General features: G+C 69.2%; 54 protein-coding genes (2 of these 54 only partly in view). 30 read left to right on the forward strand and 24 right to left on the reverse strand.

Annotated features, from left to right (window positions below):
* The 5 genes from AC07NX_RS12705 to AC07NX_RS12725 all read right to left on the reverse strand — a co-directional run.
* A protein-coding gene (locus AC07NX_RS12705) for an AraC family transcriptional regulator (RefSeq protein ID WP_494642210.1) crosses the window boundary here: on the reverse strand, positions 1 to 41 show its 5' portion. The gene continues 691 nt to the left of window position 1, outside the view; 41 of the gene's 732 nt are visible here — the first part of the coding sequence; the start codon lies at positions 39 to 41; its stop codon lies beyond the left edge, outside the window.
* Between the two features lie 211 nt (positions 42 to 252).
* A complete protein-coding gene (locus tag AC07NX_RS12710; protein WP_494642211.1) occupies positions 253 to 909 on the reverse strand; it encodes a glutathione S-transferase family protein in 657 nt (218 codons plus the stop codon).
* 89 nt (positions 910 to 998) lie between these two features.
* Complete coding sequence (locus AC07NX_RS12715; protein ID WP_494642212.1) at positions 999 to 2,330, reverse strand: alpha-L-fucosidase; 1,332 nt, start codon at positions 2,328 to 2,330, stop codon at positions 999 to 1,001.
* Positions 2,331 to 2,432: 102 nt separating this feature from the next.
* Positions 2,433 to 2,894, reverse strand: a complete 462-nt coding sequence (locus AC07NX_RS12720; RefSeq protein ID WP_035072332.1) for a hypothetical protein — start codon at positions 2,892 to 2,894, stop codon at positions 2,433 to 2,435.
* A 212-nt stretch (positions 2,895 to 3,106) separates the two neighbouring features.
* Positions 3,107 to 4,354 carry an aspartate kinase gene (locus AC07NX_RS12725; protein WP_494642213.1) on the reverse strand — a complete coding sequence of 416 codons (1,248 nt, stop codon included), beginning with the start codon at positions 4,352 to 4,354 and terminating at the stop codon, positions 3,107 to 3,109.
* Between the two features lie 182 nt (positions 4,355 to 4,536).
* On the opposite strand from AC07NX_RS12725, the gene ubiG reads away from it, so the two are divergent.
* The 9 genes from ubiG (at position 4,537) to AC07NX_RS12770 (ending at position 12,903) form a co-directional block, all read left to right on the forward strand.
* The gene (ubiG, locus tag AC07NX_RS12730; RefSeq protein WP_494642214.1) at positions 4,537 to 5,301 is read left to right on the forward strand and encodes a bifunctional 2-polyprenyl-6-hydroxyphenol methylase/3-demethylubiquinol 3-O-methyltransferase UbiG; all 765 of its coding nucleotides are present in this window, start codon (positions 4,537 to 4,539) and stop codon (positions 5,299 to 5,301) included.
* 48 nt (positions 5,302 to 5,349) lie between these two features.
* The gene (locus AC07NX_RS12735; protein ID WP_051963825.1) at positions 5,350 to 5,619 is read left to right on the forward strand and encodes a type II toxin-antitoxin system VapB family antitoxin; all 270 of its coding nucleotides are present in this window, start codon (positions 5,350 to 5,352) and stop codon (positions 5,617 to 5,619) included.
* Positions 5,616 to 6,023 carry a type II toxin-antitoxin system VapC family toxin gene (locus AC07NX_RS12740; protein WP_494642216.1) on the forward strand — a complete coding sequence of 136 codons (408 nt, stop codon included), beginning with the start codon at positions 5,616 to 5,618 and terminating at the stop codon, positions 6,021 to 6,023. The genes AC07NX_RS12735 and AC07NX_RS12740 overlap by 4 nt, the downstream gene beginning before the upstream one ends.
* Before the next feature lie 109 nt (positions 6,024 to 6,132).
* Positions 6,133 to 7,170, forward strand: coding sequence for a glycine zipper 2TM domain-containing protein (locus AC07NX_RS12745; protein ID WP_494642217.1), 1,038 nt, complete (start codon positions 6,133 to 6,135; stop codon positions 7,168 to 7,170).
* Positions 7,171 to 7,418: 248 nt separating this feature from the next.
* Positions 7,419 to 7,733 (forward strand): glycine zipper 2TM domain-containing protein, encoded by a 315-nt coding sequence (locus tag AC07NX_RS12750; RefSeq protein ID WP_494642218.1) that lies wholly within the window; start codon positions 7,419 to 7,421, stop codon positions 7,731 to 7,733.
* A 190-nt stretch (positions 7,734 to 7,923) separates the two neighbouring features.
* The gene (gene paoA, locus AC07NX_RS12755) at positions 7,924 to 8,571 is read left to right on the forward strand and encodes an aldehyde dehydrogenase iron-sulfur subunit PaoA (RefSeq protein ID WP_494642219.1); all 648 of its coding nucleotides are present in this window, start codon (positions 7,924 to 7,926) and stop codon (positions 8,569 to 8,571) included.
* Positions 8,568 to 9,518: an FAD binding domain-containing protein gene (locus AC07NX_RS12760; protein ID WP_494642220.1), complete on the forward strand. Its 951-nt coding sequence runs from the start codon at positions 8,568 to 8,570 to the stop codon at positions 9,516 to 9,518. Before paoA ends, AC07NX_RS12760 begins: the two co-directional genes overlap by 4 nt.
* Positions 9,519 to 9,522: 4 nt before the next feature.
* Positions 9,523 to 11,730, forward strand: a complete 2,208-nt coding sequence (gene paoC, locus AC07NX_RS12765) for an aldehyde oxidoreductase molybdenum-binding subunit PaoC (RefSeq protein WP_494642221.1) — start codon at positions 9,523 to 9,525, stop codon at positions 11,728 to 11,730.
* A gap of 303 nt (positions 11,731 to 12,033) precedes the next feature.
* Positions 12,034 to 12,903: a hypothetical protein gene (locus tag AC07NX_RS12770; RefSeq protein WP_494642222.1), complete on the forward strand. Its 870-nt coding sequence runs from the start codon at positions 12,034 to 12,036 to the stop codon at positions 12,901 to 12,903.
* Between the two features lie 470 nt (positions 12,904 to 13,373).
* Here the strand turns inward: AC07NX_RS12770 and AC07NX_RS12775 are convergent, their stop codons facing one another.
* From AC07NX_RS12775 to AC07NX_RS12790, 4 genes are read right to left on the reverse strand one after another with little or no spacing between them, the layout of a single operon-like run.
* Complete coding sequence (locus tag AC07NX_RS12775) at positions 13,374 to 13,808, reverse strand: DUF1178 family protein (RefSeq protein ID WP_494642224.1); 435 nt, start codon at positions 13,806 to 13,808, stop codon at positions 13,374 to 13,376.
* Between the two features lie 15 nt (positions 13,809 to 13,823).
* Positions 13,824 to 14,660, reverse strand: a complete 837-nt coding sequence (locus AC07NX_RS12780) for a carbon-nitrogen hydrolase family protein (RefSeq protein WP_494642225.1) — start codon at positions 14,658 to 14,660, stop codon at positions 13,824 to 13,826.
* Positions 14,657 to 14,911: a glutaredoxin 3 gene (gene grxC / locus AC07NX_RS12785; RefSeq protein ID WP_494642226.1), complete on the reverse strand. Its 255-nt coding sequence runs from the start codon at positions 14,909 to 14,911 to the stop codon at positions 14,657 to 14,659. Before grxC ends, AC07NX_RS12780 begins: the two co-directional genes overlap by 4 nt.
* Before the next feature lie 31 nt (positions 14,912 to 14,942).
* Positions 14,943 to 15,647, reverse strand: coding sequence for a ComFC family protein (locus tag AC07NX_RS12790; protein ID WP_494642278.1), 705 nt, complete (start codon positions 15,645 to 15,647; stop codon positions 14,943 to 14,945).
* Between the two features lie 85 nt (positions 15,648 to 15,732).
* On the opposite strand from AC07NX_RS12790, the gene AC07NX_RS12795 reads away from it, so the two are divergent.
* A complete protein-coding gene (locus tag AC07NX_RS12795; RefSeq protein WP_494642227.1) occupies positions 15,733 to 16,647 on the forward strand; it encodes a methyltransferase domain-containing protein in 915 nt (304 codons plus the stop codon).
* A 52-nt stretch (positions 16,648 to 16,699) separates the two neighbouring features.
* Here AC07NX_RS12795 and AC07NX_RS12800 read toward each other — a convergent pair whose 3' ends face one another.
* From AC07NX_RS12800 to AC07NX_RS12815, 4 genes are all read right to left on the reverse strand, one after another.
* On the reverse strand, positions 16,700 to 16,963 hold the full coding sequence (locus AC07NX_RS12800; RefSeq protein WP_494642228.1) for a Flp family type IVb pilin: 264 nt from the start codon (positions 16,961 to 16,963) through the stop codon (positions 16,700 to 16,702).
* Entirely contained in the window at positions 16,879 to 17,283 is a 405-nt protein-coding gene (locus AC07NX_RS12805; protein ID WP_494642229.1) for a (deoxy)nucleoside triphosphate pyrophosphohydrolase, read from the reverse strand. The genes AC07NX_RS12800 and AC07NX_RS12805 overlap by 85 nt, the downstream gene beginning before the upstream one ends.
* Positions 17,284 to 17,439: 156 nt before the next feature.
* Entirely contained in the window at positions 17,440 to 19,080 is a 1,641-nt protein-coding gene (locus AC07NX_RS12810) for a glycoside hydrolase family 43 protein (protein WP_494642230.1), read from the reverse strand.
* Positions 19,081 to 19,084: 4 nt separating this feature from the next.
* On the reverse strand, positions 19,085 to 20,380 hold the full coding sequence (locus tag AC07NX_RS12815; protein WP_494642232.1) for an MFS transporter: 1,296 nt from the start codon (positions 20,378 to 20,380) through the stop codon (positions 19,085 to 19,087).
* A gap of 179 nt (positions 20,381 to 20,559) precedes the next feature.
* Between AC07NX_RS12815 and AC07NX_RS12820 the strand changes: the two genes are divergently transcribed.
* Positions 20,560 to 20,910, forward strand: a complete 351-nt coding sequence (locus AC07NX_RS12820) for a PRC-barrel domain-containing protein (RefSeq protein ID WP_494642234.1) — start codon at positions 20,560 to 20,562, stop codon at positions 20,908 to 20,910.
* A 114-nt stretch (positions 20,911 to 21,024) separates the two neighbouring features.
* Here AC07NX_RS12820 and AC07NX_RS12825 read toward each other — a convergent pair whose 3' ends face one another.
* The gene (locus AC07NX_RS12825; protein ID WP_494642235.1) at positions 21,025 to 23,691 is read right to left on the reverse strand and encodes a P-loop NTPase fold protein; all 2,667 of its coding nucleotides are present in this window, start codon (positions 23,689 to 23,691) and stop codon (positions 21,025 to 21,027) included.
* A gap of 733 nt (positions 23,692 to 24,424) precedes the next feature.
* Between AC07NX_RS12825 and AC07NX_RS12830 the strand changes: the two genes are divergently transcribed.
* Positions 24,425 to 25,861 carry a DEAD/DEAH box helicase gene (locus AC07NX_RS12830; protein WP_494642236.1) on the forward strand — a complete coding sequence of 479 codons (1,437 nt, stop codon included), beginning with the start codon at positions 24,425 to 24,427 and terminating at the stop codon, positions 25,859 to 25,861.
* A gap of 301 nt (positions 25,862 to 26,162) precedes the next feature.
* Here the strand turns inward: AC07NX_RS12830 and AC07NX_RS12835 are convergent, their stop codons facing one another.
* Positions 26,163 to 27,149, reverse strand: coding sequence for an alpha/beta fold hydrolase (locus AC07NX_RS12835; RefSeq protein ID WP_494642238.1), 987 nt, complete (start codon positions 27,147 to 27,149; stop codon positions 26,163 to 26,165).
* 156 nt (positions 27,150 to 27,305) lie between these two features.
* On the opposite strand from AC07NX_RS12835, the gene AC07NX_RS12840 reads away from it, so the two are divergent.
* Positions 27,306 to 27,743, forward strand: coding sequence for a MarR family winged helix-turn-helix transcriptional regulator (locus AC07NX_RS12840; protein ID WP_494642239.1), 438 nt, complete (start codon positions 27,306 to 27,308; stop codon positions 27,741 to 27,743).
* A 181-nt stretch (positions 27,744 to 27,924) separates the two neighbouring features.
* Here AC07NX_RS12840 and secA read toward each other — a convergent pair whose 3' ends face one another.
* Entirely contained in the window at positions 27,925 to 30,690 is a 2,766-nt protein-coding gene (gene secA / locus AC07NX_RS12845) for a preprotein translocase subunit SecA (protein ID WP_494642241.1), read from the reverse strand.
* Positions 30,691 to 30,978: 288 nt separating this feature from the next.
* On the opposite strand from secA, the gene AC07NX_RS12850 reads away from it, so the two are divergent.
* The 3 genes from AC07NX_RS12850 (at position 30,979) to AC07NX_RS12860 (ending at position 34,115) form a co-directional block, all read left to right on the forward strand.
* Entirely contained in the window at positions 30,979 to 31,974 is a 996-nt protein-coding gene (locus tag AC07NX_RS12850) for a peptidylprolyl isomerase (protein WP_494642242.1), read from the forward strand.
* Positions 31,971 to 33,497, forward strand: coding sequence for a bifunctional glutamate N-acetyltransferase/amino-acid acetyltransferase ArgJ (gene argJ / locus AC07NX_RS12855; protein ID WP_494642243.1), 1,527 nt, complete (start codon positions 31,971 to 31,973; stop codon positions 33,495 to 33,497). Before AC07NX_RS12850 ends, argJ begins: the two co-directional genes overlap by 4 nt.
* Before the next feature lie 153 nt (positions 33,498 to 33,650).
* Positions 33,651 to 34,115 (forward strand): hypothetical protein, encoded by a 465-nt coding sequence (locus AC07NX_RS12860; protein ID WP_494642244.1) that lies wholly within the window; start codon positions 33,651 to 33,653, stop codon positions 34,113 to 34,115.
* 41 nt (positions 34,116 to 34,156) lie between these two features.
* Here the strand turns inward: AC07NX_RS12860 and AC07NX_RS12865 are convergent, their stop codons facing one another.
* Positions 34,157 to 34,510 (reverse strand): PilZ domain-containing protein, encoded by a 354-nt coding sequence (locus AC07NX_RS12865; RefSeq protein ID WP_494642246.1) that lies wholly within the window; start codon positions 34,508 to 34,510, stop codon positions 34,157 to 34,159.
* 429 nt (positions 34,511 to 34,939) lie between these two features.
* On the opposite strand from AC07NX_RS12865, the gene AC07NX_RS12870 reads away from it, so the two are divergent.
* The 4 genes from AC07NX_RS12870 to AC07NX_RS12885 all read left to right on the forward strand — a co-directional run bounded on the left by AC07NX_RS12870 (position 34,940) and on the right by AC07NX_RS12885 (position 39,504).
* Positions 34,940 to 36,724 (forward strand): methyl-accepting chemotaxis protein, encoded by a 1,785-nt coding sequence (locus AC07NX_RS12870; RefSeq protein ID WP_494642247.1) that lies wholly within the window; start codon positions 34,940 to 34,942, stop codon positions 36,722 to 36,724.
* 224 nt (positions 36,725 to 36,948) lie between these two features.
* A complete protein-coding gene (locus AC07NX_RS12875) occupies positions 36,949 to 37,653 on the forward strand; it encodes an ABC transporter ATP-binding protein (RefSeq protein WP_494642280.1) in 705 nt (234 codons plus the stop codon).
* Complete coding sequence (locus AC07NX_RS12880) at positions 37,650 to 39,203, forward strand: hypothetical protein (RefSeq protein WP_494642248.1); 1,554 nt, start codon at positions 37,650 to 37,652, stop codon at positions 39,201 to 39,203. The genes AC07NX_RS12875 and AC07NX_RS12880 overlap by 4 nt, the downstream gene beginning before the upstream one ends.
* Positions 39,204 to 39,294: 91 nt before the next feature.
* Positions 39,295 to 39,504: a hypothetical protein gene (locus AC07NX_RS12885; RefSeq protein ID WP_494642249.1), complete on the forward strand. Its 210-nt coding sequence runs from the start codon at positions 39,295 to 39,297 to the stop codon at positions 39,502 to 39,504.
* 12 nt (positions 39,505 to 39,516) lie between these two features.
* Here AC07NX_RS12885 and AC07NX_RS12890 read toward each other — a convergent pair whose 3' ends face one another.
* Together AC07NX_RS12890 and AC07NX_RS12895 are read right to left on the reverse strand one after the other, a co-directional pair.
* Positions 39,517 to 41,748 (reverse strand): PAS domain-containing sensor histidine kinase, encoded by a 2,232-nt coding sequence (locus AC07NX_RS12890; RefSeq protein WP_494642251.1) that lies wholly within the window; start codon positions 41,746 to 41,748, stop codon positions 39,517 to 39,519.
* A 184-nt stretch (positions 41,749 to 41,932) separates the two neighbouring features.
* Positions 41,933 to 43,351 carry an MFS transporter gene (locus AC07NX_RS12895; RefSeq protein ID WP_494642252.1) on the reverse strand — a complete coding sequence of 473 codons (1,419 nt, stop codon included), beginning with the start codon at positions 43,349 to 43,351 and terminating at the stop codon, positions 41,933 to 41,935.
* Positions 43,352 to 43,433: 82 nt separating this feature from the next.
* On the opposite strand from AC07NX_RS12895, the gene AC07NX_RS12900 reads away from it, so the two are divergent.
* Positions 43,434 to 44,141 (forward strand): ArsR/SmtB family transcription factor, encoded by a 708-nt coding sequence (locus AC07NX_RS12900; protein ID WP_494642253.1) that lies wholly within the window; start codon positions 43,434 to 43,436, stop codon positions 44,139 to 44,141.
* Positions 44,142 to 44,310: 169 nt separating this feature from the next.
* Positions 44,311 to 44,658, forward strand: coding sequence for a hypothetical protein (locus AC07NX_RS12905; protein ID WP_494642255.1), 348 nt, complete (start codon positions 44,311 to 44,313; stop codon positions 44,656 to 44,658).
* A 155-nt stretch (positions 44,659 to 44,813) separates the two neighbouring features.
* Here AC07NX_RS12905 and AC07NX_RS12910 read toward each other — a convergent pair whose 3' ends face one another.
* On the reverse strand, positions 44,814 to 46,667 hold the full coding sequence (locus tag AC07NX_RS12910) for an ABC transporter transmembrane domain-containing protein (protein WP_494642256.1): 1,854 nt from the start codon (positions 46,665 to 46,667) through the stop codon (positions 44,814 to 44,816).
* A gap of 115 nt (positions 46,668 to 46,782) precedes the next feature.
* Here AC07NX_RS12910 and rpmE point away from each other — a divergent pair, with 115 nt between their 5' ends.
* Positions 46,783 to 47,010, forward strand: a complete 228-nt coding sequence (gene rpmE, locus AC07NX_RS12915; protein WP_029914260.1) for a 50S ribosomal protein L31 — start codon at positions 46,783 to 46,785, stop codon at positions 47,008 to 47,010.
* Between the two features lie 159 nt (positions 47,011 to 47,169).
* Positions 47,170 to 48,657 (forward strand): DUF1963 domain-containing protein, encoded by a 1,488-nt coding sequence (locus tag AC07NX_RS12920; RefSeq protein ID WP_494642257.1) that lies wholly within the window; start codon positions 47,170 to 47,172, stop codon positions 48,655 to 48,657.
* Between the two features lie 3 nt (positions 48,658 to 48,660).
* On the opposite strand, the gene rcdA is transcribed toward AC07NX_RS12920, so the two are convergent.
* Together rcdA and AC07NX_RS12930 are read right to left on the reverse strand one after the other, a co-directional pair.
* Positions 48,661 to 49,170 (reverse strand): protease adaptor protein RcdA, encoded by a 510-nt coding sequence (gene rcdA / locus AC07NX_RS12925; protein WP_494642259.1) that lies wholly within the window; start codon positions 49,168 to 49,170, stop codon positions 48,661 to 48,663.
* 189 nt (positions 49,171 to 49,359) lie between these two features.
* Complete coding sequence (locus tag AC07NX_RS12930; RefSeq protein WP_145684900.1) at positions 49,360 to 49,566, reverse strand: DUF1192 domain-containing protein; 207 nt, start codon at positions 49,564 to 49,566, stop codon at positions 49,360 to 49,362.
* Between the two features lie 88 nt (positions 49,567 to 49,654).
* Between AC07NX_RS12930 and AC07NX_RS12935 the strand changes: the two genes are divergently transcribed.
* The 3 genes from AC07NX_RS12935 (at position 49,655) to AC07NX_RS12945 (ending at position 52,731) form a co-directional block, all read left to right on the forward strand.
* Positions 49,655 to 50,629 carry an NAD(P)H-quinone oxidoreductase gene (locus AC07NX_RS12935; protein ID WP_494642260.1) on the forward strand — a complete coding sequence of 325 codons (975 nt, stop codon included), beginning with the start codon at positions 49,655 to 49,657 and terminating at the stop codon, positions 50,627 to 50,629.
* The gene (locus tag AC07NX_RS12940; protein ID WP_494642261.1) at positions 50,626 to 51,792 is read left to right on the forward strand and encodes a 2OG-Fe(II) oxygenase; all 1,167 of its coding nucleotides are present in this window, start codon (positions 50,626 to 50,628) and stop codon (positions 51,790 to 51,792) included. The genes AC07NX_RS12935 and AC07NX_RS12940 overlap by 4 nt, the downstream gene beginning before the upstream one ends.
* A gap of 219 nt (positions 51,793 to 52,011) precedes the next feature.
* The gene (locus tag AC07NX_RS12945) at positions 52,012 to 52,731 is read left to right on the forward strand and encodes a cell cycle transcriptional regulator TrcR (RefSeq protein ID WP_035072252.1); all 720 of its coding nucleotides are present in this window, start codon (positions 52,012 to 52,014) and stop codon (positions 52,729 to 52,731) included.
* Between the two features lie 150 nt (positions 52,732 to 52,881).
* Here the strand turns inward: AC07NX_RS12945 and AC07NX_RS12950 are convergent, their stop codons facing one another.
* Positions 52,882 to 53,055, reverse strand: coding sequence for a YdcH family protein (locus tag AC07NX_RS12950; protein WP_035018606.1), 174 nt, complete (start codon positions 53,053 to 53,055; stop codon positions 52,882 to 52,884).
* 129 nt (positions 53,056 to 53,184) lie between these two features.
* Between AC07NX_RS12950 and AC07NX_RS12955 the strand changes: the two genes are divergently transcribed.
* The 3 genes from AC07NX_RS12955 (at position 53,185) to AC07NX_RS12965 (ending at position 54,582) form a co-directional block, all read left to right on the forward strand.
* Positions 53,185 to 53,808 (forward strand): UbiX family flavin prenyltransferase, encoded by a 624-nt coding sequence (locus AC07NX_RS12955; protein WP_494642264.1) that lies wholly within the window; start codon positions 53,185 to 53,187, stop codon positions 53,806 to 53,808.
* A gap of 23 nt (positions 53,809 to 53,831) precedes the next feature.
* Entirely contained in the window at positions 53,832 to 54,293 is a 462-nt protein-coding gene (locus AC07NX_RS12960; RefSeq protein ID WP_494642265.1) for a TIGR02444 family protein, read from the forward strand.
* Between the two features lie 67 nt (positions 54,294 to 54,360).
* Entirely contained in the window at positions 54,361 to 54,582 is a 222-nt protein-coding gene (locus tag AC07NX_RS12965; RefSeq protein WP_035072246.1) for a YdcH family protein, read from the forward strand.
* 90 nt (positions 54,583 to 54,672) lie between these two features.
* Here AC07NX_RS12965 and AC07NX_RS12970 read toward each other — a convergent pair whose 3' ends face one another.
* Positions 54,673 to 54,924 carry the 3' portion of an OsmC family protein gene (locus AC07NX_RS12970; protein WP_494642267.1) on the reverse strand. It continues 222 nt past the right edge of the window, so 252 of the gene's 474 nt are visible here — the last part of the coding sequence; its start codon lies off the right edge, out of view; the stop codon is at positions 54,673 to 54,675.

Genomic DNA, 54,924 nt, shown 5'->3' on the forward strand with positions numbered 1-54,924 from the left:
CCGTAACGGCGCAGGGACAGCTGGGCGATCAACTCGGTCATCGTGCCTACGACCTCAGCGACAAGCGGCTATTTCACGATCCAGTCTACCGTCCAATAGCCAAACCCGCCTCCGGCGAACAGCGCGTTATCCATGCCGCGTCCGGCGCGGGTCGCCGGTCGATCACGGTGACCCCCGACCCACGCGACGACAAAATCTGTCATCCCGGACGTAGCGAAGCGAAGATCCGGGATGACAGGTCTTGGCGGGGGCTCAGGCCGCCTCTTCCGCTTCCTGGAAAGCCGCCATCTGCGCCGCCAGCGCGCGCTGGAAGGCCGGCCGCACCTCGCAGCGGCGGACATAGGCGTCCAGCACCGGGTTGGAGGTCACCAGGTCGGTCTGGCGCGGGAAGCGCAGCACGGTGGTCATCATCAGGTCGGCGGCGGTGAAGCGGTCGTCCGACAGGTACTCGCGGCCCTCCAGCCAGGCGGCCACGGCGTCCAGCCGCGAGATCGCGAAGGCCTCGGCCGCCGGCCGGCGCGCCTTGGCCCAGGCTTCGTCGGCGTGGAACAGGTCGATGGCGGTCAGGTTCTGGATGGCCGGCTCGACCGAGTTCAGCGCGGCGATCAGCCAGGTGTGCATCCGCAGCCGCGCCTGCGGGTCGGACGGCGCCAGGACCGGCGAGCGGTCGGCGATATGCAGCACGATCGCCCCGCTCTCGAACATCACGAAGTCGCCGTCCTGCAGGTAGGGGACCTGGCCGAACGGCTGCAGGGCGCGATAGGCGGCCGTCCCCTGCTCGCCCTGTTCCAGCAGGCGCGCCCGGTACGGGATCCCCGCCTCCTCCAGGGCCCAACGCACCCGAAGGTCGCGCACGATGCCTTGGGCGAAAGGCGGAACCCAGCGGAAAGCACTGATCGTGATCATCATCCAGCTCCTCGTCACGAGGCCCCCCGCGGGGCCTTCGAGGGGAAGTCGCGCCAGGAAGCGCGATTTCGACATCGGGCCGGAAATTTTCTCTACGCCGCGCCCGGCGCCAGTCGCAGCTCGATCACGGTGACGGCCGGTCCGCGCGACGACGGCGGCACGGACAGGGCGTGCCCCTGGGCGTCCGCGGTCCATCGGACGACGTCGCCCGACAGGTTGCGGGCGCCGACGACCTTCCTGGGCAGGGGCGGCAGCCGCAGTTCGTCCGCCGGCCAGCCGACGACATGGACGAAAGCGCTGTCGCCGGCGGTCGTCATGCCATAGACGCCGTCGACGGGCTGCAGCGGTCCCGGACGCGTGCCGTAGACGGCCCGGCCGTGGCGCTTCAGCCAAAGCCCGACGGCCTTCAGCGTTTCGGTCTGCCTGGGCGGAATGACGCCCTCGCGGTCCGGGCCGACATTGGCGATGACGTTGCCGTTGCGCACGATGGCGTCGACCAGCAGGCGCACGACCTGGTCGGCGCTCATGACCTGGTTCTCGGGCATGTAGCCCCAGGCGCTGTTGAGGCTGAACGCCTTTTCCCAGGGGCGGGCGCGGATCGGCCCCTTGATCGCCCCGCCGCCCTCCTCCACGTCGTAGTCGCCCTGCCAGCCCGAGCGCGGGTTGATGACGATCTCCGGCTGGTACCGGCGCACCATGCGGTTCAGCTTGTCCGGCTCCCAGAACCAGGCGGCGTCGGCGTCGGTGCCCTTGTGCGCCAGCCAGCCGCCGTCCCACCACAGGATGTCGATGTGGCCGTAGCGGCGCATCAGCTCCTCGACCTGGCCATAGGTCTGACGCTTGAACAGCGCGGCGTTCTCCGGCAGCTCCCTGGGGTGGAAATAGGCCGGGAAGCGCCAGTCCCGCGGCGAATAGTAGAGCCCGACGCGAAGCCCCTGCCCGCGGACGGCGGTCACGAACGGGGCGACCAGGTCGCGATGCGCCGCCGAATGCATCGCGTCGAAATGGCCATGGCTGGCTGGGCTGTTCCACAGGGCGAAACCGTCGTGGTGGCGCGCCGTCAGCACCATGTAGCGGGCGCCGGCGGCCTTCGCCAACCGGGCCCAGCTGTCCGGATCGTAGTGGTGGGGATTGAACTCCTCGGCGAGCTTGGCGTAGGCCTCCGGCGAGACCTTCTCATTGTGCATGTACCACTCGCCGCGGGCCGGAATGGCGTAGAGGCCCCAGTGGACGAAGACGCCGAACTTGGCGTCGCGCCACCACGCCATGGCCTTGTCGGACAGCAGCAGGTCCGGCGCCAGGGTGGGGTCGGAACTCGAGGCCTTCAGCGCCGACCGCTGCTCGTCGGTCAGGGTCTGGGCGCTCGGCGCGGATGGCGCGAGTGCGGCGGCGGCCCCGAGCAAGAGATGACGACGGTCCAGCACGAATTTCCCCCCGGTTTTTCGGGCAGGCTAAGCGAGGTCCGGTAATTTCAAAAGAGAAAAACGTTTCACATATGAACGGAAGGCGCCGACGGAACGAAGCCCTCAGCCGTGCCCCGGCAGGGCCAGCGGCGCACTGATCGCCTCGACCAGCTGCTTGGCCTGCTCGACCGCCGCGTCGATGTCGCGCTCGATGAACTCGACCTCGGCGTCCGTCAGCGGATGCGGGGCGGCGATCACCTCGCGCAGATAGGCCCGCTTCTCGGGTTCGGTCATGGTCCACCAGCCGACGGTGTGACCTTCCTCGATCACCGCGTCGCCCATGGCCAGCAGGTCGTCCTCATCGAAGATCGGCCGGCCGGGCTGTTCGGGGAACCACTGGCCGTCGTCGGGCAGGGCCTTGTCCAGCTTGCGCAGCAGCGAGGCCAGCCACGGGCTGACCAGCAGCGGTTTCTCGTAGCCGTCGCCGAACTTGGCGCGCAGCAGCAGGTCGTACAGCAGTTCCAGCCCGGCCTCGCCCTCGAAGGTGACGGACTTCTTCTCGGGATCGAAATGGAAGACCGACATGGAGACTCCTGGAGGATGACGTTTCGACGTCATAACGTCAGAAGGCGACGTTTTGCTAACGTTCAGGGACGCCCCCTCCGTCACGATGCGTATTCGCATCGCGCCACCTCCCCCGCGACGCGGGGGAGGTGCGAGAATCCTTCTCCTCCCTCGTGAAACGGGGGAGGTGGCGGCGAAGCCGACGGAGGGGGCGTCCCCTCCGGCCTTCAATTCTACAGCTGATCCAGCCCGTAGGCCGCGTGCAGGGCGCGCACGGCCAGCTCAGTGTAGGCTGCGTCGATCAGGACCGAGATCTTGATCTCCGAGGTCGAGATGACCTGGATGTTGATGTTCTTCTCGGCCAGGGCCTGGAACATCGACTGGGCCACGCCGGCGTGCGACCGCATGCCCACGCCGATCACCGACACCTTGGCCACGTCCTCGTTGATGGCGACGTCCTCGAAGCCGATCTCCTTCTGGGCGGCGCGGACGATCTCGACGGCGCGGACGGCGTCGCGCTTGCCGACCGTGAACTCCATGTTGGCGGTGTCGGCGCTGCGGGCGCGCGACTGCACGATCATGTCGACATTGACGTTGGCCTCGGCCAGCCGGCCGAAGATCTGCGAGGACACGCCCGGGTGATCGGGCAGGCCCAGCAGGGTGATCTTGGCTTCGTCGCGGCTATAGGCGACGCCCGAGACGATGCGCTTTTCCATGATTTCTTCCTCGTCGCAGACGATCGTACCTTGGCCCGGGGCTTCGCCCGGCTCGACGAAACTCGACAGCACCCGCACCGGGACGCGATGGGCCATGGCCATCTCGACCGAGCGGGTCTGCAGCACCTTGGCCCCCAGCGAGGCCATTTCCAGCATTTCCTCGTAGCTGATCTTGGCCAGGCGCTTGGCCTTGCTCTCGATCCGAGGGTCGGTCGTATAGACGCCGTCGACGTCGGTATAGATGTCGCAGTCGCCCTTCAGGGCCGCGGCGATGGCCACGGCGCTGGTGTCCGAGCCCCCCCGTCCCAGGGTGGTGATGCGCTGGTCGGTGGTCACGCCCTGGAAGCCGGCGATCACGGCGATCTGGCCGGCCGCGAAACAGGCCTCCAGATTGGCCGGCGGGATCTCCTCGATGCGGGCCCGGCCGTGGGCGTCGTCGGTCAGGATCGGCACCTGCCAGCCCAGGAACGAGCGGGCGTTCAGGCCCATGTTGCGCAGGGTCATGGCCAGCAGGCCGGCCGTGACCTGTTCGCCCGAGGCCACGACGGCGTCGTACTCGTCGTCCGACTCCGGCAGCCCTTGCGCCGCGCGCCCCGAGCCGTCGGTCCAGGCCACCAGCTCGTTGGTCTTGCCCGACATGGCCGAGACGACCACCGCCACCTGCTTGCCGGTGGCCACTTCGGCCGCGACCAGGCGCGCCACCCGGCGGATGCGCTCCAGGTCGGCCACCGAGGTGCCGCCGAACTTCATCACCAGACGTGACACGCCCTACCCCGTCAAAACCTAAGGTCAATTCTTGCGCCGAGGGCGGACGAACCGCCACCGCCGCGCAAGCCGCGGTCTTCTAGCGGCGCGGGCGCGCAACGGCAATGTCGCGCGGGTGTCTTTTTCGTCGAGTGTGGCGCCGCGCCCTGTGCCGGTCGCCGCGTCGTTGCTACATGAAGCCCATGAGCCAGCCCGCCGACGCCCCCGCCCCCCCCTCCTGGAGCATCGACCCCGCCGACGTGGCGCGGTTCTCGGCCATCGCCGCGGAGTGGTGGGATCCGCATGGCAAGTTCGCGCCGCTGCACGTGTTCAACCCCTGCCGGCTGGGCTTCATCCGCGAGCAGGCCCTGGCGCGGTTCGACCGCGACGGCAACGCCCGCACGCCGTTCGAGGGCCTGAAGCTGCTGGACGTCGGCTGCGGTGGCGGCCTGCTGAGCGAGCCGATGGCGCGGCTGGGCTTCACCGTCACCGCGATCGACGCCTCGGAGAACAACATCAAGACCGCCGCCGCCCACGCCGCCGAACAGGGGCTGGAGATCGGCTATCGCCCGGCCACCGCCGAACAGCTGCTGGCCGAGGGCGCGGGACCGTTCGACGTGGTCCTGACCATGGAGGTGATCGAGCACGTGGCCGATCCAGGAGAATTTCTTCGAACCTGTTCGCGCTTGCTCGCTCCCGGCGGCCTGATGATCGTCGCCACCCTGAACCGCACGCTCAAGGCCCTGGCCCTGGCCAAGATCGGCGCCGAATACGTGCTGCGCTGGGTGCCGCCCGGCACCCACGACTGGAAGCAGTTCCTCAAGCCCGACGAGCTGCGCGCCTTCCTGGCCGGCGAACCGGTGACGACGCACGGCCCGTTCGGCGTGGCCTACAACCCGCTGACCGGCCGCTGGAGCCGCTCGGCCGACGTCGACATCAACTACATGATGACGGTGACGCGGGATTGACGTCCCACGGTGACCGGGCCCGTCTATCATGATAATCTCCACTGCATCATGACAAAGCCCGGCCCCATCCAGATCCGTAACGCCGAGGTCGTGGAGAACATCCGTGAACTGGCGCGGCTGCGCGGCGCGGGCTTGACCGAAGCCGTCGAGGCGGCCGTACGGGAAACACTCGAACGCGAGCGGGCTTCAAGACGCAGCGCCGCCGCTGACCGAGACGCGGAAATCGACGCGATCGTGCGACGTTTCCAAGCGCTCCCTCGGACAGGTCCATTGTTGACCGACGACGATCTCTATGACGAGGACGGTCTCCCGAAATGATGATCGTCGATGCGTCGGCGATCGTCGCGATCCTCCTGGGCGAGCCGGAGCAGGAGGTTTTCAAGGCCGCCTTGAAGGCCGCGCCCGGCAAGGCGATGTCCGCGATCAACTTCTGGGAAGTCCTGGTTCGCGCCTACGGCCTGAGCGGCCCTGCCGGACGAGAGCAGGCCGAGGCGTTGGTCCGCGCGTTCGGAATCGAGATCGTCGGCATCGATGTCGAACAGACACGGGCGGCGGCGGACGCCTTCGCGCGATATGGCCGACGCACGCCGGCCGCGTTGAATCTGGGCGACTGCTTCGCCTACGCGCTCGCCAAGACCCATGGCGACGGGATCCTGCTCTACAAAGGCGACGACTTTAAGCGCACCGACATCAAAAGCGCCGTGGCCGCCTCAGCCGCCTGACGGAACCTGCACCGCCGCCACGCCTTCTATCTACAAGGGACATCCCATTAGGATTGACGGCCCGTTCGGGGGCCGGACGTCGATCCGTTCGCCGGAACGGAGTGCTACCATGACCTCGAGAACCACCGTGTGGCTGATGGCCTCGGCCGTCGCCCTGAGCACGGTCGCGCCTGCCTTCGCCCAGTCGGCGGACGCCGCCTACCAGCAGCGCCTGGAAGCCTATGGCGACCAGCGCGCCGTCTATGACGCCCAGAACGCCGACTACCAGCAGCAGCAGCGCGACTACGACCGCGACCGCGCCAAGTACCTGAGCGACAAGGCCGACTACGATCGCCGCTACGGGGCCGGCGCCTATGACCGCCGCTATCCGCAGTACGCCACGCGCTTCGACGACGCCCGCTATTCCGGGAACTCGGACTATTACCGCGACCAGACGGCCTTCGACCACGACCGCCAGGTCTATGAGGACACCCGCCGCGACTACGACCGCCGCAACGGCTACGGCGCCTATGACCGGCGCTATCCCGACCAGGCGCGGCGCTTCAGCACCAGCGGCCAGGTCTACGGCGCCGACAGCAGCGACTATATGAGCCAGCGGGCCCAGTACGACCGCGACCGGGCCGAGTACGAGCGGGCTCGCTCAGACTACGACCGCCGCTACGGCTCGGGGGCCTATGATCGCCGCTATCCGGACTACGCCACCCGCTACGCCGCGCCCTACGCCGGCCGCTACGGCGACGACGTCTCGTACAACGCGCCGTGCCGCATCGACGCCAAGAGGAACGCCACCGCCGGCGGGGTGATCGGGGCCCTGGTCGGCGCCGTGGCCGGCTCGAACCTGGCCGCCCGCAACGCCAAGCCGGAAGGCACGGTGCTGGGCGCCCTGGTCGGGGCCGGCGTCGGCGCCAGCATCGGCAACGCCTCGGCCAAGAACCGCTGCGACGCCAACGGCCAGTACTGGACCCGTGACGAAACCGTCGCCTATCGCGAAAGCCGCCGCTACCGCGCCAGCTCCGGCGCCGACTACAGCAACTATTCCAGGCGCTGCCGGCTGGCCCCGGCCGACACCGACTACAACGGCCGCGTCGAGACCCGCTACGTCCGCGTCTGCCCCGACAGCCAGGGCCGCTATCGCGTCCAGGGCTAGAGCGTGGCAGCCGAAAGTGTGAGCGGTTTCGGCGCCCGCCACGCTCTAAATGTTTGATTTAGAGCCTTTTTAGACGCCTCACATGATCCATGTGAGGCTAAAAGGCTCTAGCCGATGAGCGGGGATGAACGGCGTGGTCGGCGCCGCTTCATCCCCCGTTCAGGTCGGATTGCCGACAATCATCGAACCCAATCCGAGCTTGAGCGTTCATTGCGCTCAAGGATCACAAACAAAGAACGGAGCTCGCCATGCGCGCCCAACTCAAGACTCTCGCCGTCGTCGTCGCTCTCGGCTTCACGGCCTCCACCGTCGCGGTCACCGCGGCCGAAGCCCAGACCCGCACGCACAAGGTCTGGGTGTGCAAGAGCACCAAGAGCGCGCGCAACAAGGGCACCGTGATCGGCGCCCTGTCGGGCGGCACCCTGGGCGCCGTGGTCGCCGGCAACGGCGCCAAGACCGAGGGCGCGGTGCTGGGCGGCGTGGTCGGCGCGGTCGCCGGCAACCAGATCGCCAAGAAGAATTCCAAGAAGAAGAACTGCCACTACGAGTATCGCCGCTACTAGGCGACGGCTTCGGCCCTCGGGCCGGACCTCACGGGAAGCGAAGGGGGCGCCGACACGGTCGGCGCCCCCTTCTTGCCTGATCCCCACAGATTTGTTGCCCGATCCCGCTTAACCGCGTCGTCGGGCTCGCCCCTTCGCATCCTTCCCCCCATCTCGCGCATTTTGAGCGGGACAGCGCGCGAGGGACAGCATGGACAGGCAGGAACTCTTTCCGGTGTCGCGCCGAGGCGTGCTGGCGGCCGGGGTCGCCACGGCGACGCTGGCGGGCGGCGCCCTCTCGGCCCAGGAGACCGCCATGGCCGAAGGCCCGCCCCCGGCCTCGCCGGTGACGCTGAAGGTCAATGGCAAGACCCACCGGCTGGACCTCGACAACCGCACCACCCTGCTGGACGCCCTGCGCGAGCACTGGAAGCTGACCGGCACGAAGAAGGGCTGCGACCACGGCCAGTGCGGGGCCTGCACGGTCCTCGTCGACGGCCGGCGGATCAACAGCTGCCTGAGCCTGGCCGTCATGCACGACGACGACGACATTACCACGATCGAGGGCCTGGGAACGCCCGACCGCCTGCACCCGATGCAGGCCGCCTTCGTCCGGCATGACGGCTACCAGTGCGGCTACTGCACGCCGGGCCAGATCTGTTCGGCCGTGGCGGTGCTGGGCGAGATCAAGGCCGGGATCCCCAGCCATGTCAGCGCCAGCCTCGAGGCCAGTCCCGAACCCAGCATCGACGAGCTGCGCGAGCGGATGAGCGGCAACATCTGCCGCTGCGGGGCCTATTCCAACATCATCGACGCCATCCGCGAGGTCGCCGGTCAAGGCGCGGGAGGCAAGGCATGAAGGCCTTCACCTACGAACGGGCCGCGACGCCCGCCGAGGCCGCCGCCGCGGCGGCGCGCACGCCGGGGGCCAAGTTCATCGCCGGCGGCACCAACCTGCTGGACCTGATGAAGCTGCAGATCGAGACGCCGCGGCATCTGATCGACGTCAACCGCCTGGGCCTGGACCGGATCGAGGCCACGCCGGACGGCGGCCTGCGGATCGGGGCCCTGGTGCGCAACACCGACCTGGCCGCCGACGCGCGGGTGCGCCGGGACTACGGCGTGCTGAGCCGGGCCCTGCTGGCCGGCGCCTCGGGTCAGCTGCGCAACAAGGCCACCACCGCCGGCAATCTGCTGCAGCGGACGCGGTGCCCGTACTTCTACGACACCACCAAGCCCTGCAACAAACGCGAGCCCGGCGCCGGCTGCTCGGCGATCGGCGGCTTCAACCGCAACCTGGCGATCGTCGGGACCAGCGAGCACTGCATCGCCACCCATCCCAGCGACATGGCCGTGGCGATGCGGGCGCTGGACGCGGAGGTGGAGACGGTGACCGCCGACGGGGCCAAACGCGCCATCCCGATCGCCGATTTCCACACCCTGCCGGGCGCGACGCCGCACGTCGAGACGACCCTGGCGCCCGGCGAACTGATCACGGCGGTGACCCTGCCTCGGCCGCTGGGCGGGACCCACGTCTACCGCAAGGTCCGCGACCGGGCGTCGTACGCCTTCGCCCTGGTCTCGGTGGCGGCGGTGCTGCAACCCGACGGAACCGGCCGGCTGGCGTTCGGCGGACTGGCCCACAAGCCCTGGCGGGTCGAGGCCGCCGAGCAGCGGATCGGCCAGGGCGCGCGGGCCGTGGCCGGGGCGGTGCTGGACGGGGCCAGGACCACCCCGCAGAACGCCTTCAAGACCCTGCTGGTCGAGCGGACGCTCGACGCCGTCTTCACCTCGGCGAAGGCCTGATCCGATGAAGTTCGACACGCCCGCCACGACCAATCCGATCGACCGCCTGAAGGTGATCGGCCAGCCGCACGACCGCATCGACGGCAAGCTCAAGACCACCGGCAAGGCGCCCTACGCCTACGAGCGCCACGACGTCGCGCCCAACGCCGCCTACGGCTACATCCTGGGCGCGGCGATCGCCAAGGGCCGGATCGACCGGATCGACGCCTCGGCCGCCCGCCGCGCCCCCGGCGTCCTGGCCGTGGTCACCTACGAGAACGCCGGCAAGCTGGGCAAGGCCAAGGCGATCACCGCCCGGCTGCTGGCCGGCCCCGAGGTGCAGCATTTCGACCAGGCCGTCGCCGTGGTGGTGGCCGAGACCTTCGAACAGGCCCGCTCGGCCTCGAAACTGATCCGGGTCGACTACACCAAGGCCAAGGGCCGCTACGACCTGGCCGCCGCCAAGGCCTCGGCGGTCAAGCCCAAGGACGACTTCTCCCCGACCGACACCGCCACCGGCGACTTCGCCAAGGGGTTCGCCAGGGCGCCGGTCAGGCTGGACCAGACCTACACCACGCCCGACCAGTGCCACGCGATGATGGAGCCGCACGCCACCATCGCCGCCTGGACCGGCGACCAGCTGACCCTGTGGACCTCCAACCAGATGATCAACTGGGCGGTCCGCGACATGAGCGAGACCCTGCTGATCCCCAAGGACAACATCCACGTGATGTCGCCCTATATCGGCGGCGGATTCGGCGGGAAGCTGTGGGTGCGCAGCGACGCGGTGATGGCCGCCCTCGGCTCGCGGGCGATCGGCGGGCGACCGGTCAAGGTGGCCCTGGCCCGGCCGCAGGTGTTCAACAACACCACCCACCGCCCCGCGACCATCCAGCGGATCCGCATCGGCGCCGACCGCGACGGCAGGATCCTGGCCATCGGCCACGAGAGCTGGTCCGGCGACCTGCCCGGCGGCGGACCGGAGACGGCGGCCAACCAGACCCGGCTGCTCTATGCCGGCAAGGACCGGATGACCGCCCACCGCCTGGCGGTGCTGGACCTGCCCGAGGGCAACGCCATGCGCGCGCCCGGCGAGGCGCCCGGCATGCTGGCCCTCGAGGTCGCCATGGACGAGCTGGCCGAGCGGCTGAAGCTGGACCCCGTCGAGCTGCGCATCCGCAACGACGTGCAGTTCGACCCCGAGGCCGGGCCCGAGCGCCCCTTTTCGCACCGCGACCTGGTCGGCTGCCTGAGGATCGGCGCCGAGCGCTTCGGCTGGGACCGGCGCGATCCGACGCCCGGCCAGGTCCGTGACGGCCGCTGGCTGGTCGGGATGGGCGTGGCCGCGGCCTTCCGCAACAACCTGACCATGAAGTCCGGCGCCCGGGTCGGGGTCGACGGCAAGGGCGTGGTGACGGTGGCCACCGACATGACCGACATCGGCACCGGCAGCTACACGATCATCGCCCAGACGGCGGCGGAGATGATGGGCGTGCCGCTCGCCAAGGTCGTGGTGTTGCTGGGCGACTCCCGGTTCCCGGTCTCGGCCGGCTCGGGCGGCCAGTGGGGCGGAAACAGCTCGACCTCCGGGGTCTACGCCGCCTGCGCCAAGCTGCGCGAGGCGGTGGCGCTGAAGGCGGGCCTGGATCCGGCGACGGCGGTGTTCGAGAACGGCAAGGTCAAGGCCGGGCGCAAGAGCCTGTCCCTGGCCCGCATCGCCGGTCCGGCCGGCCTGTCGGCGGAGGACAGCATCGAGTTCGGCGACCTGGGCGAGCAGTACGTCCAGTCGACCTTCGGCGCCCACTTCGCCGAGGTGGGCGTGGACGCCGACACCGGCGAGATCCGCGTGCGGCGGATGAGCGGCGCCTTCGCGGCCGGCCGTATCCTCAATCCCAAGTCGGCCCGCAGCCAGGTGATCGGGGCCATGACCATGGGCGTCGGCGCGGCGCTGATGGAGGAGGCCGTGGTCGATCCGGGCTTCGGCTATTTCGTCAACCACGACATGGCCGAGTACCAGGTGCCGGTCCATGCCGACATCCCGCACCAGGACGTGTTCTTCCTCGACGAGGTCGACGACAAGTCCTCGCCGATGAAGGCCAAGGGCGTGGGCGAGCTGGGCATCTGCGGCGTCGGCGCGGCCGTGGCCAACGCCGTCTACAACGCCTGCGGCGTGCGGATCCGCGACTATCCGCTGACCCTGGACAAGGTGCTGAGGGGGATGGCGACGGCTTAGGGATGGCGCTCGCTTCCCCTCGCGGTCGTCAGCAACCGTGCGACAGGCTCCGATCGTTGCTGGCATTGGCTTGAAAGCGGACGGATGAGGTTGCCCGAAAAGGGTGGTTTTGGCCCTTCACCAATGCGCAACGCGACCGGACCATGGTCGCGTTCTGACCCCGTTGAAATGGTCCGCTCCATGAACGCCCGCCCACCTAGGCCTTTCGAATGGATTCCGGGGCGGGGTTCTGACCCCGTCGCCCTGGCTCGCCTGCGGGAGGCTATTCCTCGTCCTGCCCTTCCAATGGGTGAGGCCTGGTTCATGGGCGAAAAGCGCCGCATGTTCGATGAACTGTTTGGCGATCTAGACACCTTGCCCGTGGCTGAACTTCGTCATGTTCTGGAAGAGATTGCGAGCGGCTCCGTCAGTTTCGGATCGCTGGATGAATGGCGCGACTGGTTTCTGTATCTTTTGCCGCGCCTAGTCCCTCGCATCCATCAACGAGACTACGTGTCCTTACTTGAAGTCACGATCACGGCGCTCTTCACCCAATATCCCGCAGGCCTTGAAGAGGGTCCCTATGCAGGCTTTCGAGAAGACGTTCTGAACACGCTCGGCCAATGCCAGATGGACGCCGCGTGCTGGCCCAATGGCGAGCTTGACGTCGAGGTTTGCCTGGATCGCTACTTTATTCCCCGTTTGGGGCTTTGGTGCTGGAGCGACGCCAATGGTCCGCTGTCGGCCTCGATGTTCCTCTGCCTCAAATATCTTCGCGCGGATGAGGTGGTGCCTTGGTTACGATCGGTCCTGGCCATCGCCGAACCACGCTGGCGCGCACAGGTCATGAGTTGGCTGCTGGGCGCTCACCCCGTGCTGACCGGAACCGTGCGGCAACCTTCCAAATTCGACCAGTCCGACTACCCCCGCATCGATTGGGACTGGTCCCATTGCCTATCCGGTGACTACCACGATGGTGAAACGGGAGAATGCCGTCGGCTGGACTTCATTCCAGAGGCCAATCGCCAAGCGGCGCTGTTTGGCGTGAAGGAGCATTTTGACGAAGCCACGTTCCTGGACTGGCTGGCGTCGTTCGAGACCATCCCAAGCGTGGAAGCTGAACTCGCCGCTACGCCTTTCTGGTTCTTTGAGCTGTATGGCCGTCACAATCCAAGCCCGATCCAGGGCTCGTAATACGATGTCGCCGGGCTCATTCGGTCGGAAGCTGGTGCACCTGCGGCGTAAGCAAGCTGACTTTCAGCAGATAGAGTCACTCACCATAAAGCTTCCGATGAAGGTCCGGATACCGTTCACCTATGTGATAGGTAACCGCGCCAAGCATCTTACTTCTGATGGCCCCGACGCCGTACCTTTAAGCTCTCCACTCTTCCTCCGGAATCCGCCCCTGGAGCTGAACGAGCGAGGTGTTCAGCTACTCGGCAATTTTCTGCATAAGGCTGAGGACTTCAGCGGCAACTTCGTGATCTGAGAACATTGGTTCGGGCCTCGCGCCTATCCAAGAGCCATCGGCATAGACGCAGCAGCGTCGAGCTGAATCAGAATGCATGGACTTCCGAGCAAGGTCGCGCGCAGAGCTCGGAACCTGCTTTCGAAACGCGACATGGTCGGGGCCGAAACCCTGGCCGGTAGCCGCGCCGCCGTCCTCAGTTCACCTCGGTCTTCTTCGGCGCGGCCGGCGGCAGCGGGGCGATCCTGACGCCGTCCTTGATCAGCGCCTTGACCTCCTTGGGCGAAGCCTCGCCGTAGATGCCGCGCTCCTCGGACTTGCCGTCGTGGATGTCGCGCGCCTCCTTGGCGAAGCGGTCGCCGACATAGTCGAAGTTCTCCTCGACCTGGCGGCGGACCTCGCCCATGGCGGTCATCATCATCTCGCGCATGGCGGCGGTGGGCTCGGGCGCGGCCTTCTGGGCCTTGGTCCCGGCGACGGCGGGGGCCATGATCTGCTTGCGCACCGCCTTGGAGCCGCACAGCGGGCATTCCAGCAGCCCGCGCGCGGCCTGGTCGTCATAGTCTGACGACGAGCCGAACCAGCCTTCGAAGGCGTGGTCATGGTCGCAGCTGAGCGCGTACTTGATCATCTTCGGTATATGGGGTCACGGACCCGCGAATTCACGGGCGTTCTTGAGGGCCGGGATCGCCGCGCGGGCCTTGTCGACGGCCGCGAGGTCGAGGTCGGCGATCAACACGCCCGGTTCGTCATGGTCAAGCTTTCCGATCACCTCGCCCCATGGTCCGATGGCGATCGAGCGGCCCCAGGTGCCGCGGCCGTCCTCGTGGAAGCCGCCCTGGGCCGCGGCGATCACGAACGAGCCGGTCTCGATGGCCCGGGCCCGCAGCAGGATGTCCCAGTGCGCCTCGCCGGTGGGCCGGGTGAAGGCGGCGGGGACGGTCAGGACCTGGGCCCCGCCCAGCGCCAGGGCGCGGTGCAGGGCCGGGAAGCGCATGTCGTAGCAGATGGTCAGGCCGAAGGTTCCCAGGGGGGTCTCGACCACGGCCGCGCGGTCCCCGGGCTCATAGGTCGCCGATTCCCGCGCCGTCTCGCCGGTTGGCAGGTCGACGTCGAACATGTGCAGCTTGTCGTAGGTCGCCACGATCGCGCCGGCCGGGTCGATCACCGCCTGCCGGTTCGCGGCCTTGCCGTCCTCGCGCCGGACCAGGGCCGAGCCGACGTCGATCCAGACGGAAAGTTCGCGCGCCAGGTCGCGCAGACCGCGCACCACCGGATCGTCCTCCAGCGAGACCAGGGTCGGCAGGAGCTTGGCGCGATCCTTCTGCAGCACGTTGACGCCCTCGGGCGTCAGGATGAACTGGGCTCCCTGCTCCGCCGCCTGGCGCACCAGCGGCGCGACATGCGCCAGAGCCGCGGCGTGAGTGGCGGGGGTGCGGGTCTGGACCAGGCCGACTCGGAGAGGCGCTTGGGGACTCGTCATGCGGCCAGCAGCGGGTCCAGCTTGCCCTCGCGCTCGAGCGCCATCATGTCGTCGCAGCCGCCGATGTGCTGGTCGCCGATGAAGATCTGCGGGAAGGTGGCGCGGCCCGAGCGGTCCATCATCTCCTTGCGCAGCGCCGGGTCCATGCCCGCCTCGATCTCCGTGAAATCGGCGCCCTTGTCGTTGAGCAGCTTCAGGGCCCGGGCGCAGTAGCCGCAGAACGGGCGGGTGTAGATGGTGACCTTGGCCATGGGAAATCCGTAACAGAGATCGTGCCCGTCCTCATATAGGACGTGCTTGCATTTCTGTAACGCGTGCGACGACGGCAAGCATCACCTGCGTCGCGCCGGCCGCCAGCAGGGCCCGGGCGCAGCCCTCGGCGGTGGCCCCGGTGGTCAGGACGTCATCGACCAGCAGCACCTTGCGGCCGATCACCCGATGGCGGCGCGGTTCGGGCACGGCGAAGGCGGCCGCGACGTTGCGGCGGCGGCCGTCCGCCGACTTGCCGCCCTGACTGTCGGTGTCGCGTTTGCGGACCAGGGTGTCGGGCAGATAGGTCCGTCCGACCATGGCGCACAGGGGCCGGGCGATCTCTGCGGCCTGGTTGTAGCGCCGCTTGCGCAGGCGCGAACGGTGCATCGGCACGGGGACCACGGCGTCGGCCTCCTCCAGCAGGTCGACGGCGCAACGCGACAGCCAGCGGGCGAACAGGCCCGACAGGTCGGTGCGGTCGGCGTGCTTGAGCTTGAGGATCAGGTCGCGCGAGTGCTCGTCATAGAGGCAGGCGGCCCGCGCACGGGCGAAGGCGCGGGGCTTGGCCTGACACAAGGCGCAGCGAACCTCGCCGGCGTCGTAGGCGAACGGCGCGCCGCAGCCGTCGCAGACCGGGCCGTCCAGGAAGGTGATGCGGCTCCAGGCGTCGGCGGATAGGCCCGAGCTCAGGGCGGCCCCGCCGTCGAAGGCGCGCGGCGGCAGGATCAAGTCCAACAGCCCCTGGGCGAACGCCGTGACGCGCGCCGGCGGTTTCGCAAAAGGTTTCCATGGCGCGCCGGAAGGCCCATCTTGCGCGGACATGACCGTCGCTCCCCTGCTCTTCGACCGCGCCCTGCTGCGCGCCCGCCTCGACCGCGCCGCCCCTGGCTTCGACGCCGCCGGCTTCCTGAAGGCCCGCGCCGCCGAGGACGCCGTGCTGCGCCTGGAGGCGATCCTGCGGGAGTTTCCCGTGGCCGTCGATCTCGGAAGCCGAAACGGCGCTTTCTCGCGGGCCCTGGCCAACAGCGACGCCCGCGCCAAGATCGGCCTGCTGGTCGAGACCGACCTGTCGGCGCGAATGCTGGCGGGCCGGGCGGGGACGCGGATCGTCGCCGACGAGGAACGCCTGCCGTTCGGCGACGCGACCATCGACCTTCTCGTCTCGACCCTGTCCCTTCACTGGACCAACGACCTGGTCGGGGCCCTGATCCAGGTCCGCCGCGCCCTCAAGCCCGACGGCCTGTTCGTCGGCGCCCTGTTCGGCGGGGCCACCCTGACCGAACTGCGCCAGGCCCTTCTGGCCGCCGAGGACGAGATTACCGGCGGCGCCTTCCCGCGCGTCTCGCCGTTCGCCGACACGGTCGACGCCGCCGGCCTGCTGCAACGCGCCGGCTTCGCCCTGCCCGTGGCCGACAAGGACCGGGTCAAGGTGCGCTACGCTCATCCGATCGCCCTGCTCAAGGACCTGCGGGCCATGGGCGAGACCAGCGTGCTGATCGACCGCTCGCGCAAGCCGCTGGGTCGCCAGGTGCTGCTGCGGGCCATGGAGATCTACCAGCAGCGGTTCGCCGAACCCGACGGCCGCGTGCCGGCCACGTTCGAGATCATCACGGTGACGGGCTGGGCGCCGCACGAGCGCCAGCAAAAGCCGTTGCGCCCCGGCTCGGCCAAGATGCGGCTGGCGGACGCGCTGGGTTCCGTGGAGCAATCGGCCGGCGACAAGGCCGGAGGTTAGGGCCTGGCGCCACCCGCCAGCGCGGTGCGGCATAAGGTCCCGGGGCCGCCCGTCAGCCTGCGGCGATGGCCGCCTGGATCGTGGTGTTGACCTTGGTGAAGCTGGCCTTCATCGACTCGCCGACCAGACCCAGGGCGCCCATCAGCACCACGGTGATCAGCGCGACAATCACGCCGACCTCGACGGCCGTGGCGCCGCGCTGGTCGTTCCGGAACCTCGACCAGAACCGGATCAGAGCAGATCGCGCAGCCAGGCGATCAACGGCAGGTCGGCCGGCGGCATCGGATAGTCCGCCAACTGGTCCGGCTTCACCCATTTCAGCGCCTCGTGCTCCTTGGCGGTCACCAGTCCCTCCCAGCGCCGCAGCAGGTAGAGTGGCATGAGTAGGTGAAAGGACTCGTAACCGTGGGACGCAAAAACGAACGGGGCCAGGCAGGCCTGGGCGACCTTGATGTCCAGCTCCTCGTGAAGCTCGCGGATCAGGCACTGTTCGGGCGTCTCGCCGGGCTCGACCTTGCCGCCGGGAAACTCCCACAGACCGGCCAGCTGCTTGCCCCGCGGCCGTTGGCAGATCAGCACGCGGCCGTCGACATCGATCAGGGCGGCGGCGGCGACGAGGATGGTGGGCTTGGTCATGGGCGCGTTAGTCCGACGCGTCGCGCGACTTGGCAACATCTCTCTGCGCCGTAAGCCCCCTCCGGCCCTTCGGGCCGCCTCCCCCAGAGGGGGTGGATCTACGCCGTGCGGATGCTCCCGCTCTGGGGGAGCTGTCGCGAAGCGACTGAGGGGGTTTCACCCCACGCTCGCCTGATACCCCCGCTCCACATAGCCGAACCCGTCGAAATCCGCCGCCAGGCCCGCGCCCGACAGGTCCTGGCAGGCCATGCCGACGAAGGCGCCGGTGAAGTTGGGGGCGCCGGGCGCCGTGGCTTCGTCCGACAGGATCGAGGCGTCGAACACCTGGGGCAGCCAGGTCCAGGCCTGGCCGTCCAGGCTGAAGGCGAAGCGCAGGCGCTCGAAATCAACCTCGACCCGCAGGTGGACCAGCCCCCCGTCGGGCAGCGGGATCGGGGCGGTGAAGGCGTCGGCCTGGGGGCTGTCGGGCAGGGCCGACATCACCTGGATGTGGCGGCCGTGCTCGTCGTCGCGCGACACGAACAGGTAGTGGAACTTGCTGGCCCCGTAGTAGCAGGCCAGCCCCGCGGCCTGTTGGAAGTGCTGGGGCGCGAAGTCCAGCACCGTGCGGGCGGAATAGCAGAACGCCTGCTGGCGGCGGGCGACCAGGGCCTGGCGGTAATGGCTGCCGATCGTCTCGCGGCCGTACAGGCGCAGCCAGCCCGGACGGGCCGCGAGGCTGAACAGCTCGTCGGGAAACGGCGAGCGCAGCCACTGGAAGTCGATCGGCAGGTCGGGCGCGTCGAAGTCCTCCCAGTCGGACGCGGCGGGCCAGGGCGCGAGCGGCAGGCCTGGCGACGGCGGGGCCAGCTCGGGATCGCCGGAGCCGTCGCGGGTGCGCAGCCAGCCGTCGTCGCCCCAGGTCATCGGCTGGATCGCCGTCTCGCGGCCCAGCACGCAGCGGCCGCGATTGGGCAAGGGCCGACCGCACAGATAGGCCATCCAGGTCCGGCCGTCGGGCGTCTCGACCAGATCCGCGTGGCCCGCCCGCTGCAGCGGCGCGTGCGGCCGGTCGCGGGCGGTCAGCACCGGACCGTCGGGGTGGAGCTCGTAGGGGCCTTCCAGAGTCCGCGACCGGGCCATGGTCACCGCGTGGCCGAACCCCGTGCCGCCCTCGGCGGTGACCAGGTGGTACCAGCCGTCCCGCCTGTAGAGGTGCGGCGCCTCGGTCAGGCCCAGCGACGTGCCGGGGAAGATGGTCTTGCGCCGCCCGATCAGCGCCTGGGCGACCGGGTCATATTCCTGGGCGACGATGCCGGCGAAGCGGTTTCGGCCCGGCCGGTGATCCCACAGCTGGTTCAGCAGCCACTTGCGACCGTCGTCGTCATGGAACAGCGAGGGGTCGAAGCCGCTGCTGTTGAGAAACACCGGGTCCGACCAGGGTCCCTCGATGTCGTCGGCGGTGACCAGGTAGTTGTGAAAGTCGCGCAGGGACGCGCCCGAGGCCCCGCCGACGGTGGTACGACCATAGCGCTTGACGTCGGTGTAGATCAGCCAGAACCGGCCGTCGGCGTGCGTCAGGCACGGGGCCCAGACCCCGCAGCCGTCGGGCGCGCCCAGCATGTTCAGCTGGCTGGGCCGGGTCAGGGGCCGGGTCAGCAGCCGCCAGTTGGCCAGGTCGCGCGAATGGTGGATCTGCACGCCCGGGAACCACTCGAACGTCGAGGTGGCGATGTAGTAGTCCTCGCCGACGCGGACGATCGACGGGTCGGGATTGAAGCCCCGCAGGATCGGGTTCGGGATCGTGTCTTGCGGCATGGCTCTACGGGGCGGGAACGGTGACGGGCCTGGCGGTCGGCGGCCCAAGAGAGGTGATGGCGGGGTCGCGGACCAGGGCCCACAGCAGGGCGGCCCCCGCCAGGTCCAGCACGCCCAGGGCGATGAAGAACGGATCATAGCCGACGGTGGCCACCAGGCCGCCGATCAGCAGCGAGAAGACCAGCACGCCCAGATTGGCGAAGAACCCGGCCATGCCGGCCACGGTCGCCACCTCGTTCCTGCGGAACAGGTCCGACGACATGGTGATCACCGTCACCGACAGGGTCTGGTGGGCGAAACCGCCCAGGCACAGCAGGGCGATGGCCGCATAGGGGCTCTCGACCCGGCCGACGAACATCATGCCGGTCATCAGCACCGCCCCCAGGGTGAAGGCCCCGCGCCGGGCGTTGACCAGGCTGACCCCGCGCCTTTGCAGGAACAGCACCACCGCCGGCCCGAACAGGCAGCCGACGTCGGCGGCCACGAACGGCAGCCAGGCGAACAGCGCGATCTGCTTCAGGTCGAAATGGCGGACCGTGGTCAGGTACAGCGGGATCCAGAACGACAGCGTGCCCCAGGTGGGGTCGGCCAGGAACCTGGGCAGGGCGATGCCCCAGAAGTTGCGGCGGCCCAGCAGGCTCAGCATCGAGGGCCGGGTCCCGGCGTCCTCCAGGTGGGCCTCCTGGCCGGCGGCGATCAGGTCGCGCTCGGCGTCGGACAGTCCCTTGTGCTTGTCGGGGGACTCGTAGGTGAAGAGCCACAGCACCACCCAGGCCAGGCCCAGCGCCCCGGCCACCACGAAGGCCGCCCGCCAGTTCCAGACCAGGATCGACCAGGCCACCAGCGGCGGCGCCAGCACCGAGCCCATCGAGGCGCCGATGTTGTAGACCCCGCCGGCCAGGCCGCGCTCGCGGGCCGGGAACCAGATCGACACCGCCTTCATCCCGGCCGGGTGGGCGCAGCCCTCGGCCGCGCCCAGCGCCCCGCGCAGGCCCAGCAGCGCCTGCCAGTTGCCGGCCAGGCCGTGGGCCATGGTGATCAGCGACCAGGCGGTGGCGAACAGGGCGAAGCCCAGCTTCAGGCCTATGGAGTCCAGCACGTAGCCGCACAGGGGCTGCAGCATGACCCCCAGCTGGAAGGCGCCGGTGATCCAGGAATATTCCTTCGGGCCGATATGCAGGTCGGCCAGCACGGTCGGCGCCGCGACGCCCAGGGTGCTGCGCGTCAGGTAGTTGAGCACCGCGCCCAGCATCACCAGGCCGATCATCCACCAGCGCAGGGCCCGGATCTTGCTGTTCATGCGCCTCTCCCCAGGCCTGCCTGTCCTGACGCCTTCACCGCGACGGTAGCGGTAACGGGCATAGATCGGCCTTCCCTCGTCCGCAAGGCGAGCGGCCTGGCAATACCGACCAAGGTCTAACCAGGGATCGATCCGCGCCGTGGCCGCGTTTGTCTTCGACAACCCAAGGGAGACCCCCGATGAGCCTCGACGATCGCCTGGTGAAGAGCGCCGCCCTGATCGGGGTGAAGGTCAAGGACGCCGGCGGCCACAAGCTGGGCGTGGTCCGCGAACTGTTCATCGACCGCGACGCCGGCATCGCCCGCTACGTGGCCGTCGAGCCGGCGGGCCTGTTCGCGGCGGGCGGCAAGTTCCGCCCCCTGCCCTGGCGCCTGTTGACCTGGGACGACAAGGACGAGGCCTATGTCGCCGACCTGACCAGGGATCGCTTCAAGGAGGTTCCCGCCTACGACCGCGACCAGCTCAACAGCGCCACCTACGGCTGGGCCAGCCAGGTGGAGCGGTTTTTCGAGGCCGGCGACACGGTCTAGAGCCTGTTCATCGGGATCAGATGGAATCATCTGATCCCGATGAACAGGCTCTAGATTCAAACATTTGGAGCGCGTTTAGCGGGCGAAACCGCTCACACTTTCGCCCAACGCGCTCTAGCGATAGCGATTGAACGAGTAGCGGCGAACGAGGCGCGCAACGGCGAGGAGGTCGTCGGCGGTGAGCGGCGGCTTTCGGATCTTGACCATGGCCTCGCAGGCTTCAATCAGGGTTTCGATCGCTGGCCTCACGACCGCCTGCTCAAGCCCCTGCGGGGTTCGTTCCTGGTCCCAGCACGCCATGAGTAGATCGACCACGTGCGCGTTCTGCCCGCCGTCGAGAAGGTCATAGAACCACTCGGCGACCTGGAAGGTTTGCCCCGTCTCCACCGCCGCCATCAACGCGATCAGCGGATACTCCGGCAGCCGTCCCTTTTTTCCGCCCAGCACGGCCTCTCCGTCCTCCTGGCCGCGTCTGGCGCGGGCGATGCGGTAGACGTTGACCAGACGCTTGACCCCGCGCGGCGCCGTGGCGGCCAGGGCGGCGATCTGCGGCGAGCCCAGGAAGGCGATCTCGTCGTTCGTCAGCTGCAGCTTGCGCCGCGCCTCGACCAGCTTGACCTCGCGCTGGCTCAACAGGGAGCCCCGGACATCGCCGGCCCCGCCGGTCGCGCCCTTGAGCGGCTCGGCGCCGCCGCCCCCCTGGGAGCCCGGCGCGCCGCCGAAGACAGGAGTCTCGAACACCGGACTTTGCTCGGCCAGCTTGCGGGCCTGCTCAGCGGTCGCCGCCTTCGCCCGCGCCGTTTCGGCCGAGTCGCCGGCCAGCATCTCGATGAAAGGCCGAAAGGTGCCCTCGTCGCCGCTGCTGAGCGGCCGCAGCCAGAACGGGATCTGGAAGATCTTTTCCAGATAATGCATGGCGCGCTCGTTGCGCTGCTGCTCGCTGGCCGCGTCGACCTGGGCGTCGCCGGTCTCGAACTGCTTGGCCAGAGCCGCCTGAACCCATTTGACGTCGACGCCCACCACCACCACGAACAGGTCGAAGGCCAGCAGCAGGTGGATGGCCTGCAGCACCTCATAGACCTTGTCTTCGCGGCAGCGATCCAGGTCGTCGATATAGATGATGATCCGCTCGGGCGTCTCCCAGTCGGCGCCCTTCCGGTCGGCGTAGCCCTCCTCCCGGCGAGCGTCGCGCACCTCCCTGGCGATGGTGTCGACCGCCTGGAACAGCCGCCGGGTCCGCCCAATCAGCCCGATGTCCTTCTCCAGCGCCTTGGTGTCAGGATCGTCTTCGAGGATGTAGCGCAGCAGCCTGGGCGGATTGGCCTTGCCGGTCGGATCGACATAGCGGGCCATGGCCTTGGCCGAGGCCCGCTCGGCCTCCTCAAGCGCCTCGGCCTCGGCCAGGGCGCTCTGCAGCTTGGCCTCCTGGGCCAGCAGAAGGCCGACGGCGCCCTGGTCGGCCTTATCGACCTCCGCGGCGATGCCCGCGCCCCGCTCGGCCACGCCGTTGACCAGTTGGAGCACCGGAGCCACGGTCCGAGCCAAGGCGCCCGTCGCGGCCAACAGTCCCACCAAGGTGGTCCATTTCTCGGGCGCCTTCACGCCCTGCCACGGGCCGAACAAGATCGCCCAGCCGACGGCCGCGCAGCCCAGCAGCGCCAGCAGGAAGGCCCCCGCCAGCACCGCTCGCAGCGGCGTTTTGAGCAGCACGCGCCGTATCGCCTTCAGTTTGCCGAAGGTCGAGGCCAGGTCCTTGACCAGGCCGACGACGATCTGCGCTCCCTGCCCGGCCTTGTCGGGCGCCTTGTCGCCCATCGGATCCGTGGCGGCGCCAGGCGCGCTTCCGGCGCGTTCCCGCATCAGGCCCAAGGTCGCCATCAAGCCTTTCTGGTCGGCCAGGACCTGGGACAGCACGTCCAGGGTCGCCTGGCCCAGCGCCTTGCCCGACGCCTTGCGCGCGTCCTCCGCCGCTGTGTCGCGGGCCTTCTGCGCCTCCAGCACCGCCTTGCCGTTCTTGGCCATCGCCTTGCGATTGGCCGACAGGGTGTCGGAGAGGGCGTGGACGTGCTGATTGACCCGCTGGACCAACTGGGCGTGCCGCGCCTGGCCCGAACGGTCATAGCCGCCGGCCCGCAGTTGGTCGAAGAACTCGGCGGTCAGGCTGGCCCACAGGTTGGCGTCGGCGAAATGCCAGGCGTTGAAGCGGATCTGCACGATTGGGTGCACGAAACGCGCGACGTTGGCCTCGTCGACCAGAGGCGGAGCTTGTCCTGCCTCCCGCCCAGGCATGTCGCGCACCGCCTGCTCTAGTTTGGCCATGAAGGTCGACTTGCCCGAGCCCCAGTCGCCGAAGATCGCCACGGCCAGTGGCGTGACACGGTCCAGGCAGACCAATTGCGCCAGGGCCTCGACGTCCCGCTCGGTGTCGAGCACGTCGTTGTCGTCAGCGATGGGCGTATCGCCGTTGAACGGCGAGACGGCGTCGTCGAGCGGCGGCTGAGAAGCTTCACCCTCTTGCGCCTTGTTCGAATCGACCAGACCGTCTGGAGCCGTGGCGCCCCCAAGGTCGAGTTCCCGCAACCAGATCGTTTCGGTCTCGCCCGCCTCGGGAACGGTCATGATGCGCGTCACGAGCGTGCGCTTCAGCGTCGTCACGTCTTCGGCGCTCAGGGCTAGGCTAAACTCGGAGAGCAGCACTTTCTGCAGCGCCCCCTTAGCGATCATCGTCGCGAGTAGATGCCGCCCGTCGTAGTGTTCACGCTTGACGGTGATGATCGCCAAGGCCCGCGCCGAGGTCTCCAACGCGGCGACGGATCTTGAGAGAACAACGCCTGCGCCACCGGCGAACGCATCGAACGCGGCCTCTGACGGAGTGCGCGCCCGTAGCGCCTGCTGAATACGCTCCAGCCCGACACGCGCGCCAAGCCATTCGGCGAGCCAGGTTGTCGTGTTGTTTGAGAGTGGGGCGCCGCCGAATTCGATCCCCGCCGACAGGAATCCCAGCACTAGCGCTCGCATGTCGAAAACCAACTCTCGAGCGGAAGGATCGACGACGACGTATTCCGCGCCTTGCCGAACGAGGTTGGTGATCGCGCGCGAGCGGCTGGCGTGCTTGAAGGCCGACAGAACGCCGGACGCGATTGTTTCCCAATTCACGAACCTCGAAGACGGAGTTGATGGCCCTTGATCCATGAGCCGTTCTCTCCAAAGCCCCTCCAAACTCAAGCATCGGTTGCTTCAAGCAAGAGCGCAACCACTAGAAGCCTCGCCAGATCCTTGCCGTTCTTGGCCCCCCTTGACTTCGCACCTGCAATAAACGACATAGGCCTCACGCCATCTGGCGTTATCGGCGCTCCAGCCGCGTGAGGGACCCTTCGGGTCCAGCCTGTCGAGCGCACCGAAAGTTTCTCATCAGACCGCCCGTGTCACGCGGGGCGCTCCCCACCGACCCGCCGCCAGGCGAGCCGTGCGAGGATCGCATGCGCCGTCTCGTGGCTGCACGAAAGCATCCGACTTGACTCAATTTTCCGACCTCGGCCTCGCCAAACCGCTTCTGAAGGCGCTGGCCGACAAGGGCTACACCCAGCCCACCCCGATCCAGGCGCAAGCCATCCCGACCGTGCTGTCGGGCCGCGACCTGCTGGGCATCGCCCAGACCGGCACCGGCAAGACCGCCGCCTTCGCCCTGCCGATCCTGCATCGCCTGGCCGAGGACCGCCGACCGGCCCCGCGCCGCGGCTTCCGCTGCCTGGTCCTCTCCCCGACCCGCGAGCTGGCGACCCAGATCGCCGACAACTTCAAGGCCTACGGTGCCCACCTGGGCCTGACCGTCGCCACCATCTTCGGCGGCGTGAAGTACGGCCCGCAGATGAAGGCCCTGGCGGCCGGCGTCGACGTGGTCGTGGCCACCCCGGGCCGCCTGATGGACCACCTGGGCGAAAAGTCGGCCCACCTGAACGGCGTTGAGATCTTCGTGCTCGACGAGGCCGACCAGATGCTGGACCTGGGCTTCGTGGTGCCGATCCGCAAGATCGCCAGCCAGCTGCCCAAGGAACGCCAGAACCTGTTCTTCTCGGCCACCATGCCCAGCGAGATCGGCAAGCTGGCCGGCGAGCTGCTGAAGAACCCGGCCCAGGTGTCGATCACCCCGCAGGCCACCACGGTCGAGCGCATCGACCAGTCGCTGATCTTCATCGAGGCCCAGCGCAAGCGCCCCCTGCTGGCCGAACTGCTGGCCGACCGCAGCGTCGAGCGCGCCATCGTCTTCACCCGCACCAAGCGCGGCGCCGACCGCGTGGCCAAGTATCTGGTCGCCAGCGGCATCGAGAGCGCCTCGATCCACGGCGACAAGACCCAGGGCCAGCGCGAGCGCGCCCTGGCGGCGTTCAAGGCCGGCCAGGTCAAGGCGCTGATCGCCACCGACATCGCCGCGCGCGGCATCGACGTCAACGACATCAGCCACGTGTTCAACTACGAGCTGCCCAACGTGCCGGAGGCCTATGTCCACCGGATCGGCCGCACCGCCCGCAAGGGCAAGGACGGCATCGCCATCAGCTTCTGCGCCGATGACGAGCGTCCGCTGCTGAAGGACATCCAGAAGGCCACCCGCCAGACCATCCCGACCTTCGATCGCCGCAACGACAAGGGCCTGGCGGCCGCCGCGGCCGTGGCCGACAAGCTGGCCCCGCCGGAGAAGTACGTCGATCCGCGGCGCGCCGACCCGCGCAACAACGTCCCCTCCGAACTGCGCCGCCAGCGCAACCGCCCGAACAAGGGCGGCGGCAACGGCCAGGGCAAGCCGGGCGGCCAGCAGGGTCGCGGCCGCAACGGCGGCGGCCAGGGCCAAGGTCAGGGCCAGCAAGCCCAGGGCCAGGCCCGCTCGGGCGGCGGCGACTTCCGCGGCCCCAAGCGCGCGGCCGCCCCGTCGGAACGCTGGAACCCGATCGACTGATCGGGCGGCCGGACGCCCCCTAAGCAAAACGCCCGCTCCGGTCTTCCGGGGCGGGCGTTTCTGATTCAGCGGAAGCGAAAATCTCGTCCTTCGACAGGCCGCACGAAACACCCCTCATCACGCGCTGCTTCGCAACCCCGCCGGAGACGGAAAAGGGCGCCTGAACCGTTGTCATCCCGGAAGCCTCGCAGAGGCTGTCCGGGACCCAGGGGCCGGCGCACTGCGGCGGTCCTGGGTCCCGGCCCTTCGCTTCGCTACAGCCGGGATGACAACGGTGGGGGCATGCTCAAGCCATTCGCCCCTACGCCTTGAAGAAGGCCAGCAGGTCCTTGTTGATCACCTCGGGGTGGGTGGTGGCCATGCCGTGCGGCAGGCCCGGATAGGTCTTCAGCACGCCCTTCTTCAGCAGCTTGATGCTCAGCAGGGCGCTGTCGGCGATCGGCACCAGCTGGTCGTCCTCGCCGTGCATCACCAGCACCGGCAGGTCGACGGCCTTGAGGTCGTCGGTGAAGTCGGTCTCCGAGAAGGCGGTGATGCAGTCGTAGTGGGCCTTGGCGCCGCCCATCATGCCCTGGCGCCACCAGTTCTCGACGGTGGCCGGCGAGACCTTCGCGCCCGGGCGGTTGTAGCCGTAGAACGGGCTGGCCGCGACGTCGTGGAAGAACTGGGCGCGGTTGGCGAGCAGGGCCGCGCGGAAGCCGTCGAACACCGCCTTGGGCAGGCCGCCGGGATTGGCCGCGGTCTGCAGCATGATCGGCGGCACCGCGCCCATCAGCACCACCTTGGCGACCCGGCCGGCGTCGGCCCGGGCGGCGTAGTGGATGGCCTCGCCGCCGCCGGTGGAGTGGCCGACGTGGATAGCGTTCTTCAGGTCCAGGTGGCGGGCCAGGGCGATGACGTCGGCGGCGTAGGTGTCCATCTCGTTGCCGGTGTCGGTCTGGGTCGACCGGCCGTGGCCGCGACGGTCATGGGCGATCACCCGATAGCCTTGGCCCAGGAAGAACAGCATCTGGGCGTCCCAGTCGTCGCTGCTGAGCGGCCAGCCGTGGTGGAAGACGATCGGCTGGGCGTTCCTGGGGCCCCAGTCCTTGTAGAAGATCCGGGCGCCGTCCTGGGCGGTGACAAAGCCGCTGCCCGGGTTGGACTTGGCGCCGGCCGACTTGCCGGCCGGCGTCTGGGCGGAGGCCGGGGCGGCTTGGATGGAAGCGGCGAAGACCGCGGCGGCGGCTACGCCGAGGCCGCCGGTCATCAGGTGACGGCGCGAGGCTTGGGGGGGCGACAGGCTCATCTCGGTGTCCCTCAGGATTGTTTCCGCGATATTCATTATCGCGATAATGTTATGCCTAGGGCGTCCGTGACGACGTGTCCAGCAAAATATTTATCGCGATATCATTTTTCGTGGTACGCAACTGGCGAGGCGCTTTTCACGCACAAGGACCACGCCGTGCCGATCCCATTGGACGACCAGATCTGCTTCACCCTCTACGCCACCAGCATGGCGATCACCCGCACCTACAAGCCGATGCTGGACGCGATGGGGATCACCTATCCGCAGTATCTGGTGCTGAGCGTGCTGGGCGAGGACCAGGGCCAGGACGGCGGCGCGACGGTGGGGGCGATCGCCCAGCGCCTTTCGCTGGAGTCCAGCACGATCACCCCGCTGGTCAAGCGCCTGGAGCAGGCCGGCCTGGTCATCCGTCGGCGCGGCACGGTGGACGAGCGTCAGGTCCAGGTCAGCCTGACCGACGCCGGGCGCGCCCTGCTGAACCAGTGCGACTGCCTGGGCCAGGCCCTGGTGGCCAAGTCGGCCATGACCCTGGACCAACTGGACGCCATGAACCGCCAGGTCCAGGCGCTGCGCGCGGCGCTGGTGGAGGGTTGAGCAAAATCCTTCTCCCCTTGCGGGAGAAGGTGTCAGCGAAGCTGACGGATGAGGGGTTTCCCAAACGAAAACCGCCGCGACCGGCCCTTCGGCTGATCGCGGCGGCTCTGTCTTTCGCCCCCTCGCCCGACCTCGCTCCGCGAGGCCACCCTCTCCCGCAAGGGGAGAGGGAAAGAGGGGCTTAGACCAGCGCGCCGTGGCAGTGCTTGAACTTCTTGCCCGAACCGCAGGGGCAGGCGCCGTTGCGGGCGGTGTATTCCCAGCCCTCCGGCAGGACCGACACGGGCAGCGCCTCGCGCTGCTGCGGCGACAGGCCCTCCGGCAGGGCGCCGGCCGTGGCGACGTTCTCGCCGCTCAGCGGGTCCAGGTGCACCGGGATCAGGCCTTCGGGCGTGTGCAACGGCTCGGGCTCGGCATAGGCGATCTCGACCGTCATCAGCCAGCGGGTGGTGTTGGTGCGCAGGTCGCCCAGCAGCTTCTCGAACAGCGAGAAGGCTTCGGTCTTGTACTCGTTCAGCGGGTCGCGCTGGCCGTAGCCGCGCAGGCCGATGACGTTGCGCAGGTGGTCCAGGTGCATCAGGTGCTCGCGCCACTGCAGATCGATCATCTGCAGCAGGAAGTTCTTTTCCACCGAGCGCATCTGCTCGGGGGTGATGATCACCTCGCGCTCGGCGGCGTAGGCGTCGGCGGCCTTGGTCAGGCGCTCGCGCATCTCCTCGTCGCCGAAGCCTTCCTCGGCCGCCCACTCCTTCAGCGGCAGGGTCAGACCCAGGATCGCCTGGACGCGCTCGTCCAGGCCCTCGATGTCCCACTGCTCGGCATAGGCCTTGGGCGGCATGTAGCGAGCGACGAAGTCGTCGATCACGTCATGCCGCATCTCGGTGATGATCTCCGAGAGGTCGGTCGCCTCCATGAACTCCTGGCGCTGCTCGAACACGGCCTTGCGCTGGTCGTTGACCACGTCGTCGTACTTCAGGAGGTTCTTGCGGATCTCGTAGTTGCGCTGCTCGACCCGCTTCTGGGCGGTGGCGATGGCGTTGTTCAGCCACTTGTGGGTGATCGCCTCGCCTTCCTGGACGCCAAAGGTGCGCATGATCGCGTCCAGGCGCTCGCCGGCGAAGATGCGCAGCAGGTCGTCCTCGCACGACAGGAAGAACTTGCTGCGGCCCGGGTCGCCCTGGCGGCCGGTGCGGCCGCGCAACTGGTTGTCGATGCGGCGGCTCTCGTGGCGCTCGGTGCCCAGCACGAACAGGCCGCCGGCGGCCAGGGCCTTGGCCTTGGCTTCGCCGATCTCGGCTTCCAGCGCGGCCTTCTGGGCCGCCTCGTCCTCGGGGGTCGGGGTGATCCCCAGGCCCTTCTGCTGCTGGCGCCAGTTGGCCAGGCGCATGTCGAGGTTGCCGCCCAGCTGGATGTCGGTGCCGCGGCCGGCCATGTTGGTGGCGATGGTCACCGCGCCGGGCACGCCCGCGTCGGCGACGATGCCGGCCTCCTGCTCGTGGAAGCGGGCGTTCAGCACCTGGTGGGGAATGCCCTTGTGCTTCTTGCCTTCCCATTCCCAGGCGTAGGTCGACAGCAGCCTGGACAGCTCCTCCGACTTCTCGATCGACACGGTGCCGACCAGGATCGGCTGGCCGCGGGCGTGGCAGTCGGTGATCTGCTTGAGGATCGACTCGTTCTTCTCGCGCTCGGTGCGATAGACCTCGTCGTCGTCGTCGATGCGCTGGACCGGGCGGTTGGTCGGGATCTCGCTGACGCCCATCTTGTAGATGTCGTCGAACTCCTGGGCCTCGGTCGCGGCCGTGCCGGTCATGCCCGACAGCTTCTTGTAGAGGCGGAAGTAGTTCTGGATCGTCACCGAGGCCAGGGTCTGGTTCTCGGGCTGGATGATGGCGCCTTCCTTGGCCTCGATGGCCTGGTGCAGGCCTTCCGAGAGGCGGCGACCGGTCATCATGCGGCCGGTGAACTCGTCGATCAGGATCACCTCGCCGTCCTTGACGATGTAGTCCTTGTCGAGCGTGTAGAGCACGTTGGCGCGCAGGGCCTGGTTGACGTGGTGCACCACCGAGATGTTGGCGGCGTCGTAGAGGCCGGCGGTGTCCTCGGCCAGGTGGCCGCCCGCCATCAGGATCTCTTCGATGCGCTCCTGGCCGTCCTCGGTGAGGATGACCTGCTTCTGCTTCTCGTCGTGGTCGTAGTTAGTCTTGTCCTTGATGAGTTCCTTCACCAGGACGTCGATGATCTTGTAGAACTCGCTGCGGTCCTCGGTCGGGCCCGAGATGATCAGCGGCGTGCGGGCCTCGTCGATCAGGATCGAGTCCACCTCGTCGACGATCACGTAGTGGTGGCCGCGCTGGACCATTTCCTCGACACTGTAGACGAGGTTGTCGCGCAGGTAGTCGAAACCGAACTCGTTGTTGGTGCCGTAGGTGATGTCGCTGCGATAGGCGCGCTGGCGCTCGCCCTGGCTCAGGCCGTTGACGATCACGCCGTACGACAGGCCCAGGAAGTTGTGGATCTGGCCCATCCATTCGGCGTCGCGCTTGGCCAGGTAGTCGTTCACGGTGATGACGTGGACGCCCTTGCCTTCCAGCGCGTTGAGATAGGTGGGCAGGGTGGCGACCAGGGTCTTGCCCTCGCCGGTGCGCATTTCCGAAATCCCGCCGCCATGCAGGACCATGCCGCCGACCATCTGGACGTCGAAGTGGCGCATGCCCAGCACGCGCTTGCTGGCCTCGCGGACCGTGGCGAAGGCTTCGACCAGCAGGCTGTCGAGCGTCTCGCCCTTGGCCAGGCGAGCCTTGAACTCGTCGGTCTTGGCCCGCAGGGCCTCGTCGGACAACGCGGCATAGTCCGGCTCCAGGGCGTTGATCTTCGCCACCTGGGCGGACATCGCCTTGACCTTGCGTTCGTTGGAAGAGCCGAAGAACTTTTTGGCGAAGCCGAGCATGAAGTGAGGGTTCCGGAGCGGTGTCTGTGAGGCCGGCGCTAGGGCTTGAAGGCCTTCACTACGGTAAATTCGAGGCGTCGAAGCGCGCGGAAATTCCACGTCTTGTACGCGCGCGGAGACTTAAGCACCGGCCCAGCGGGTGTCAACGCGAGGTGGGGGCCCGTGGTGACGGTTTGCGCCGGGTTTAACTGCTTCGCGCGTTTTCCGATCCATATCGCGAAGCTGTTTCCTCTCGGCCCTAAACCGCGCTAGAGCGCTGGAGGAGAGTCAGCCGGAGATCGGCCCCCCATGAATACAATCCAGTCTCGCCTTCGCGTTTCGAAAGCCTCGGCGCTTGTCGCCATCGCCGCGCTGAGCCTGTTGATCGCCGCGTGCGGCCGCGACAAGGCCGACGAACGCCCGCCCGAGCCCGGCGACACCGCCGTGGCCAAGGTCGACGGCCATACGGTCTGGGCCTCGGACGTCAAGCGCGAGGCCGTGGCCCAGGGGCTGATCAGCGAGGGCGAGCCGCTGGACATCGGCTCGGACCTGTTCCGCCAGCGCCTGGACGAGGTGATCGACCAGAAGCTGCTGGCGGCCGAGGCCCTGAAGCAGAAGCTGGACAAGGATCCGGTGGCGCAACGCCGCCTGGCGGCCGCCCGGGAAAGGATCCTGGGCGACATGCTGGTCGAGAGCGTCGTCGAGAAGGCCGTCAACGAGAACGCCATCCGCGGCCTCTACGCCGAGCAGCAGAAGCTGTCCAAGCGCAGCGAGGAGATCCGCGCCCGCCAGATCCTGGTCGGCGGCCAGGCCGACGCCGAGGCGGTCAAGAAGCTGCTGACCGCCGGCGCCTCGTTCGACGCCCTGGCCATGGAGCGCTCGACCGACCCGGCCACCCGCTTCAACGGCGGCGACCTGGGCTATTTCACCGTCGACGTCATGCCGCCCGCCTATGCGGTGGCGTTGAAGGACGCCCAGAAGGGCGCCCTGGTCGGGCCGTTCCAGACCGAGGGCGGCTGGGCCGTGCTGCGCGTCGAGGACAAGCGCCTGGAAGAGCCGATCACCCTGGAGGCCGCCCGCCCGCAGATCGTGCGCTTCCTGACCTATGACCAGGTCCGCGACCTGCTGGAGAAGCTGCGCGGCGGCGCCAAGGTCGAGATGCTGACCAGCAAGCCCCAGGACGTGCCCGGCGCGCCCCAGGAGCCGGCCTCCGCCCCGCTCGGCGCGGCCGACCAGGCGCCCTCCTCCGATCTCGACGCCGCCCCGCCGGCGTCCGCTCCCGCTCAAGTCCCGGCCAAGAAATGACCAAGAAACCCTCGAAGGCCCCCAAGCCCGCGCCGAAGGCGGCGGCCAAGCCGGCCTCAAACCCCGCGAAGGTCGCCAAGACCCCGGCCGCCGCGACCGCCCCGACCCCCGCCGAGATCGTCGGCCAGGTCGGCGCCAGCGTCGGCCAGACCCTGGAGCGGGCGCTGGTCGACCCGCTGACCGCCGCCCTCAAGCGCGCCGGCCTGCGCCGCGCCCAGAAGGACGCCAATACGGGCTCTCCCGAAGCCGTGCAGGCCGCCAAGCCGGCCGCCGCGCCCGGCAAGCCGGGCCTGGCCGTCTCGCCGCTGGCCGTGCCGTTCCCGGCCATCCCGCCGATCGCCGGCGTCGAGATCGCCACCGGCCGCGCCGGCTTCTACAAGCACGATCGCGAGGACATGCTGCTGATGCGCTTCGCCGAGGGGACCTCGGCGGCCGGCGTCTTCACCCGCCACGGCGTCGGTTCGGCGCCGGTCGACTGGTGCAAGCGCCAGCTGGCCGCCAGCGGCGGCGCCGACGTGCGGGCCCTGGTGGTCAACGCCGGTTGCGCCAACAGTTTCACCGGCAAGCCCGGCGCCGACGCGGTGCGCCGGGTGGCCACGGCCGTGGGCAAGCGCTTCGACTGCCGCCAGCGCGACGTGATGATGGCCTCGACCGGCGTGATCGGCGTCATCCTCGACGACAGCAAGATCACCTCGAACCTGCGCCTGGTGGAAACCCGCCTGACCGAGGACGCCTGGGCCGGGGCGGCCTCGGCGATCATGACCACCGACACCTTCCCGAAGGGCGCCTGCGCCACCGCCCTGATCGACGGGCACGAGGTCCGGATCGCCGGGATCTGCAAGGGTTCGGGGATGATCGCGCCCGACATGGCCACCATGCTGGCCTTCGTGGCCACCGACGCGGCCATCGCCCCAGCGGCGCTGCAGACCCTGGTCAGCCTCTACACCCGCACCACCTTCAACTGCGTGACCGTGGACGGCGACCGCTCGACCAACGACACGCTGCTGCTGTTCGCGACCGGGCAGTCGGGCGCGCCCAAGATCCATCGCGCCGGCGACCGCCGCCTGGCCGACTTCCGCGAGAAGCTGGAGGCCGTGCTGCTGGACCTGGCCCTGCAACTGGTCCGCGACGGCGAGGGGGCGACCAAGTTCGTCAAGATCACCGTCAACGGCGCCGAGAGCCCGCTGTCGGCCCGCAAGATCGCCCGCACCATCGCCGAGAGCCCCCTGGTCAAGACCGCCTTCGCCGGCGAGGACGCCAACTGGGGCCGCATCGTCATGGCCGTCGGCCGCGCCGACGAGCCGGTCAATCGCGAGAAGATCAGCGTCAAGTTCGGCGACCTCTACGCCGCCCGCGACGGCCTGGTCTCGGCCGAATATGACGAGGCGGCGATGAGCCGGTACGTCAAGAAGGCCGAGTTCGAAGTGTCGGTGGACGTCGGCGTCGGCAAGGGCTCGGCCACGGTGTGGACCTGCGACCTGACCAAGCAGTACGTGGCGATCAACGGGGATTACCGGTCGTAAAAGCACCGCTCATCCCGGTGAACGCCGGGACCCAGATCCCTTAGCGGGGAGGATGATGGGAAGAGCTCAGCGCTCTTGGCGTCCACCTCAAAGCTATTCCATCTAGGTCCCGGCATTCGCCGGGATGAGCGGATATTTTGAGAGAACAGACCCATGTCTGACACCCCCATCAACCTTCGCGACATCGCCGAAGCCTGCCGCGAGGCCGGCTATGTCGTCGCCGAGATCGACCGGGGCCTGGAGGTCTCGGGGTCCGACGACGGCGGGGCCTTCTACCTGTTCCCCGAGGGCGACTGGCTGCAGGTGCGCTGCCAGGTGTTCGACCCGGCCGACCTCGACCAGGCCCGCAGCCTGGACGCGCTGTTCGAGACCACCGCCCGCGCTCAGTTCCGCATGATCGGCTGCCGGTTCGGCTTCGACGAGCTTACAGGGCTGTGGCTGGTCGCCGACCTCTATCCCGGCTTCGAGCCCGAGCGCCTGCCCGCCGTGCTGGAACAGCTGGCCTTCGTCTGGAGCTCGCTGGGCGGGGTGCTGGACGCGGCGCTGAAGGGGACCGTCGTCGACGAGGTCACCCTGGACGCGGCGTTCGAGCTGGAGCCGGAAGGGCGGCCGAACTAGAAAATTCCCGACGACCGCCGCGTCCGGATCGGGCGCCGGCGCTACCGGAGGGCCATTTCCTTCCAGATCGCATGGAGGCTGCGGACCTGCTGGTCGAGGGGGTCTTGCAGGTCATGGGCGTCGCCGAACGCCAGGCCGAAACGCAGGCCGCGACGCCAGACGATGGTCGCATCGTAGGCGACGCCTTCGCGCGCCAGCAAAAGCCGCAGCGACGACGGCAACAGCAGGAAGCCTTCGAGTTCGATCTGGGCGCCCGTCGCACTCAGGTTGCGGATTCCGCAGGGGACCGTCACGGCCGGATCGCCATAGGCCAGCCGCCCCGCCAGCAGGGTGCGCCGACGCGCGGCGCCGCGGCGCTCGATCGGGTTCTGGGCTTGAATGCTGCAGGCCGTCATCCTCGCAGCCTAGGCCAGGAATCCAGATTGTGGATTGCGTCTCACCGTCGCGGACGCCCGGCGCGCCGGGGATCCTGCCTTGCGACGATCGTCGAGCCGCCCCGTTTCAGGCTATCGCGCCCAGGGCTGGCGGCCTTTTCAGGAAGGCGCGCGCGACGAATCGGCGTCGAATCGGAACTGGAAGCAGGACGCCGATTGCGACGCCGGGCGATATGCCGCAGTCGAGGGCCACGACGGCCAGGCCGGAACGGCGTCGCGATATTTCCCTCATATTTTCAACAGCTTTTTCCTGAAAGGACGGATCGCCGGCGCTCGCGATCATCGGTGTTGCGGAGGTGCGGCGTCGCGTGCAACGCCGGATTTAGGACTTGTTGACCAGCTCCACCGTCAGTTTGCGCCCGAAGACCACCGGCGCCCCGAGGAGCGAGTATGTTCAAGCGTTCGCATGTTCAAGCAGTGGAGACCCTGGCGGCCCTCGATCGCTCGCTGGCGACGATCGAGTTCGATCCGAACGGCAAGATTCTCTCCGCCAACGCCAACTTCTGCGCCGCCATGGGTTATCGGCTCGACGAGATCGTCGGCCGCCATCACAGCCTGTTCGTCGACCCGGCCTACGCCGCCAGCGAGGACTATGCGGCCTTCTGGCGCAAGCTGGGTCGCGGCGAGTTCGACGCCCGGGAATATCTGCGCCTGGGCAAGGGCGGCGCCGAGGTCTGGATCCAGGCCTCGTACAATCCGGTCCGCGACGGGCGCGGCATGGTCTCGCGCATCGTCAAGATCGCCACGGTGATCACCGAGGAGAAGCGCAAGAACAGCGAGCAGCAGGGCAAGATGGAGGCCATCGGCCGCGTCCAGGCCGTGATCGAGTTCACCCCGGACGGCGAGATCCTGACCGCCAACGACAACTTCCTCGCCGCGCTCGGCTATTCGCTGGCCGACATCCAGGGCCGGCACCACCGGATGTTCGTCGAGGAAGGCTACGCCGCCTCCGCCGACTATGCCGACTTCTGGCGCAAGCTGAACGCCGGCGAGTTCGTCGCCGCCGAGTTCAAGCGCGTCGGCAAGAACGGGCGCGAGGTCTGGATCCAGGCTTCCTACAACCCGATCTTCGACCACAAGCGCCGCATCACCAAGGTCGTGAAATTCGCCACCGTCATCACGGGCCGAGTCCATGCGGTGAACGAGATCGCCCAGGGCCTGGAACACCTGGCCAACAATGATCTGGCCTACCGGATCGAGCGCGCCATCGATCCTCAGTTCGACAAGGTCCGCAACGACTTCAACACCGCGATGTCCGCCCTGGACGACGCCATGAGCGTGGTGACCAACGTCACCCAGGGCGTCGGGGCGGGGGCCCAGGAGATCTCGATCGCCTCCGCCGATCTTTCCCGTCGCACCGAGCAGCAGGCCGCCAGCCTGGAGGAGACGGCCGCCGCGCTCGACGAGATCACCGCCACGGTCAGCCGCAGCGCCGAAAGCGCGCGCAAGGCCGCGGCGGCCGCTTCCGGCGCCCGCACCGACGCCGCGCATTCCGGCCAGATCGTCGGCGACGCCGTGGCCGCCATGGGCGAGATCGAGAAGTCGTCCGGCCAGATCACCAGCATCATCGGCGTCATCGACGAGATCGCCTTCCAGACCAACCTGCTGGCCCTGAACGCCGGCGTCGAAGCCGCGCGGGCCGGCGACGCCGGCCGCGGCTTTGCCGTCGTCGCGCAGGAAGTGCGCGCCCTGGCCCAGCGTTCGGCCGAGGCCGCTCGGGAGATCAAGACCCTGATCGCCAGCAGCACCGCCCAGGTCGAGCGCGGGGTCCGCCTAGTCGGCGACACCGGCGCGGCCCTGTCGACGATCGTCGAGAAGGTCGGCCTGATCGACGGCCTGATCTCCGAGATCGCCCAGTCCTCCCGCGAGCAGGCCACCGGCCTTTCCGAGGTGAACACCGCCGTCAATCGCATGGACCAGGTCACCCAGCAGAACGCCGCCATGGTCGAGGAGGCCACCGCGGCCGCCGCCGGCCTGCGGACGGAATCCGCCGAACTGACCCGTCTGGTGGCGCGCTTCTCGACCAGTTCGGCCGGGACGTCGTCGACGCGAACCGAACGCCCTCGCCGTCCCTCGGCGCCCAGGCCCCCGGTCGCGAACCTCGCCCGGACGCCGGTCCGCCAGTCCGGCGGCGCCCGGCTGGCCGCCGGCGCGGAGGACTGGGCCGAATTCTAGGCTGGCCCAGGCGGGGTTCGGCGTCGAGGCGCCGACGGGACGCCCGGCCTCCGGAGGCCGGGCTTCGGTCGTCGGCGGAAAGCGCGCCCCCGATCGGGCCGGAGCCGCTTGAACCCCGCCGCCAATCGCGGTCACATGCCCCTGCGCCACCAGGGGAGACGCCGCGCTTGACCGAAGCTCTGATCGTCCGCGGCCTCGACAAGACCTTCACCAAGCCGGCGGTCATGGACCTGGACCTCACCGTCCACGCCGGCGAGCTGTACGCCCTGCTGGGGCCCAACGGGGCGGGCAAGACCACCACCCTGCGGATGGTCGCGGGCCTCACCCGGCCGGACAAGGGCGCGATCAGCATCTTCGGGATCGACGCCCTGGCCGATCCGGCCGCCGCCAAGGCGATCACCGCCTGGGCCCCGGACGAGGCCATGGTCTACGACCGGCTGACGCCGCTGGAATATCTGGAGTTCGTCGCCGGCCTCTGGAACGTCGAGCCCAAGGCCGCCAAGGCCCGGGCCGAGGACCTGGTGGGAAAGCTCGGCCTGGCCGCCGACGCCCGCACGCGCTGCGAGGGCTTCTCGCGCGGCATGAAGCAGAAGGTGGCCCTGGCCGGCGCCCTGATCCACGATCCGCGCCTGCTGATCCTGGACGAACCGCTGACGGGCCTGGACGCCGCCGCCGCCCGCCTGGTCAAGGACATGCTGCAGGAACGCGTCGACGCGGGCGGCACCGTGATCCTGACCACCCACATCCTGGAGGTCGCCGAGCGGATGGCCGACCGCATCGGCATCATCGCCGCCGGCCGCCTGCTGGCCGAGGGCACGCTGGACGCCCTGCGCGGCCAGGCCGGAGAAGGCAAGGGGGGCTCCAGCCTGGAAGACGTCTTCCTGCAGCTGACCGCCGCCGACGCCGCGCCCCACGAGGCGATCGCGTGAGGCTGGCCGCGCCCGGCTCCATCCCCTGGCTGCTGGCCCACGAGATGCGGCTCTACTGGCGCAACTTCCGCGCCGGGCGGGCCGGCAAGGGCGCGCGGGGCCTGATCAGCCTCATGGTCGTCGGGGTGATGCTGGCGGGCGGCGGCGTTCTGGCGGCGCTGGGCCTGCACGACGTCCAGGTCCCGATCAACCCGATCTCGATCAGCCTCGCGGCCCTGGCCAGCGCGGTGGTCTTCACCCTGATGCTGTCCCAGACCCTGAGCGCATCCAGCGAGGCGCTGTACGAGCGGGGCGACCTGGACCTGCTGTTCTCCTCGCCGATCGGGCCGGCCAAGGTGCTGTTCGTGCGCTCGCTGGGCGTAGCCGGCGGGGTGATCACCATCTTCCTGCTGCTGGTCACGCCGCTGCTGCTGCCGTCGGTGATCTGGGGCCATCCGGGCTGGATCGGCGTGTTCGGCGTGCTGGCCGCCCTGGCCCTGGCCTCGACCGCCACCGGCCTGCTGCTGGCCATGGCCCTGTTCGCCCTGATCGGCCCGCGCCGCACCCGCACCGTGGCCCAGGTCATGGCGGCCCTGGTCGGGGCGGCCTTCTTCCTGGTCAGCCAGACCCGCACCATCCTGGGCGCGCAGAAGAGCGACAGCCTGTTCGCCGAGATCACCCGCCAGGCCCAGGAAGGCCGGTTGCGCCCGGCCCCGATCGTCGGCCTGCCGCTGCAGGCCATGCTGGGCGAGCCCCTGCCCCTGCTGGCCCTGCTGGCCGGGTCGGCGGCGCTGTTCGCCGTGGCCGCCCTGGCGCTGGGCCGGCGGTTCTCGGACGCCGCGGCCGCCACCCAGGGCAAGACCGCCGCGCGGCCGGCCAGGCCGACGCGCGCCGGCGCCCGGCGCGCCTTCGCCGCCGGGCCGTTCCTGGCCACCCTGCGCAAGGAACTGCTGCTGATCGGCCGCGACGCGGCGCTGCTGTCGCAGGTGTTGCTGCGGGTGCTCTACCTGATCCCGACCGCCCTCGTGCTCAGCCGCAACGCCGCCCACGGCGCCGACGCGGCCCTGGCCGGCGGAGCCGGGGTGGTGGCGTTCCTGGCCGGACAGGTGGCCGGCAGCCTGGCCTGGATCACCCTGTCGGCCGAGGAGGCGCCCGACCTGCTGGCGGTGTCGCCGGCCCGGGTCCGCACCCTGCGCCGCGCCAAGGTCGCCGCCGCCCTGGTCCCGGTGGCGCTGTTCCTGGCCCTGCCGATCGCCGCCCTGACCTGGTTCGCCCCGGCCGCCGGCGCCTGGACCGCCCTGGGCGCGGCCCTGGCGGCCTGGAGCAGCGGCCTGATCAACATCTGGCACCAGCGCCCGGGCAAGCGGTCCGAGTTCAAGCGGCGCGGCGCGGCCTCGTGGATGGCCACGGTCGCCGAAATGCTGGTTTCGGCCCTGCTGGCCGGGGCGACCGGGATCGCCGTGGCCGGCTTCTGGCCGTGGGCCCTGATCCCGCTGGCCCTGGCCGGCGCGGCCCTGCTGAGCCTGCGGCGCAGCGACGCCCAGATCGCCCGCAACCTTCGAACACGGTAAAGCTCCGATTAGGGTTTTACCCGATTTCCGCGGCGGGGCGCCGGCGCTAGGGTCCATGTCGGGTCGGGGGACGTAGAGCTTGAGAGCACCTATGCCCGCCGTGCATGCGACATTTCGCGCCCGGAACCACCGCAAGGAATCCAAGCCCCTGGTCGTGGCGGTCAGCGTGCTGCAGCTGGGCCTGATCGTGCTGGTTTGGCTGCTGGCCCTGTTTCCCGTGGCCGTGATGGCCTTGATCGCGACGATGATCAGCGCCCTGAAGCCCACCCCGGCCAAAGCGCCGACACCGGTCGACTCCTGAGGCGTTCACCGGCTAGCTGTCCAGCGCCGCCTCGATCCGGCACACGACCCCATCCGGCCTGAAGTCGATGCGAGCCTCGCCCGACAGCTCCGCCGCCAGGCCGCGCTCGATCAGCCGCGAGCCGAAGCCGCGCCGGGTCGGCGGCGGCACCGGCGGACCTCCGGTCTCGGTCCAGGTCAGGACCAGGCGGGGCTGGGCGCCCCCCTGAACCACGGTCCAGGTGATCCGCACCTGGCCCGACGGCGTCGACAGCGCCCCATACTTGACCGCGTTCGTCGCCAGCTCGTGCAGGGCCATCGACAGCGACAGGGCCATGCGCGGCGACAGCCGCACCGGCCCGCCGATGATCGCGAAGCGCTCGGCGCCGCCATGCACGATCTCCAGCCGAGCCAGCAGGTCCAGCAGGTCGGCCCCCTCCCAGTTCTCGCGGGTCAGCAGGTCGTGGGCCTCGGCCAGGGCGACGATGCGCGCCGAGAACGCCTCCTGGGCCTGGGGCAGCGAGCGGGCGGCGTGGAAGGTCTGGGCGGCGATGGCCTGGATCGTGGCCAGCGAGTTCTTCACCCGGTGATTCAGCTCGTTGACCAGCAGCCGCAGGTGCAGTTCGGCCCGCTTGCGCTCGGTGATGTCGACGGTGGCCCCGACCACGCGCGTCGGCTTGCCGGCCTCGTCGAAGAAGCCCCGCCCCTTGGCCGAGATCCAGCGTTCCAGGGCGTCGTCGCGGCCGATCGTGCGGTATTCGACGTCGATGTCGCCGCGAAGGCTGGGGTTCATCGCCGCCAGCAAGGCCTGGCGCGTGGCCTCGCGGTCCTCGGGATGCATGGCGGCATAGAAGTCGTCCAGGCCGACGTCCGCCCCCGGCGTGATGCCGAACATGTCGTAGCCGCGCTCGGACCAGCGCAGCTGACGCTTGCGGACGTCGAAGTCCCAGGTGCCGACATTGCCCGCGTCCAGGGCCAGGGCCATGGTCGCCTCGCGCAGGACTTGGTCGGCCTCGGCCTGCTTGCGTTCGGTGACGTCGGAGACCACGCCGACGAAGCGCACGCACTGGCCGTCGTGAAAGAAGGCCCGGCCGAAGGTCTCGATCCAGCGCAACGCGCCGCCGTCGCCGCGCCGGATCCGGTATTCGCGGTTGATCGTGTGGTCGCCGGCCGGGTCCATGGCGATCCGCGCGGCGTCCATCAGCGCCGGCAGGTCGTCGGGATGGACCAGTCGCTCGAAGGCGTCGAGCGGGTTCTCGATCGGGCCCTCCGGCCAGCCGTAGATCTCGCGGCAACGCTTGTCCCAGAACCGGTCGCCGGTCTGCGGATTGTGGTCCCAGCGCCCCAGGCCGGCGGCGTCGACGGCGATGCGCAGGTCGGCCTCGGCGGCCTCGAGCGCCTGCTCGATACGCTTGCGCCCAGTGATGTCGACCATCACCCCGCGGTGCCGGACGGCCCAGCCCTTGGCGTCGCGCTCGACCCGGCCACGGGTCTGGACCCAGCGGATCGAGCCGTCCGCCTGGATCAGCCGGTACTCCTCCAGGAAGTCGGTCGTGGTCTTCAGGCTGGTGCGCCCCGACCTGAGCAGCCGTTCGTAATCGTCGGGATGCAGGGCCTTGGTGAATTCCGACAGCGGCGCCCCCCGCGCCGCGCGGTCGGGATCGACATTGTGGAGCGTCGCGTAGCGGGGGTCGGCGTAGATCTTGTCGGCGACGATGTCCCAGTCCCAGGTTCCCACCCCGCTGGCCGCCTGCAGGGCCAGTTGGTAGCGCTCCTCGCTGGCCCGCAGCGCCTGCTCGGTCCGCACCTTCCGCGTGACGTCGGTCAGGGCGATCAGCACCCCGCCCACGCCCGAGGACGCGGTTGCGTCGGGCATCGGGCTGAGGCGGATGGTGAAATAGCCCTCGGTGGTCGAGCCGTCCGGGTGGGTGGTGGAGAGCGGCAGTTCCTCGATGATCGTGCCGGCGTCGGCGCCGGCCAGGATCGCCCGCTCGGGCCCCTCGGACTCGGCGGCCGAACTCGGCGGCGCCTCGGCGAAGGTCTTGCCCAGTACGCGGGGATGACGATCGCCCAGCATGGGCGCATAGGCGTCGTTGTAGATCAGCACCAGCTCGGGACCCCAGCGCAGGGCGCTGGGAAACCGGCTGGCGACGATCATGTCGACAGCGACCGTCAGGCTGGGCGACCAGGTCGCGCGCGGTCCGAGCGGCGTCGCCGCCCAGTCGAACGTGTCGATCCGCCCGCGCATCTCACCCAGCGCGAACATCCCGAGAGCGAGCCCCTGATCACGGGTGTTCACCATGCCCCGTGTTCCTTCCCGACCGCGATCACGGCCAAGGTGCAGCAGACCTCATGGCCGGCGAGGTTTCAAGCCGCGGCGCGAGAACTTGGCCTCTCGTCCGACGAAAAAGCGGCCGGTTCCACCTCCGATGGCGAAAATGCCGGGTATTTCATTCGGTTGCGGTCGGCTGGCCGACGGGCGGGCGCGGACGCCCTTCGCTGCGCCAGGCCACCCAGGCCACGCCCAGCAGCACCGCCGCGGCGATCAGGCCGGAGCTTCGCAGTCCGGCCGCGATCCGGTCGGGTCCGCCCGCCGCCAGGGCCCCCATCACCGCCACCCCGGCCGCCCCCGCCGCCTGGCGGCAGGCGTTCAGCACGCCCGAAGCCGTACCGGAGACGTGGCGGTCGACACTGGCCAGCAGAGCGCTGGTCATGGCTGGCACGGCCGTCCCCATGCCCATGGGGATCAGCAGGAAGCCGGGGACCATCGCCCAGAACGGGCTGTGCGCGGTCAGCTGGCTGGTCAGGGCGTAGCCGCTCGCCGCCACCAGCACGCCGCCGGCCATGGTGCGCGCCGAGCCGAACCGATGGGCGATCCGCCCGCTCAGCAGGTTGGAGACGATGAAGGTCGCCGTCAGCGGCAGGAAGGCCAGGCCCGCCTGCACGACGCTGTAACCCGCCGACCGCTGCAGGAAGAGGCCCAGCACGAAGATCACGCCGTAATAGGTGAAGTTGACGCCGACCCCGATGACCACCGCCGACCAGACCCTGCGGTTCTGGAACACCGCCAGCGGCACGGCGGGGTGCGGGCTGCGCCTCTCGACCGCCAGGAAGGCCGCGGCCGCCGCGACGCCGGCGACAAGGGCGCCCAGCACCAGCGGGTCCCTCCAGCCGCGATGGCCGCCCTCGATCACCGCCCCGACCAGACAGGTCAGGGCGACGAAGCCCAGGCCCTGGCCGGGCAGGTCCAGCGGCCGCTTCTCGCGCGGCGGGACCTCGGGCACGAAGGCCAGGGTCAGGGCCGCGCCCAGCAGGCAGAGCGGCAGGTTGACCAGGAACACCCAGCGCCAGCCCAGGGCGCCGATCAGCAGGCCGCCGATCACCGGTCCGGCGGCGATCGACACCCCGCCGGCCGCCGTCCACCAGCCCACCGCCCAGGCCCGCGCCTTGTCGTCGCCCGCCGCCGCGTGGGCGATCAGGGCCAGGGACGGCGGCACCAGCAGGGCGGCCGCCGCGCCCTGGATCGCCCGGGCCAGGACCAGCTGCAGCGCGTCCTGCGCCAGGCCGCAGGCCGCCGACGACGCCGCGAACAGCACCAGGCCCGCCAGGAAGGCCCGGCGCGGCCCGAACCGATCGCCCAGCGCCCCGGCCGACAGCAGCAGCGCCGCCAGCAGCAGGGTGTAGGCGTCGACCACCCATTGCAGGCTGGCGGTCGGCGCCCCGAACTCGCGGCCGATGGCGTCCAGGGCCACGTTGACGATGGTCACGTCCAGCTGGACGATCGTGAAGCCGAAGCTGGCCGCCGCCACGATCAGCGGCAGGCCGGCGGGCATGGCGAAAGCGCGGGACGCGACTCGGACATTGGTCATGGGCCGATCTTCGCCGAGGTCGCGGCGGGATGTTACACGCAAGGGTGAAACATCCGCGCGATGGCCGCCTTAGGATCGGATCATGGAAGCCAACATCGCCTCCCCCGCCGCCCTGATCGGCGATCCTGGCCGGGCCGCCATGCTGCAGGCCCTGATGGACGGGCGCGCCCAGCCGGCCGGGGCCCTGGCCTGGGCCGCCGGCCTGACGGCCCAGGCGGCCAGCAACCACCTGGCCAGGCTGGTCGACGGCGGGCTGGTCAGCGTCGAGCGCGAGGGCCGTCATCGCTATTATCGCCTGGCCAACGCCGAGGTCGCTCACGCGCTGGAGGCCCTGGCCGTGCTGGCCGCGCCGGTCCGCTCGCTGGAGCAGCCGCGTTCGCCCCAGGCCCGGGCGCTGCGCGACGGCCGCTGCTGCTACGGCCACCTGGCCGGTCGCCTGGGCATAGCGGTGACCGGCGCCCTGGTGGCGCAGGGCTTCCTGTGTCCCGCCGACGACAAGCAATACGCGGTCAGCGCCGAGGGCCGCGCCTGGTTCGAGGCCCTCGGCCTGGACCTCGACGCGATGCGCTCCAAGCGCGGCGTCGCCCGCCAGTGCCTGGACTGGACCGAACGCCGCCACCACCTGGCCGGACCTCTGGGCGTGACCCTGCTGAGCCGTATGGTCGCCCTGGGTTGGATCGAGACCGTCGCCGGCAGCCGCGCGGCCCGGCTGACCACCGTGGGACGCGAAGAACTGCGCGAGCGGCTGGGGGTGGACCTGGAGGCGGTCGACGGGCGCCAGGCGGCGTAACGATCGGGGACGGCGGCGCGCGCCTGTCCCGTCCGCGCCACCGCGCCCTCCTCACGGGGGAAATACGCCCAAGAGTTAGGCGCGCGTGCGATTGTCATGGCCTCGCGAAAGATGTCCCGCGCCGAGACACACCTCAGCGTTGATGATGCGCCATCCCGGGAGCCCCACCATGCCCGACTTCAAGCTCGCCCTCGCCCCGAACCAGCTGACCCAGACGATCAATCCGTGGTCCTGGACCTTCGGCAACTTCAGCCTGTTCAGCATCAACCTGGGGACCTCCAAGGCGCCCGAGGTCGAGACCCGGGTGCTCGCCGAGGTCGGCAGCTACGGCCGGCAGCTGGGCCGGATCGGCGAGGCCCTCGCCTCCGTGGTCGCCTGGGCCGAGAGCCAGGGCATGCCGGACAGCCAGGCCCTGCGCGACCTGCGGCTGCAGCTGGAGCACATCGACGTCATCCGCCGCGAGGAAGGACGCGCCGCCGCCCTGCCCGCCGCGACGGCGGCGGTGCAGGCCAGCTAAGGCCAAGCCTTGTCCGACGTTGTCATCCCGGAAGCCTCGCAGAGGCTGTCCGGGACCCAGGGGACTGGGCTTATGCGGTGCGGTTCACCTGGGTCCCGGACAAGCGCTGTGCGCTTTCCGGGATGACAACTGTCGGGGGCGTGGCAACCGGATCCTTACGCCGCCTCCACCCCGAACTGCAGCCGCGCCAGCTTCGCATACAGCCCGCCCTGGGCCGAAAGCTCGGCGTGGGTGCCCTGCTCGACGACCCGGCCGTCCTCCATGACCACGATGCGGTCGGCCTTGAGCACGGTGGCCAGGCGGTGGGCGATGACCAGGGTCGTGCGGTCGCTCATGGCGTCGTGCAGCGCCTTCTGGACCAGGCGCTCGTTCTCGGCGTCCAGGGCGCTGGTGGCCTCGTCCAGCAGCAGGATCGGCGCGTTGCGAACCAGGGCGCGGGCGATGGCCAGGCGCTGGCGCTGGCCGCCGGACAGGGTCTTGGCCCGCTCGCCGACGGGCGTGTCGAAGCCCTGCGGCAGGGCGTTGATGAAGGTCGTGGCCTGGGCCGCCTTGGCGGCGGCGCGGACCTCTTCCTCGGTCGCGTCCCCGCGGCCGAAGCGAATGTTGTCCAGGGCCGAGCCCGAGAACAGCGGCGAGTCCTGGGCCACCAGGGCCATGCGCTCGCGCACCTCGGCCGGATCGGCCTCGCGCAGGTCGACGCCGTCCAGCCGGACCACGCCCGCCTGCGGGTCGTAGAAGCGCAGCAGCAGGCGCAGGACGGTGCTCTTGCCGGCCCCGGACGGACCGACCAGGGCCACGGTCTCTCCGGGCCTCACGACCAGGTCGAAGCCCTTCAGGGCCGGCAGGTCGGGGCGGCCGGGATAGGCGAAGGTCACGCCCTCGAAGGCGATGGCGCCTCGCGCGGGGACCGGCAGCGTCCGAGGCTTCTCCGGCGCGGCGATGGCCGGGTCGGAATTGAGCAGCTCAGAGATCCGCTCCATGGCCCCGGCCGCCTTCTGCACGTCGCCCCAGACCTCGCCCAGGGCTCCGACCGAGCCGGCCGCCATGATCGCCAGCAGGGCGAACTGGGCCAGGGTGCCCGGCGTCATCTCGTTCGACAGCACCATGTGCGCGCCGATCCACAGCAGCAGGGTGATGCCGCCGAACGCCAGGACGATGACCACGGCGGTCATGCCGGCCCGGGCGCTGATCCGGCGGACCGAGGCCTTGTAGGCCGCCTCGACCGCGCCCCCGAACCGGGCGTCGGCCGCCGCTTCGCGCCCGAACGCCTGGACGGTGTCCAGCGCGTCCAGGCTCTCGCCGGCATAGCCGACCGCGTCGGCGAACCGGTCCTGGGCGGTGACCGACAGCTTGCGCACGTTGCGGCCCAGCAGGAACATCGGCGCCAGGATCACCGGCACCATCAGCACGATGAAGCCGGCCAGCTTGGGGCTGACCACGGCCATGTAGCCCAGGCCGCCGATCAGGCTGAGCGTGTTGCGCAGCGCCACCGAGGCCGAGGTCCCCACCAGGGTCTCGACGATGGTGATGTCGGTGGTCATCCGCGACAGCACCTCGCCGGTGCGGGTCTTCAGGAAGAAGGCCGGGTCCAGGGTCAGGGTGTGGCCGTACAGCGCCCGGCGCAGGTCGGCGACCACCCGCTCGCCCAGCCGGGTGACGAAGAAGAAGCGCAGGGCCGTGGCCACGGCCAGCACCAGCGCCACCGCGCCCAGGCCGATGAAGGCGGTGTTGACGGCGTCGCCGGAACCCCTGGCGAAGCCCTTGTCGATCACGCCCTTGAAGGCCGCCGTCAGGCCCAGGGTGGCGCTGGTCGAGAACAGCAGGAAAAAGCCGGCGGCCAGGGCGTCGCCGACATGGCGGCGCACGAACGGCAGCAGGTGGGCCAGCGGGCGGATGTCCTTGCGGCGCGGCCGGCGGTTGGCCGCCTCGGCCAGAGTCTGCACCAGCTCCGCGCCCGCGCTCGGCCTGCCTTCGGCCGAAATCTCGCCCGCGTTCACGTCACTCATCAACTGTCCCTTGCCAAAATCGCGCGCTTTCTTTATAGCCGCGCGTCTCCGAGAGCCACCCGCAAGGTTTGGCGCCCGCCCACAATCTCACGCCGCCTCAAGTCGGTTGGATCGCCCGATGAAACAAGACATTCACCCCGACTATCACTTCATCACCGTCACCCTGACCGACGGCTCGTCGTACAAGACGCGTTCGACCTACGGTAAGGAAGGCGCCACCCTGGCGCTGGACATCGATCCGCGCGTCCACCCGGCGTGGACCGGCGGCAACGCCCAGATGATGGACCGCGGCGGCCGCGTCTCGCGCTTCAACGCCAAGTTCGCCGGCTTCACCGCCAAGAAGTAAGCGCTTCACGCGTCTCGCCGTAAGGGCGACGAAAGGCCGGCTCCGCGTTCGCGGGCCGGCCTTTTCTGTTTTGGGTTTCTTGCCAGGTCCCCATCAGCCCTCTACCCAGGACAGCGAAGCTTTCGACTTCACTCTTCGATGTCGCAAAATGGGGCGCAGGTGGCCGGACCGTTCGACGACTTCAAGCGCTGGCTGCTGAACGCCGCGCCTCCCGCCACGATCGACAATTCGTTCGAGTTCGAGGAAGAAGACGAGGAACGCGAACCCACCGACGAAGAGGTGGCCCGCGCCAGGCAGGGCCTGATCCAGACCGCCCGGACGGCGGTGCATCTGAAACGCGTCTACCCGCCCGCGCCGCACGACGAGGCGACCTCCTATGTCGGCGGACTTCCTCGCATGCCCTCCGATCTCGCCTGGCCGCGCCACGAAAAGATGGGTTGGGTAGAGGCAGGCCAGGGCTCATGGGGGCCCGTTGGCGATTGGTCCATGAACTTCGCCGCCCAGATCGACCTGGCGGATTTACCCTGGTTTCCCGACCGCGTACTGCTGCCACGCGACGGCGCGCTCTACTTCTTCGTGAACACCCAATATCGCCCGGACCGCGAGGGTTGGGTGAAGGTGTTGTATAGTCCGGAGTCACCGTCGGCGCATCCCGTCCGCCAGCCGCCGCCCGACCTGATGCCCATCCGGGATTATGATGGACGCCAACCCTATCCCTGGCTGCCGATCGATGATCCCCGCTCTCGGATCTTCGACCGCTATGTTCTGGAACCCATGCTCATCTCCAGCTACCACCCCGATACTGGCGATTGCGAAAGGGCATGGAGCCTGGGACGCGGGCACGAGAAGGCCCTGGAGACCTTGGAAAAGGAAGCCCTGCTGGCGCTCGAGCCGGCGCAACCCTGGGCGTTCCACCACGACCCGGGCCTGAAGGATCCCGCGTGGCCCTATGCGGGAATCTTCGTCTCGGTGGCGACGGACATTCTTCCCCATGCGACCAAGCTCCCGCCGCATAGGTCCTCGCATTTCGTTGGGCCATATCTTGGCGAGGCGGCCGAACGCACGCGCGCCGAATATGAGCGCCTGTTCCAAGAGGCCGAAATCTGGCGTGCTCGAGCACCTGGCGACTTCGAAACCCTGACTCCAGCCGACCATGCCGCGTTTCGCGCTTGGTGGGCCAGCGTTGAGGACCGGTTCACCGCGATCGCCCGGAATGCCCATGCGAGCGAGCAGGCGGCGGTCAAGCGCTGGGAAGCCGTCGACGGTCGGCAGGGGCCGAGGCCGGATGCCCTGATTCCCACTGCGGATCAGCTGCGCAACGTGCTGACCCGATCGATCGAACTTGCGTTGGAAACCTGTTATCGGCATTCGCCGGAGGCCGGCGCTCTGATCCCGGCCGAGACCATCGACTATCTAAAACGCTTCTACCGCAACACTGCCAGCGGCTCGCTGCCGGAGCATCAGATGCTAGGCTATGGATTGGTCGGTCGTGGCGAGCCACAGGCGGACGAGACGGTGCTGTTGCTGCAGCTATCCCCTGAGAAAGATCTGCACTGGCTGCGCCCGATGTTCCTACAGGTCTGGATCAGCCCGCGCGACCTCGCCGAGCGCCGCTTCGATCGCGCCTACGGAATCCTGGGAAGCTGAAAATCACGCCGCCCCGAACGCCGCGCTCAGGCGGTCGAACTGGGCCTGCACCGGGCGGGGGGCCTCCTCGTCGGCGACGGCCTCGAGGTACATGCGCTTGTCGAGATGACGGACGCGCTCATAGAGCCGCTCGGAGCGCTGCAGCAGGTTGACCAGGCCGAACGGCAGGTCCTCGACCGGCGCCGGTTCGCCGGCCTCCAGGCCCAGGCGGTAGTTCTCGGCGCAGGCGGCCTGGGCCTCCATCTCGCCTTCCTTGACCGCGCGCTGGACCAGCAGCCACGAGGCCACCTGCATCAGGCGCGTGGTCAGGCGCATGCTCTCGCTGGCGTAGGCCAGGGCGGCGTTGCGCGAGAGGAGCTTACTGTCGTGACGGCCGGCCCCGTCGAGATAGGCGGCGGTCTCCTCGACCAGCGTCATGCCCTCCTCGAACGTCCGGTCGAAAAGCTCGGAACGAGCGAAGTCCTGGATCACGCCAGCACGCCAGGGGGCCGGGGCCACGTTCAACTCGGTCATAGCTACTCAATGCCCCTTCGAAAGGCCGCGAGAAGGTCCCGCCGGACAGGAGGACTGCAACCCCCGTGCCAGACATGATCGTCCCGTTTCGCGACCGCCCCGCCCCAAGGTCCGATTCAAGCTCGATGTCCGAGCCTCGATATCCGAGTCAGGCGGGTCCGAGAGTCCGCCTGTAGCGTAAACCGATCGTTAGTCCAGGCGACCAAACAGCGCATTGGCCGCGTCGCGTCCCGCCTTTTTCTTGCTGAGTTGCGCACGGGTGCGGGCGATTTCCGCTTCCAGCGCCTCGATCCGCTCTTCCAGTTCCGCCACGCCGTAGGTGTCCAGATCCTCGTGCGTCGCGGCGTTGAGCGCATCGCCACGGAAGGCGCGCGGCTCGACCGGTTCTTCGATCATCGGATCGGTCTCCTTTGCTCGACCCCTTTTCGATCCTTCATCTGACGCCTACCAAGGGCAGGACGCAAGCCTCACGGGATGCTCCGCCATGTCCGAGACCATGACAGCCATCGCCGTCGAAGGCGGCAAGGGGGCGGCCGACGCCCTGCGTCCGGAGACCGTGGCGCGCCCCGAACCGGGGCCCGGCCAGATCCTGATCCGCGTGCGGGCGGCCGGGGTGAACCGCCCGGACCTCCTGCAGCGCCTGGGTTTCTACCCGCCGCCGCCCGGAGCCCCGCCCACCCTGGGCCTGGAGGTCGCGGGCGAGGTCGTGACCGGATCGGGACGCTGGAAGGCCGGCGACAAGGTCTGCGCCCTGCTGGGCGGCGGCGGCTACGCCCAGTACGCCGTGGTCGACGCCCGCCACGCCCTGCCGATCCCGGAAGGTTTCAACTTCGCCCACGCCGCGGCCCTGCCCGAGACCGTTTTCACGGTGTTCGCCAACGTGTTCGAACATGGGGCGCTGAAGGTTGGCGAGACGCTGCTGATTCATGGCGGGACGTCCGGTATCGGGACAACCGCGATCGCCATGGCCAAGGCCCACGGGGTGCGGGTGATCGCCACCGGCCGCGGGGCCGACAAGAAGGCCCAGGCCCTGGCCCTGGGCGCTGACATCGCGATCGACGCCAAGGCCGAGGACTTCGCCGAGATCGCCAAGGCCGCTGGCGGGGTCGACGTGGTGCTGGACATGGTAGGGGCCAGCTATTTCGACAGGAATCTCGACGCCCTGAACACCGGCGGCCGCATCGTCTACATCGCCGCCCTGGCCGGTCCGGTGCTGGAGGTTCCGGTGATGAAGATCATGCAGAAGCGCGCGGTGATCACCGGCTCGACCCTGCGCCCGCGCCCGGCCGACGAGAAGGCCCGCCTGGCCGCCGAGATCGAGCGCGTCGTCTGGCCGTGGATCGCGGCCGGCAAGCTCAGCCCGGTGATCGACGCCACGTTCCCGCTGGAAGAAGCCGCCGCCGCCCACGCCCACCTTGAGGCGGGCGAGCACGTGGGCAAGGTGGTGCTGCTGGCATGAGCGACGCCGTCGTGACCGTCGATAGCGCCCGTGGTCCGACCACGCCCCTGCCTGGCCCCCGGGTGGGGGAGCCGGCGCCGTGGTTCGTCGCCCGCTCGACGTCCAATCCGCGTTTCAACTTCCACACGATCGCCGGACGCTATGTCGCCCTGTGCTTCGCCGGATCGGCGGGCCATCCGCTGGTCGCCGCCGCCCTGGACCAGGTCGCCCGGCGGCGATCCCTGTTCGACGACGCGAAGACCTCCTTCTTCGGCGTCAGCGTCGATCCCGCGGACGAGGCCCAGGGCCGGGCGGTCCAGGACCTGCCCGGCATGCGCTGGTTCTGGGACCAGGACCTCGCGGTCAGCCGGCTCTTCGGCGCCGCCCCCGGCAACGAGACGTCGACGGAAGCCGCCCTGGCCTATCGCCCGTTCTGGTTGCTCCTCGATCCGCAACTGCGCGTCGTCTTCAAGGCCTCGATCACCGAGACCAAGGCCGTGCTCGACTTCATCGCCGCCGCCCCGGACCCCGCCGACCATGCCGGGACGTCGCTGCACGCGCCGGTCCTGATCCTGCCGCGCGTGTTCGAGCCCGAGTTCTGCCGCCGCCTGATCGAGACCTACGAAACCCATGGCGGCCGGGCCTCCGGCTTCATGCGCGACGTCGACGGCAAGACGCGATTGATCCTCGACGCCACGCACAAGCAGCGCAGCGATCACGACCTGGTCGATCCGGTCCTGCGCCAGGCCGCGGCCGATCGCGTCCAGGCCCGGCTGGTCCCAGAGGTGGCCAAGGCTTTCCAGTTCAAGGCCACCCGCATGGAGCGCTATCTGGTCGGCTGCTACGACGCCGCCGAGGGCGGCCACTTCCGACCTCATCGCGACAACACCACCGCCGGCACCGCGCACCGGCGGTTCGCCGTGACCATCAACCTCAACGCCGAGGATTACGAGGGCGGCGACCTGTCCTTCCCGGAGTTCGGCCCTCGTCGCTATCGCGCGCCGACCGGCGGCGCGGTGGTGTTCTCGTGCTCGCTGCTGCACATGGTCGATCCCATCGTCGCCGGCCGCCGCTTCGCCTTCCTGCCCTTCCTCTACGACGAGGCCGCGGCGCGCGAGCGTGAGGCCCGCAACGCGGACCTGGGGGAAGAGCTGGCGCCCTATATGGCCGGCCGGACCGAGTGAGCTGGCCGGAATTCGCGCTTTCGACCACCACGACGCGCCTTGCCCGCTGGCCGTCGCCACCTTCGATCATGGGCTCGGCGCCCAGGACGCGACAAGCCCGCCTGCCAAGCTGATCGTCGCGTCGATCCCCGTTCCCTTTCCCGAAGAACCGCATTATAGCTCCAGGCTGAACATCCCGCCCGGCCGCAAGGTCGGGCGCCGTCATTTCTGGAGGACCGCATGTCCGACATCCTGATGCCCAAGGCGACGGCCGTCTGGCTCGTGGACAACACGTCGCTGAGCTTTGAACAGATCGCCGATTTCTGCGGCCTGCACCCCCTTGAAGTCCGCGGCATCGCCGACGGCGAAGTGGCGCGCGACATCCGCGGCGCCGACCCGATCGGCAACGGCCAGCTGACCCGCGAGGAGCTGGACCGCGCCCAGGCCAACCCCGACTACCGGATGAAGGCCCAGGTCAGCCGCCACGCCGAGCTGCTGAAGCCGCAGAAGAAGGCCCCGCGCTACACCCCCGTGTCGCGCCGCCAGGACCGTCCGGACGCCATCGCCTGGTTCCTGCGCCACCACCCCGAGGTGACCGACGCGCAGATCTCCAAGCTGCTGGGCACCACCAAGTCGACCATCGAACAGGTCCGCGCCCGCACGCACTGGAACGCGGCCAACATCAAGCCGGTCGATCCGGTGACCCTGGGCCTGGTCGGCCAGCTGGAGCTGGACGCCCTGGTCAAGAAGGCGGCCGAGAAGAAGGCCAAGGACGACCTGAAGAAGGGCATCCTGCCGGAAGACCCCACCCTGCGTCCGGCCTCGGAGACCAGCGCCCTGCCGGAAGACCACGAGGACGAGGAAGCCGCCATCCGCGCCGCGCGCATCGAGCCCAAGGCCGAAGACGTGTTCGGCAAGTCGACCTATGTGGCCGACGACGAAGAGGACGACGAGGACTGATCGACGGGGACTGATCGACGGGGACAGGCTGATGCGCCGGTCCCCGCCCGAATAGCAAAAGGCCCGCTCCGTCTGAACGGCGCGGGCCTTTCTGTTTTCGGCCTCCTCGGTCCGTCACCGCCGTCTCACGACGCGGCGACCTTGAGGGGGCTAATGAAGTCGCGCCCTGAGGCCTTCGATCTCCTCCTTGAGCCTGAGCTTCTGCCGCTTCAACTCCCTGAGCAGGGTGGTGTCACTGACGGGACGACGGGTCTCCTCCTGGATCGTGCGGTCGAGGCTCTCGTGACGGGACCCAAGCTCGCGGATACGGGATTCGATGGCCATGGCTGTCGGCTCCTTGCTGGTGGAGAGGCAAGTCAACACCCGCTGTTCGAAGCTGTCAGATCACATATGATTGCAATCGGCGACGCTTGACCTGGCGCAGCTTGCTCCCAAGACGGACGAAAATTCACCATGTCGGACCCGCAGGCCTCCCCCCAGGCGCCCTTGGAAAAGCCTCGCCTGATCGTCGGAATCTCAGGCGCGTCAGGGGTTGTCTATGGCCTGCGGGCGCTGGACGCCTGTCGCGAGCTGGGGGTGGAGAGCCACCTCGTCCTGTCGAAGTCCGCCGCCCTGACCCTGTCCCAGGAGACCGGATTTTCCGTCGGGGAGGTCAATGAAAAGGCGGACGTTGTCCATCGGGTAGGCGACATTGGGGCGGCGATCGCGTCGGGCTCATATCGCACATTGGGCATGATCATCGCGCCCTGCTCGGTGCGGACGATGAGCGAGATCGCCACGGGCGTCACGGCGTCGCTGCTGACCCGGGCCGCCGACGTGACGCTGAAGGAGCGCCGGCCGCTGGTGCTGATGGTGCGCGAGACGCCGCTGCACCTGGGCCACCTGCGCACCCTGACCAAGCTGGCCGAGATGGGCGCGGTGATCGCTCCGCCGCTTCCCGCGTTCTACGCCAGGCCGCAGTCGATCGCCGAGATGGTCGACCAATCGGTGGGCCGCGCGCTCGACCTGTTCGGCCTGTCCTGGCGACCGGTCAAGCGTTGGGGCGAGGACCTGGCGACGATCACTGGAGAGGCCTGAAGGCCTTTGGGAGGTTAACCGAGATGCGGCTTTGGCAGTGGGCCCTGGAGGTCTATGTGCGACCGTCTGTCGCAGGGGCGTGCCTCTCGCTGCAGGACGGGCATGGCCAAAACGTGCCCTACCTGCTGTGGGCCGCCTGGCGGGCCAGCGAAGGCCGCGCGGCCGACGTCAAGGTCGCCGCCCAGCTGGTCCGGCGCTGGGACGCCGAGGTCGGCTCGCCCTTGCGCGCCATCCGCCGCACGGTCAAGCCGACCTGGCCCGGGATCGACGACGGCGCGCGCGAGGACTTCCGCAATGCGGTCAAGGACGTCGAGCTGCACGGCGAGAAGGTGCTGATGGAAAGCCTGGAAGCCCTCAGCGGCGAACCGGGCCCGGCGTTGGACGTGTTCGACACCCTGCTGGAGGCCGCCCGGGCGTCCGGCGATCCGCCGCGCGAGGCCGCCCTGCGCGCCCTTTCCGACGCCCTGGGCGGCTCGGCGGCGTGACGGCCTTTACCGGCTGTCAGGCTTTGCTATCTATCACCGCCCTACTGGCCAGCATGGAGGAGCGTCCATGAACGACGACGATCCTTCCGAAGAAACCGACATCGCCATCGAGCGGCGCCTGGCGACCCTGCGCGAGGAGCACCAGGACCTCGGCGACGCGGTCTCGGCCCTCGAGGAGCGGCCCCAGCCCGACATGCTGCAGATCGCCCGCCTCAAGCGCCGCAAGCTGGCGCTGAAGGACGAGATCGTGCGTCTGGAAGACCAGCTGACGCCGGACATCATCGCCTAGGCGGCGGGTTGCCGGCCAACTGCCCGCGCCCCTGTTCGTCAGTCGTATGACGCTCGACGGCCGATGACGTCTCAGCGCGATCAATTCGGCTCAGCCTCCTTTGACTTCCACGCTCGCCTCGTGCCCGACCGGGAAGTTCAGCGAGTTGGCCACGAAACACTTGGCGTTGGCCTCATGGTGCAAGGCCATGGCCTTTTCCGGGTCACCGGCCGCGATCGTCACCTGGGGCCGCAGGGTCGCGCTCTGGAAGCGGCCGCCGCCGGTCTCGTCCTCGACCATCACCGCCGTGGCCGCGTCGCGATAGGCGACCACCACCACGCCGTTCACGGCGCACAGGTGCAG

The sequence above is a fragment of the Caulobacter sp. GW821-FHT09A05 genome, from assembly GCF_059418465.1.

What these genes read in the sequence shown, in the direction of transcription:
- AC07NX_RS12820 (WP_494642234.1), top strand. Translation starts at nt 20,560, where the DNA reads ATGAGCCTCGACGATCGCCTGGTGAAGAGCGCCGCCCTGATCGGGGTG.
- AC07NX_RS12865 (WP_494642246.1), bottom strand. Translation starts at nt 34,510, where the DNA reads ATGACGGCCTGCAGCATTCAAGCCCAGAACCCGATCGAGCGCCGCGGC.
- AC07NX_RS12745 (WP_494642217.1), top strand. Translation starts at nt 6,133, where the DNA reads ATGACCTCGAGAACCACCGTGTGGCTGATGGCCTCGGCCGTCGCCCTG.
- rpmE (WP_029914260.1), top strand. Translation starts at nt 46,783, where the DNA reads ATGAAACAAGACATTCACCCCGACTATCACTTCATCACCGTCACCCTG.
- AC07NX_RS12875 (WP_494642280.1), top strand. Translation starts at nt 36,949, where the DNA reads ATGGACCTGGACCTCACCGTCCACGCCGGCGAGCTGTACGCCCTGCTG.
- AC07NX_RS12750 (WP_494642218.1), top strand. Translation starts at nt 7,419, where the DNA reads ATGCGCGCCCAACTCAAGACTCTCGCCGTCGTCGTCGCTCTCGGCTTC.
- AC07NX_RS12900 (WP_494642253.1), top strand. Translation starts at nt 43,434, where the DNA reads ATGGAAGCCAACATCGCCTCCCCCGCCGCCCTGATCGGCGATCCTGGC.
- AC07NX_RS12735 (WP_051963825.1), top strand. Translation starts at nt 5,350, where the DNA reads ATGACAAAGCCCGGCCCCATCCAGATCCGTAACGCCGAGGTCGTGGAG.
- AC07NX_RS12870 (WP_494642247.1), top strand. Translation starts at nt 34,940, where the DNA reads ATGTTCAAGCGTTCGCATGTTCAAGCAGTGGAGACCCTGGCGGCCCTC.
- AC07NX_RS12780 (WP_494642225.1), bottom strand. Translation starts at nt 14,660, where the DNA reads ATGACGAGTCCCCAAGCGCCTCTCCGAGTCGGCCTGGTCCAGACCCGC.
- AC07NX_RS12760 (WP_494642220.1), top strand. Translation starts at nt 8,568, where the DNA reads ATGAAGGCCTTCACCTACGAACGGGCCGCGACGCCCGCCGAGGCCGCC.
- AC07NX_RS12965 (WP_035072246.1), top strand. Translation starts at nt 54,361, where the DNA reads ATGAACGACGACGATCCTTCCGAAGAAACCGACATCGCCATCGAGCGG.
- ubiG (WP_494642214.1), top strand. Translation starts at nt 4,537, where the DNA reads ATGAGCCAGCCCGCCGACGCCCCCGCCCCCCCCTCCTGGAGCATCGAC.
- argJ (WP_494642243.1), top strand. Translation starts at nt 31,971, where the DNA reads ATGACCAAGAAACCCTCGAAGGCCCCCAAGCCCGCGCCGAAGGCGGCG.
- AC07NX_RS12930 (WP_145684900.1), bottom strand. Translation starts at nt 49,566, where the DNA reads ATGATCGAAGAACCGGTCGAGCCGCGCGCCTTCCGTGGCGATGCGCTC.
- AC07NX_RS12890 (WP_494642251.1), bottom strand. Translation starts at nt 41,748, where the DNA reads ATGTTCGCGCTGGGTGAGATGCGCGGGCGGATCGACACGTTCGACTGG.
- AC07NX_RS12960 (WP_494642265.1), top strand. Translation starts at nt 53,832, where the DNA reads ATGCGGCTTTGGCAGTGGGCCCTGGAGGTCTATGTGCGACCGTCTGTC.
- AC07NX_RS12770 (WP_494642222.1), top strand. Translation starts at nt 12,034, where the DNA reads ATGGGCGAAAAGCGCCGCATGTTCGATGAACTGTTTGGCGATCTAGAC.
- AC07NX_RS12815 (WP_494642232.1), bottom strand. Translation starts at nt 20,380, where the DNA reads ATGAACAGCAAGATCCGGGCCCTGCGCTGGTGGATGATCGGCCTGGTG.
- AC07NX_RS12895 (WP_494642252.1), bottom strand. Translation starts at nt 43,351, where the DNA reads ATGACCAATGTCCGAGTCGCGTCCCGCGCTTTCGCCATGCCCGCCGGC.
- AC07NX_RS12935 (WP_494642260.1), top strand. Translation starts at nt 49,655, where the DNA reads ATGTCCGAGACCATGACAGCCATCGCCGTCGAAGGCGGCAAGGGGGCG.
- AC07NX_RS12850 (WP_494642242.1), top strand. Translation starts at nt 30,979, where the DNA reads ATGAATACAATCCAGTCTCGCCTTCGCGTTTCGAAAGCCTCGGCGCTT.
- secA (WP_494642241.1), bottom strand. Translation starts at nt 30,690, where the DNA reads ATGCTCGGCTTCGCCAAAAAGTTCTTCGGCTCTTCCAACGAACGCAAG.
- AC07NX_RS12885 (WP_494642249.1), top strand. Translation starts at nt 39,295, where the DNA reads ATGCCCGCCGTGCATGCGACATTTCGCGCCCGGAACCACCGCAAGGAA.
- AC07NX_RS12940 (WP_494642261.1), top strand. Translation starts at nt 50,626, where the DNA reads ATGAGCGACGCCGTCGTGACCGTCGATAGCGCCCGTGGTCCGACCACG.
- AC07NX_RS12905 (WP_494642255.1), top strand. Translation starts at nt 44,311, where the DNA reads ATGCCCGACTTCAAGCTCGCCCTCGCCCCGAACCAGCTGACCCAGACG.
- AC07NX_RS12805 (WP_494642229.1), bottom strand. Translation starts at nt 17,283, where the DNA reads ATGACCAAGCCCACCATCCTCGTCGCCGCCGCCGCCCTGATCGATGTC.
- AC07NX_RS12795 (WP_494642227.1), top strand. Translation starts at nt 15,733, where the DNA reads ATGACCGTCGCTCCCCTGCTCTTCGACCGCGCCCTGCTGCGCGCCCGC.
- AC07NX_RS12955 (WP_494642264.1), top strand. Translation starts at nt 53,185, where the DNA reads ATGTCGGACCCGCAGGCCTCCCCCCAGGCGCCCTTGGAAAAGCCTCGC.
- paoA (WP_494642219.1), top strand. Translation starts at nt 7,924, where the DNA reads ATGGACAGGCAGGAACTCTTTCCGGTGTCGCGCCGAGGCGTGCTGGCG.
- AC07NX_RS12800 (WP_494642228.1), bottom strand. Translation starts at nt 16,963, where the DNA reads ATGGGTGAAGCCGGACCAGTTGGCGGACTATCCGATGCCGCCGGCCGA.
- AC07NX_RS12950 (WP_035018606.1), bottom strand. Translation starts at nt 53,055, where the DNA reads ATGGCCATCGAATCCCGTATCCGCGAGCTTGGGTCCCGTCACGAGAGC.
- AC07NX_RS12720 (WP_035072332.1), bottom strand. Translation starts at nt 2,894, where the DNA reads ATGTCGGTCTTCCATTTCGATCCCGAGAAGAAGTCCGTCACCTTCGAG.
- rcdA (WP_494642259.1), bottom strand. Translation starts at nt 49,170, where the DNA reads ATGACCGAGTTGAACGTGGCCCCGGCCCCCTGGCGTGCTGGCGTGATC.
- AC07NX_RS12810 (WP_494642230.1), bottom strand. Translation starts at nt 19,080, where the DNA reads ATGCCGCAAGACACGATCCCGAACCCGATCCTGCGGGGCTTCAATCCC.
- grxC (WP_494642226.1), bottom strand. Translation starts at nt 14,911, where the DNA reads ATGGCCAAGGTCACCATCTACACCCGCCCGTTCTGCGGCTACTGCGCC.
- AC07NX_RS12835 (WP_494642238.1), bottom strand. Translation starts at nt 27,149, where the DNA reads ATGAGCCTGTCGCCCCCCCAAGCCTCGCGCCGTCACCTGATGACCGGC.
- AC07NX_RS12945 (WP_035072252.1), top strand. Translation starts at nt 52,012, where the DNA reads ATGTCCGACATCCTGATGCCCAAGGCGACGGCCGTCTGGCTCGTGGAC.
- AC07NX_RS12740 (WP_494642216.1), top strand. Translation starts at nt 5,616, where the DNA reads ATGATGATCGTCGATGCGTCGGCGATCGTCGCGATCCTCCTGGGCGAG.
- AC07NX_RS12775 (WP_494642224.1), bottom strand. Translation starts at nt 13,808, where the DNA reads ATGATCAAGTACGCGCTCAGCTGCGACCATGACCACGCCTTCGAAGGC.
- AC07NX_RS12860 (WP_494642244.1), top strand. Translation starts at nt 33,651, where the DNA reads ATGTCTGACACCCCCATCAACCTTCGCGACATCGCCGAAGCCTGCCGC.
- paoC (WP_494642221.1), top strand. Translation starts at nt 9,523, where the DNA reads ATGAAGTTCGACACGCCCGCCACGACCAATCCGATCGACCGCCTGAAG.
- AC07NX_RS12710 (WP_494642211.1), bottom strand. Translation starts at nt 909, where the DNA reads ATGATGATCACGATCAGTGCTTTCCGCTGGGTTCCGCCTTTCGCCCAA.